Source organism: Pirellulales bacterium, from assembly GCA_036499395.1.
Lineage (GTDB): Bacteria > Planctomycetota > Planctomycetia > Pirellulales > JACPPG01 > JACPPG01.
Window position 1 is genome coordinate 1 of the sequence record DASYDW010000078.1, and the last position, 53768, is coordinate 53768.

Genomic DNA, 53768 nt, shown 5'->3' on the forward strand with positions numbered 1-53768 from the left:
ACGCACGCACTCCTGGCTCAACCGCGCACGGCGCTTGTTGATCCGCTGGGAAAAGAAAGCCGCGAATTATCTGGGCCTGCTCCATTTTCAATTCGCTATCGTCGCCTTGAGAGCCGCCAAGGTTCTCGGATAGGCTTTTAATCCCTAGCGGCATCGTCGTATGTCCAATTCGGTAGCAGGAAGGTGGATGTCAGTCAGCGCAATTGCATTGCTCAAGGCTGCACCCAGTGCGGTGTTGTCAAATATGCACCATACGTCCTGTGCCTCACTCGCCGTTGTCGACACCAATTTGGCGAGTTTGCCCAGTGCGAGCTCGTCATAGGGCGAATAGTACATGCGAGGTGAACCATGCCAGCGAAAATAGCACATCTGCATACAGGCTCCGGGGGCTGCGGCGCCCGGCACAATGCTTGGATCAGCGGCCACTCGGCCAATGGAATACTCCGTCATTAGCCCTTCCGCCTTAGGCGCAAACCAACTCAAATGCCGCGGTTCGCAAACGATCGGCGTTTCGATCAGTTGTCGAAGTGCTCTAAAAAATCGCTCAACGTTCGAGAGATCACATTCAACACTTGGCGGCAGCTGGATGAGGATTGGACCGAGCTTGCTTCCCAAGCCGGAGACTTCGTCAACAAATTGCTGTGTTTCTCGCTCAACATTAACCAGCCGGCCGACGTGGGTTATTAGCTTGGGCATCTTCACGGAGAATTGAAAGTCTGCTGGTGTCGATGCGCCCCAGCGCTCATATGTTTTCTTGCGATGGGAGCGATAAAACGATGAATTAATCTCGACGCAGTTTAAGCGAACCGCGTAACGCTGGAGATGAGTTCCGTTACGCGGAAACAAGTCAAGGAATTCCTTGCGAAGATTCCAACCGGCGCAACCAACGAACAGAGACATGACCGTGATTTTCTAAAGTGCGTTTTAACTCAATCTCTGGTCTGCCCAATTACAGACTTAAAAAGCGGTAAAAGATGGGCTGCGTTTGATTGGTCGTAGCTAAAGCTGGCAAAAATTGCGCCAATCGCAATGGCACGGATGTTGCGGAAAGTTCAAGGGGAAACTGTCCATAAAATAGAAGTCAGCGCGTTACGACCCGGAGAGGGTGGGTGTCAATCAACCACGCTGACGCCTTTGGAGGCACAAGGCGCATACGAAGATGAAGACCTCTAAAAAAGTAGGGCCTCAGGTATCGGCTCGCGATTTTCTGCCGACAAAGTTGAGCCTCGGTAACCTTCGGCGCGCCGCCGCAGATTGCAAAGGATGTCCACTCTACGAGAACGCCACCCACACAGTCTTTGGCGAAGGCTCTGCGAATGCGCGGCTTATGCTCCTGGGCGAGCAGCCGGGGGATGCCGAGGATCGTGAGTGCCGCCCCTTTGTGGGACCGGCCGGTCGATTATTACGGGAGGTGCTCGCGGACGTGGGAATTGACTTCGAGGAAGCTTATGTGACCAACGCCGTGAAGCACTTCAAATGGACCCCCCGCGGCAAGCGTCGCCTGCATGCCAAACCTAACTCTCGCGAAGTCAACGCCTGCCGACCCTGGCTGCACGCCGAAATCGCGGTTGTAAATCCCACGTTAATCGTTTGCCTGGGCGCTACAGCTGCACAGTCATTGCTCGGTTCCGGCTTTCGGGTGACCCGCGAACGGGGGAAGATCATTACCGGGTCCGACCTGCCGCCCATCCTGGCTACCTATCACCCCTCGGCCCTGTTGCGGGCGCCGGATGAAGCTAGCCGGCGAGCCATGCGCCGTGAATTCATGGCCGATTTGCGGCGCGCTGCTGGCTTCGTCGAACTGGAGTCGCGGAGAACCACGCGTAAGTCACGCCGCGAGTCTGTCTGAGCCAACGACGGTGGCCGCAGCGATGGACTAGGTCCGTTGCGAGAACGCGTCAGTGTGTTGATGGTTTGCCAACGGAGCGAAGGAGTCTTGGTCCGCAATCGACCCTTGAATGCATATTTGGCGACCGTCGCGACGTCAACCGGCTGAAGACGTCATGCCACTAGGGGACGCGACCCATATCTCAGTTGAACTTTAAGCGACGTAATGTCTTCCAAGAAGCGGAGATCATTGTGGAAGGGCCCTCACTCGCTATCTTGATCGAAGAAACTCAGGCGTTTGTCGGAAAGCGCGTGTTAGATTGCACGGGTTCGACGACTAAGGTCGATTGCCGTGCAATTAAAGGCCAAAGGCTGCTTGAGCTTGCTTCTTGGGGAAAGCACTTTCTATTGTGCCTGGAATCGGTGGTCCTGCGTGTTCATTTTCTGATGTACGGTAGCTATCGCATCAATCACGCCAAGCCAGGGAGATCTCCGCAACTGACTCTGAAGTTCCGCAGCGGCTCGATCCATCTCTACTCTTGCTCGATCCGGCTCTTGAATGAACCGATCGCATCGATTTACGATTGGCGCGTCGACGTAATGTCGCACCAATGGGATGAGCAGCGAGTCCGCCGGCTCGTTGCAAAACAGACTGACTCCATGGTTTGCGACGTACTGCTCGACCAGGACGTTTTCGCGGGCGCCGGCAACATCATCAAAAACGAAGTACTCTTCAACCTAAAGCTCCATCCCGAAACAAAGGTCGGAATACTGACCGCAGCTGAACGACGAGCGTTGGTTCGCGAAGCGCGAGATTATTCGTTACGGTTCTACCGCTGGAAAAAGGCCTATGTTTTACGAAAGAACTGGAGCATCTATCGCAAGCGTACTTGCCCACTGTGTAACTGTTCCGTGAAGATGAAAAAGACCGGTAGACGCAACCGCATAAGCTTTTTTTGTCCGACGTGCCAAAACCCTCGCAAGTCCTCGCGAGCAAAGAAGTCACGAGATAGTCGCTGAGGGGTTTGTGCTCCTCCACTGTGATGATAGCTGTGGGCTTCTTTAGGCTACAGGACGGTGTGCTTCCTTGAGTTCCGAATAGTGCGAACGTTCAGAGTGAATATTGAGAAATAAACCTACGCTTCTCCAACGCTCGGTGATGTCATGGAAAGCCTGACAAGGTTGCTTAGCTGGGTGTTCGGCGGCGATGAGCCGACAAACTCCCTGCTGCTGCACCAAATCATGCTGCGTGCGCTGCTGGTCTATATCGTGGGCCTCGTTGTTGTGCGACTCGGCAAGAGCAGACTGGTAAGTAGGGCGAGTCCCTTTGATATTCTGCTCGGTTTTATTCTCGGGTCGCTCCTTAGCCGCGGCATCACCGGCCATGCTTCGCTTTCCGGTACTTTTGTGGCAACTGCAGCACTTGTGGCTGTGCATTGGACTTTTACGGGGTTAGCCCTCAGGTCACATTTCTTCGGATCACTGATCAAGGGCGATGTCACCCCGCTAATTCGAGATGGCCATTTGCTGTTGGCAAACTTGCGCGAGAGCCATATATCCGAGCACGATCTTGAGGAGGCAGCCCGGATGCATGGTGTTGAGAGCCTTGGTCAGGTTGCGCAAGCCTTTAAGGAAAGAAACGGCGAGGTGAGTATTATCAAATCCCAATCGTAGGCGGCGGTTGATAAGGCGCTCTTGCTGAAATATTCCGCAAGTCGCGCGGTAAAAATTCTTCGTGCATCTGGGGAATCCTGGCAGAAGAACTCAGCGGGGCATTTGACGTGTCGGTGGAGGCGCCGCTGGCGGAACTACAAAGCAAGAGTTGAACCCTCTCAGGCCGACACCTGTCAGACTCAAATGCTGCAAAACTGGACATCGTGAGGGTTCGCCCCGTTCGAGCAGAAAGAGAGTCGAAAAATGCAACTCATTCAAACGCGTGGCCACTCCGAAGAGTTCAATGTCATCGCAAATACGGAACACGTACAAGCTGCAATAATGACTCTGCGAGGGCGCAGTGCAAGCGACGATGTACCTCGCAATGAGCATGCAAGGTCCGAGCAATGGCTGTTTGTCGTGTCAGGCACAGGCACTGCCACGCTAATTCCAAAAGGCGCTCGGCGAAGGACGGTTAAATTGCGACCTGGCTCATTGCTCATTATCGAGAAGGGTGATCTTCATCAAATAAGGCACGCGGGGCGAGGCGCGCTACGCACCATCAATTTTTATTCGCCCCCCGCTTATCGGACAGATACGACGCTCAGACCCAAAATTAAGGCGAAGTCTTGAGCTTCACATCCCATCCGATCGCGGGTCGAAAGACCTTATGTTTTCGATGATTTCCTTTTTGTCCCCTTTTTCTTGGGAACTTTATCGCCTTTTTTTCGCGCTTCTGAGAGACCGATCGCTATGGCCTGTTTGCGGCTCTTGACCTTTTTCTTCGACTTGCCGCTTTTTAGGGTGCCCTTCTTCTTCTTGTGAAGCGCTCGCTTAACCGAACTTCCCGCCTTCTTGCCGTATTTGGCCATGGCAATCTCCATCGAGTCTGTAGGAATGGACAACGGGCTATGCGCTGTACGAACTGTCCACTCGAGGGCCTATAGCGCATCGCTCGGGCGCGTATTGGTCATTGTTGAGTCGATGCATAATCCGACCAACCTTGCTCGACCAAAGGGGCAGTAGTCATTTCGGAACTCCGTTGCGAAGCGAGCTCCTGTTCCAGGCCCTTAGCGGCTTTCCGGTCACGCTCGTGGCCGGTGATCTCCTTTTGCATTTGTCCGGCAGTCTCTTGGACTTGAACTGTGGGGTCCTCAACGTATTCCCATTGTTCGCCCTTTTCCCATGGTCCTTTGCCTTTGTTCCAGGGTCCTCGGGCGTCTTCTTCGCCGTTCGACATATTGAAATATGTGTGGGTGAACCGCAAATCGCCCTGAAGAATTCCGGGAGGGAAATTGGGCTCAATCGTCGCCAAAGCAGCACTGAACTGCTGGAAATGCGCGATTTCGCGAGTCATCAAAAACCTCAGGCTGTCCTGCACGTGAGGATCGTCAGTGAATTGGAGCAGTCGCTCGTAAATTATCTTTGCCCTTGTCTCGGCGCCGATATTCGAGCGGAGGTCGACCGTGAGATCACCGTTTGCATTCACAAATGCGCCCGTCCAGGGAACGCCTAGCGAGTCCGTCACTAACGGACCGCCTGCAGACTCAAGTAGAAAACGGGGATTGTCCATCGCCATGCCAATGACATCATTCTTTTTGGAGGAACCGTTCCCGATTTGGGCTACCAAATTACCCTCGGCCGCGTCTTTCAGTTGGCCGTTGACGCCATCTAACAGCATTGTGATTGTCGCCCCTACTATCTCTAAATGGCTAAATTCTTCCGTGGCGATGTCCATCAGCAAGTCGTACTTATCCGGATAAGCGCGCCGACATCCAAATGCCTGCACAAAGTACTGCATGGCAGCCTTCAACTCACCATTGCCGCCGCCGAACTGCTCAAGTAGCAGATTGGCGAAGCGGGGATCGGGATGCGACACGCGGGCGTCGAACTGCAAGTCCTTAATATGGCGGAACATCGGGGATGCACTCCGTTAAGAGGTGTATTCTTCGCGGTAGACATGGAGGAACGAGCAAACTACGTGCCGTCGAAGCAAGCAACGGTCGAAGTTCCAAGGCATTGAACGTACTGGGTCAAATCACTGGTTGCGTCGCCCTTTGCTCGTCGCATGTCCCTCCAAAAGAGACACCAGCGGTAAGCTGACTGCGAGGGCCGAGTAGACCAGCAGCATGGAAGTTGGCGATAAGCGCTTTTCAAAGCCCGGGGTCAGCCGTTTTGGGACGACGTGATAGTCAGTGACATATGCCAGTCCGGCAACTGCCACCCCACCTAATACTGCAGTCGCCACATTTCCTTTCCGCGCCAATTTTCCGAAGAAGACCTCGTAGACGAGAGACCAGGACGTTACGGCCATGGTATTTAACACTGTGCCCACAGCGGTGTATTGAATCGATGCATCATCTTGTTCTGCAGCGGTATCGCCCCAAACGATATGGCTAATTGCGTTCACCGGAGCGATTGGTTCGCCGTCATCTCGTCGGCCGCAAATGGCGGCTACCGCAGTCGTTACTGCGCTGGCAGGTAGCGCTGTGCGCATCGCTCGCGACACGAGCCGATGCAGTTGAAGTAATGAGTTCATGGCAAAGCCTCCTCAGAGGACCTACGGAAATCCCCGAAGTCAGACTGAAACCGCCATCAGGGCGGACAGTGCTGCTTCCTGACTAGTTTCGCAGAGCCGTAGCGGAGCAAGTCTTGTGCCTCGTTCGCGGGTCCGCGGGCTGCGCCTACTTGCGGAGCAGCTTTCGCAGCGCAGCTAGCGAGTGCGTATTCAGGACGTCCTTGGCGCCGAGCCATCCTCTGCGGGCCTGGTTGATTCCGGCCGAAATGAAGCAAAGCTCACGAGTGCTATGAGCATCCGTGTTGATTGCGATCTTGATCCCTTGTTCCTTAGCCATTCTTGCACGCTCGGCGGACAGATCGAGGCGATCGGGACTCGAATTGATTTCAAAGAAGCAGTCCCTGCTACGTGCGTGCTGCATAAGCTTGTCAAAGTCGAGTTCGTACCCTTCGCGTTTCAGCAAAAGACGCCCTGTCGCGTGCCCCAGAATGTTGAAGTAGGGATTGTCCATTGCGCGGAGAAGGCGGTTAGTCTGTTGTTCCCTATTGAGCGCGAACCGTGAATGGATTGAGCAAATGGTCAGATCGAGTTCTTTAAGAATCGCATCGGAATAGTCAAGCTTTCCGTCTTCGAGGATATCTACCTCGCCAGATTTCAAGACGGTCAATCCTTTCAGCTTGGCATTGAGCTTGTCGATGGCCTTGATTTGCTGAAACAACCGCTTTTCGGTAAGCCCGTTGGTGATCTTTAGAGACTGGGAGTGGTCGGTAATCGCGATGTATTCATAGCCTCGCTGCTGGGCGGCTTCGGCCATAGCGAGGAGAGTGTCTGCGCCGTCGCTTTCCGTGGTATGCATGTGCAAATCGCCACGAATATCTTGCAGCGATACGAGCGTCGGCAGCGCATTGACGGCTGCAGCTTCTACTTCTCCTCGATCTTCTCGAAGTTCGGGCTCGATAAATTGCAAGCCAAGTCTGGCATAGACGGCGCCTTCATCTGAGGCCTTTCGGCCAAGTGCCTTCGCGGTTATTGGATCACGCTGCTTCTTCGCTAGTGAAACCAACGCAGCGAGGTGCGAGTCCGAGCCAGTATGATGGAGAAGCGATAATCCCCACTCCTCAGACTTTGACCAGACAAGATTTATGGTTCGCCCTTCTGACAGTTGGAATCGTTTTTCATGCTTGCTCTTTGAGGGCTCCGGATGGGGAATCGCAAACCGGGCGAACCGCTTAAAAATCGTTGAAGCACTTCGCCCGGAGATGAGAAATCCCAAATCACCGACGGTGTCTTTTTTTCGACGCAGACTCCCAATAGCAGCGACCTGGGTAGCCCCGCATTGGGAGAGTTGTTCTTGGATTGCCGGAATAAGCTTCTCGGCAGCCCACAAAAGCATCCGTGGCCGTTCGTGCAGCCCCTGCCGGATATGAAACTCAAGCCTCGCTCCGAGCACCTCGCGAATCTCTCCACTGTCTAGCCGCTCCTTTAACTCCCGCAAGCTGCCAATACCGAGTTTCTTGTAGATCCGCTTAATCTTCGTGGGATCAAGAGCCGGCTTTGTCGCCAATTCAAGGAGACCTGGCTCAAGCTTCCCGAGTGCTCTTTCTAATTGGGGAAGACCACCCGTCCGGACAATCTGCTCGATCGTGGCGCTGATACCTGGTCCAATCGCCGGGAGCTGCTTTAAATCTTCACCTCGCGAGACGAACTTTGTCACATCTTGTTTTAGAGTTTCAAGCGTTTCTGCTGCCCGCCGATAAGCCTTGATCTTAAATCTGTCAGCACCCTCTAGAACAAGGACCGCTGCATAGCGGCGCAGGAACTCGGCAATCTGGGCATTGCTCATGGCCATCTCTAAGCGCGCCGCCGATGAGCGGGGTGCTGCTTTCTCTTTGCAGACTTGGCTTTGTCGTTTCGCGCTGGATGAGCCGAGCGGGCAGACCCATTCTTGCCCGCGTGGGCCACACTTCGCTGCAAGGCCTCCATCAAATTGATGACCTCACCTTCTTCTTCCTCAGGCGCTTCGATCTCAATACCCTTTTCTTTCGCCTCAATGGCCTGCTTGACCTTTTTGCGGTAGTTGTCCTTGTATTCGCTAAAGTCGAATTTGCCCTCGTGCCACTTGCCCACCAGGTCTTCGGCAAGCTTTAGTTTCCGAGGAGTCGTATGGGCGCGCGTGAACTCGCTCTTGATTTCGGCGGGCTTTCTAATTTCTGCATCGTAATTCAGCATTGCCATCGTCAGAACACCATCTAGTGGACGTATCAGAGCGAGCTGCTCTCGGCCCGAAAACACAACTTGCCCAATGCCCCAACGGTTCTTTTTTTCCATCGCTGCCTCAAGCAGCGAATAAGGCTCGCCGGCACTGGCGCCCGAAGGAATCAGATAATACATCCGGCCATCAAAATAGATGGGATCAATCTCATCGGACGTGACGAAGGCATCAATCGTCAGCGCCTTGTCCTTCTCAGTGCGAAGCGTGTCCAGTTCCTCTTTATCGAACTCGACATACTTGCCCTTGGCGTACTCATAGCCCTCGACGATTTCGTCGTTCGGCACTTCGCCATGCTTAGGGCAGACCTTTGCGTAATGAATGCGCTCGTGGTCGGGCTCATGTAGCAGATGGAAATGGACTTCAGCATTCTCTTTGATTTCAGCATTGACTGCCTGCACCTCAAAGGAGACTAAGCCGAAGCGAAGCTGTCCGCGCCAACTGGCTCGGAACTTCGATCTGGATTTAGATTTCGGTTTTCTCCGCGTGGTGGCCATGGTTTATCTCCTGACATCATCGGCGTGCGCTAGCGGGTTTAAGTTTGCGAAGCATTGAGGTGGTGATGCCTTGATCTGTGTTCTGGATCCCGGCCCACGGATCTTTTTTCAGTCGCAAGAGCCTTCCCGGAAGATTCTGAAGAGTGAAATGGTTCGAGGTGATTTTATTGCTCAGCTCGTCCCAGCTGATCGGCACACTTACGGGGGCGCCGGGTCGTGCGCGGGTGGAATAGGGGGCAATCGCCGTCGCTCCGCGATCGTTACGCAAATAATCGACAAAGATCTTCCCTTTGCGAGCAGCCTTACTCATAGTCGCGATATAGCGATCAGGTGCGGCCGCCACCAGAAAATCAGCCACAGCCCGGCAAAAGGCTTTTGCATCGTTCCAGCTTGTGCGTCTACGAATAGGCACAACGATATGAACTCCCTTGCCACCGGTCGTCTTAATAAACGACGTTAAATCGAGTTCCTTTAGCAGGAGCCGCACTTCTTTAGCCGCGGTGACCACCTGGGGCCAATTAACACTTGGATCGGGATCGAGATCGAAAATGAGCCTGTCGGGTTTTTCGAATTGATCGGCTTGAGATCCCCAGAGATGGATTTCGAGCACGCCCATTTGCACAAGCGACACGAGACCTTGAACATCGTAGAGTGCCAGGTAGTCCTCTGTTTTTGATTTCTCAGTTACTTTGAAACGTCGCAAATGCTCCGATGTCCCTTCGCCTGGATGCTTTTGAAAAAAGCACTTCTGAGCGCTTCCTGCCGGGCAACGCACAAGCGACAGCAAGCGATTTTCGACGTGCGGCAACATCCAATCGGCCACTTGCTCGTAATAGGTGGCGAGATCCCTTTTCGTAATGCCGTCCTCGGGGTAGAGAATCTTATCGGGGTGTGAAAGTCTCACGCCTGCCACTTCACCGTCGGTATTGGCGGATTTCTTGGCATGCAATAATGGGGACGCGGAACCTTTGGCTACAGTTTTTAATTCGGCCATGTGTTTGGCTTTTTTCGTTGATTTGATCGTAGGCGCCGAAATGGGATCATCTCTGACGACATCTTTGGCTGCCTTATCCTCACGCAACCCTTGAAACGACGGATGCCGGAGCTGCCGCTCCTTGGTCCAATTTGAAAACTCAATCTGCGCAACGAGCGAGGGTTTGACCCAGGTCACGCCACGCGCTTGCCCCGTGGTACCGGATAAATCGTAGAATGGTGATTTCGGCTGCGCGAGTTTCACCAATTTCGCATGCAATGTGCCTAGCGTGCGTTCATCAAAACCAGTTCCTACACGCCCAGCATACTTAAGCTGTTGCTCATCGTCGTAGTAACCAATCGCTAGAGCGCCAAAGTTGCTTCGCGAGCCGCTCGGAACTGTAAAACCACCAATGACGAATTCTTCTCGAAGCGAGCATTTGATTTTTAACCAGTCGAGACCGCGACCAGGTGAATAGGGACGCCCCAAGCGTTTGGAGACGATGCCTTCAAGTCGCAGCCGCGATGCTTCGGCAAAACACTTAGGGCCGTTCCCCACGACATGGTCGCTAAAATGGAGCAAGCCGTCCGAGCGGCTTGGAATAATCTGGGCGAGGAGCGACTTTCGATCCTCAATCGGGTTTTCGCGGAGATCAAAGCCATCGAGATAAAGAAGGTCGAAACAGTAGAACTGAAAGGGTGTCAAGCCTCCGGCCTGAAACGAATTCTGTAGGGCCTGAAAGCTGGTCGTTCCATCGGGCTGCATGACGACGACTTCGCCGTCAAGGATCGCAGTCTTTAGCGGAAGGCCCGCGACAGCTTTTGCAAGGCTCGGAAACTTTGCTGTCCAGTCGCGACCGTTGCGGCTAATAAACCGCACCTTGCCCCCCTCAATACGGCAAAGCATGCGGTAGCCGTCAAACTTGATCTCGTGAATCCAATCATCTCCCTCGGGAGCATCCTTGGTGAGGGTCGCGAGTTGCACTGTAGGCGACGCCGGAATAGCCGCTCTCTTGCCTTTGACTGTCTTCAGCGCCTTCGCGACATCTGCTTTCTTGGCGACGGGCACTTTCTTCGAGGCGCCAGTGGCGGGGATCCCTTTCGGCGAGACTTTTTTCGCTGATCCTTTCTTGTGGCCGTTCTGTAAGACTTCGCCGTTTCGACCCCATACCCGTTTCGCCTGCGTCGCGATCTCCTCGAGGTCACGGCCAGTCGTCACACTCATCGGTGATTCCTCCGTTACGTCGAGCGACGGATCAGCGAATTCGTCTCGCTCCTTAAACAAAAACCAGTGCCGCGCATCATGGGCTCCGCGCCTGCCTCCTTTTCGCACGAGCATCCAGCCGCCTGCCAGCTTTTCACCGTGCAAGGTGAACTTCAGCCTTCCTTCGCGGTAGTCTTTCTTCGCATCGCCAACAGGCTCCCAGCTTCCTCGATCCCAGAGCATGACCGTTCCGCCGCCATATTCGCCAGGCGGGATAATGCCCTCAAAACCTCCATACTCCAGCGGATGATCTTCCACCTGCATCGCCAAGCGTTTTGTCGCCGGGTCCAGCGACGGGCCCTTCGGCACAGCCCAACTCTTTAGGACACCGTCGAGTTCGAGCCTGAAGTCGTAGTGCAAATGCGAGGCGGCGTGCTTTTGAATCACAAAGCTGAGTTTCTTGTGGGAAGAGACTCGCCCGCCACGAGGCTCGGCGGTCATTTGAAAATCGCGTTTCTTTCGGTACTCAAGCAGTCCCATAGTTTTTGCGCGCCTGTGAAACTTGGTCCGTGGAGGCGATAGGGGTAGGGAGCAAAGATCAGGCCGCAAGCTTTAGAAATTGCCCTAGGTGGTACGGCATTTGCCATCGCGAGGATATCTCCTTTGCAAACTGGCTCATCAAAAGTCCAAGGAGCTCCGCCATGACTAAAAACGCAGCCCACAAACGCGAGCTCGTAGATACGGGCACAAAGCGCTACGTCCGACGAGATGACAAGGGCGAATTCCGCGAGGTCGACGATCAACACCGCTCGCTGTCGCAGGATCAACGAAAGAAGGCCAAAAACCAGGTCAAAGAAGGTCAAGGGGATAAAGGCGATCGAAAATCAAGTCGTTAGCCAGCTTGCAGACGACCAAACTGGCAGTCCAAAAACCATTGTTAAAGGGAAACGAACCATGAAATTAGGATCACTCGAAGACCTCTTCGTTCACGAACTCAAAGACCTGCTGAGTGCCGAAAAGCAGCTCGTCAAAGCCTTGCCAAAGATGGCTAAGGGGGCGAATAGCGCGGCATTGCGGACCGCCTTTGAAGAGCATTTAGAGCAAACCAAGGGGCACGTCGATCGCTTGGAGAAGATTTTCTCGATCCTGGAGAAGGCTCCGCGAGCCGAGCACTGTAAGGCAATGGAGGGTCTCGTTCAGGAGGGGGCCGATCTTCTGGAGGAGGATGGGGCGCCGACGGTCAAGGACGCGGCACTCATCGGCGCTGCGCAGCGCGTCGAGCACTACGAAATCGCTGCTTATGGGACCACGCGAACCCTTGCGGAGCTCCTCAGCCAGGACGAAGCAGTTGAGCTTCTGCAGCAGACGCTGGATGAAGAAAAAGAAACCGATGAGAAATTGACCGAACTCGCGATGAGCGAAATCAACCCTGAAGCAGAGGCTTCGACGGATAAGGGCTAAGTCGTTACGGCAAGGTCAACCGTGAAGCGTGGCGACGTCTTCCGATGTCGCTACGCTTCTCTTTTTGGCGGTCTCGATCGATTGAGGACAATCAGTACGCCAGCAGCTTTTTTCGAGACTATCAGGAATGACCAAAAGCCACGACACGCTGTACGGCAATGTTCCCGATAAGTCGCCGGTGGTCTTACTACTGATCGACGTCATCAATGACCTCGACTTTTCAGATAGCCAGGAGCTTCTGCGCTTTGCACTGCCGATGGCTAAGCGCTTAGCGAGTCTTAAGGAGCGAGCTAAAAAGCATGAATGCGCCGTCATTTACGTGAACGATAACTTTGGTCGCTGGCGGTCGGATTTCAAAAGTCAGGTGCAGCACTGCCTCAATGACGATGTGCCGGGCCGGAAGCTGGCCGAACTCTTGTGCCCTGCGGAGGACGATTACTTTGTGCTTAAGCCAGCGCATTCGGGCTTCTATTCGACAACTCTTGAAATCTTGCTCAAGCACCTAGAGGCCCATACTTTGATCCTCACGGGGATCGCCACCAATTTGTGCGTGCTTTTTACCGCCAATGATGCGTTTTTGAGAGGCTACCACGTATGTGTGCCTCGGGACTGTGTCGCTGCGAATTCTGAGAGGTTGTCGCGAGACTGCTTGGAGCAAATGCGGACGTCGCTTAAGGCGGAAGTGCACGATTCGGGAGCACTCCCTTGGGCAAAATGGAAAAGAACAAAACCTAGTCATGACGGATAAGCCAAACACCGCAGGCGAGGCTCGCCGATGTCTATTTGCGGTGCTGACAGGTTCTTGAGCCAATAAGGATTGCGTCATGAAGGGCGATCAGAAGAAAGCTCCCATTTTGGAGGCAATCGAGAGCTACCATCGATCCGGGCCACTTCCTTTTCGGGTTCCAGGCCATAAGCTCGGCGAAGCTGTCGACGACCCCACAGCGTCAATACTTCCTCGTGTGATGTTCCGGGCAGATATTCCACCGCTTGACGGCTTAGATGACCGAAGGGAATCAAAAGAGGTTCAGAAAAGGGCCGAGGCCTTAGCAGCTGAATTGATTGGCGCTGACACTTGCCATTTCTCCGTGAATGGCAGTTCCTTGAGCGCACACGTCATGGTGCTCGCAGTGGCTGCTCCAGGCGATAAAGTGCTGATCGCCCGGAATACGCATCGCTCAATGATCGCAGCCGCGATCATCGCCAATGTGCAGCCCATCTTTTTGACGCCGGACTATGATGCCAAGTGGGATCTAGAGCACGGGGTATCGCCTGCGGAGCTTGAGCAGGGATGGCAAAAGCATCCGGATGCCAAAGGAGCTATCGTCGTAAATCCTAGCTACTTCGGTGTCAGCGCCGATCTAAAACGACTTGCCGACATTAGCCACAAAAACAAACGTCCCCTCCTCGTAGATGAGGCGTGGGGGGCTCATTTGCCGTTTCATCCGTCATTTCCCGCTTCGGCCATGGCGTCAGGCGCTGATCTGTCATGCAATAGCTACCACAAGACAATGACAGCGCTCGGACAGGCCTCCATCGTGAATCGACAAGGCACTTTGATTCCAGATGACCGCTTTAAACTTGTCTTCGATCTTTTTCAGACTACCAGCCCGTCCTCTTTAATCATGGGCTCAATCGATGGGTCGCGGCGGCTCATGGCCACGCATGGCCAAGAACTGTGGGGTAAGGTCGTCGATTTGGCAGCGGCGGTCCGTGCGGAGCTAGAGGGCTTCAATGGCCTCCGGGTATTGCGCGCGGAGGACCTGCTCAGCCCAGGTGCGATCTCACTTGATCCGATCAAGTTGACCTTCGACGTCACCGAATTAGGCATCACGGGATTTGAAGCGTGCGATTGGCTCCTCAAAAATCATCACCTGCGACTCGAACTTTCAGACCATCGGCACCTGATTGCATTACTGACGACGGCCGACGATGCCGGAACCGTGGCGCGGCTAATTGCTGGCATGCGAGAATTGACGAAAGCTCCACGAAACCTCAGGCTAACTCGAAGGCCAACGTTTCCGTTGGCCAAGGATCTCTACGCAGAGCTTGTCATGACACCTGCTGAGGCGCTCTTTGGAAAAACAACACATGTCCCATTGCGGTCAGCTACCGGCCGCATTGTGGCTGAGACCGTGTCACCGTATCCGCCCGGGATACCACGTCTAGTGCCAGGCGAACGCATCACAGAAGCGATTGTCGAATTCCTCGAACTTGGCGTCAAAGAAGGGATGTTTGTCGAGGACGCCTCGGATCCAACGCTCGCCACACTTAGAGTGGTTGCGTGATACAACCAGTGCGACTTAGAGCACCTTTTGAACTAGCAACGTGCAAGTGTGGCTCGCGCTTGCTTGGATGATACGATGACAACTTCGTTCGAATATTGCTATCAAGCTATTGGCGAATGGGCTGTTGCTCACGGCATTCAGGTCAGAGAGGAGGCGCTGCCGCCGGGTAAGGCTGGCGAGTTTGATGGAATCCTTGTCAGAATGAATCGCGCGTACGACGCGGAGGAGCGAAGCTACTACCTAGCCCATGCTCTTGGCAGCATCATCCTGTGGAGTCTGAACAAAACCGACGTTGCGCAGTTGTTCATCGATTTACGCGACGCCAAAACCGAGAAGGCTATTAACCCAATCAGATTCGAAGCGGCTCTCGGCAGGTATCGTGATTTCGAGATCGCAGCGTCGGAGCTTGCGGTCTCGCTGCTCAATCAACTTGGGCAGTGCGATAAAGTGCCGCGATACACGAATTTTATGTGGGCCGACTTAGGAGCTATGACCGAGTTTCACCGAACGGACACGGCCCCCGTATGGAGCACGTTTCTCGAGCGGTGGAATAGTGACGTAGCTAGCGGAAGACGACAGGTTATGCCGTTTGGCCCGAAGGCTATTCCGCCATTTCAACCGCTACATATCGAACGACAAGAAATCCTGCAGCGTCAGCCTAGTGATCCTTAATCGCGATATAGCCATTCAAAGCTTCCACACCTTCTGCGCCCGGATCACAATCTCTTCCTGCCGAAATAGCTCTTCCAAGGACTTTCGGTAATCGCTCCACCAATCCCGGTCGAGATCGTCGGTCAAGACCTCGTACACGACCAAGTCGTCTTTTTTCACATGGCCCTCATCGTCTTGCCAGGCGCCATTCGCCGGAGCTCGGAGGTATGCAGTGAGCCCACCGAATCGCTCGGTCAAGGTCGTCGAGACTTGATCGAAGCTGGCACGCGGGAATGGTACGCCAGCGTTACTTCGAAGTGGGAGAAACACCTGAATGGAAAACATGCTATTTCTGTGGGGGTTCAGGGGCATTTGCTTCTTCGATTTGCTGAGCCACTACCTCAGCAGGAGTGTCCTGCTCCAAACTCGTATTTCCCTCGTGCGAAGCGATTCCAGCCTTTTCGCAAAGCTTTCGCACCATGCGTAGCAGCTCTGTATTCTCTTGCTCGGCTAGTAGATTGATCTGCAGATCAAGGCGATTTCTTTTCTCCGCAAGCCGAGCTTGTCGATTCTGGCTCATCATGATGACCGGAGTCGCGAATGCGGCTTGAAACGACAAGGCGAGATTCAGCAAGATGAACGGATAAGGATCCCAATGATAAGACCAGGCTAGGATGTTGAAGACCATCCAGACCAGCAACAAAAATGACTGGATTGCAATAAAAGTCCAACTGCCCACAATCGCTGCAAAACGGTCGGCCAGGCGTTCCCCCAAGGTGCGACTTGCCTCGGCATCCTTCTCCATGCGGGCAATTGCCTCGATGTTCCGTTGCGTTATCTCTGTTACTGGCGTACCGCTTGCCTCAGCAGTGCTTTCAATACTGCGTTGCAGGAGGTCATTTTGAAACCGATCCACGCTCGCCATCCTTTCGTGACGACAAGCCCCGGTCAGTGATCACTACCCCTGAGCCGTCAAGTCGGCCAGTCGCTTTGCGTCCTGGGGTGCAGCTGTCTTTTGGTCATTGTCGAAATAGCAATAGACCGAGAGTCGTTTCTGCCGCCAATCGGCAATCGATTCGGCCCAACGATGCAACGCAGACTCTGAATAACGGTCTTTGTACTGCCCGGTGGGGCCGTGGCCCCGGATATAGACGTGTTTGGCAGTCACCTCCCAGGGTACTGGCGCATCATGGTGATCTGAGATGCACAAGGCGATATTGTGATCACCCAGGAGTTCAAAAATGGAAGGCGTGTACCAGCTCGCATCACGAAACTCAAACGCATAGAGCCGTTTCTTCCGCAGCATTGTGAGAAACGAGGCCAGCCTCTCCCGGTCCATTTTGAACTGAGGCGGCAACTGAAAAAGGATCGGGCCGGTTTTTGGGCCCAGTACTTCGAGTCGCGTTTCCAGAAGATCCAGGCTATTGCGACATTTGTCGCTCAATCGCTTCCAGTGCGTGATGAACTTCGATGCTTTCCACGCGAATACGAACTCGTCTGGGGTTTGATCCCGCCAGGCTTGCACTGCATCGAGTGTTGGAGTCCGGTAGAAGGATCCATTGATTTCAGTACTTCGGAATTGCGTCGCGTACCAACCGAACCAACGTTTTACGGGTATGTCGCTGGGGAAGAACGAACCGCGCCAATCCTTGTACGTCCAGCCAGATGTACCGATGAAAACTGCGCACATTGGAAGTAGGGAACACGTTATGCTGCTAAGGAGCCCTTATGGACAATCTCTCAAAGCCCAATCGGATTTTTCTTCTGTCGCCTGCAAGCTGTGGTGGCAGGCGTGCAGAGATTCTTTTGCGCAAGGAAGCTGACTTCGACTTGGCGTTCCGTCTTCGCTCCCTGGGGGTCGCCCTCGGAGAGGCATTCAGTTTTTTAAGTGGACTCTACTTTCGTGGAAAAATGGCCTATGCCGCTCGTTTTGGTCGGACGGAACAGGGTCTACCAACCTCACTCGTGATCACCGCTGGTCGAGGCCTGCTGGCACCGGAAACGGCTATTCATTGCGAAGATCTTCAGGCCTTTGCTACGACTCCCATTGATCTGCGGGAGGCTTCATATCGCGAGCCGCTTCGCCGCGACGCTTTGAATCTTGCGACTAAGCTCGTTAGTAATTGCCAAGTGGTCTTGCTTGGAAGTATTGCGACGCCGAAATATCGCGAAGTGCTCGTCGATGTCTTTGGGGATCGCCTCTACTTTCCAGCTGAGTTTATTGGCCGAGGTGATATGAGCCGTGGCGGCTTGATGCTTCGTTGTGTCGACGCGGGACGGGAGCTTGATTATGTGCCTGTTTCGGGCGCAACTGTGCGAGGGAGTCGGCCCGAAAGACTTAAGCCTCGTTCAAAGTCTGAATAGGCTAGGCGAACTCCTGCAAATTCGAGCGTGCCTTCAAACACAGCGGTCCGAGACATCGCAAGCGGTAGCTACTGCCTCACACCCGGCAAGCGAAAGGCGGGCCGACGATCTCCTCCAGCGTATGCTGACTTCTGGCCGCGAGGACAAGTTTCGCCCCGGCGTTCGCTGCTCCTTCTGCCGTCGCCAGACCAATGCCTGACGACGCCCCGGTAATAACGATGACTTGATCTTTTAGCTCTTCCAGTTTCAGGGACATGATTGCCCTCCAAAAGAAAACATTTCTAGGGAGTGAGGACTACTTTGATGCAGCCGTCGTCTTTGTCGCGGAATTTCTTGTACATGGCGGGCGCATCATCAAGCTTGGCCCGATGCGAAATGATTCCGGATGGGTCAATCTCGCCTCGCTCGATGCGATCAATCAGAGGTTTGAAATAGCGGTGAACGTGCGTCTGCCCCGTCTTAAGGGTCAATCCCTTGTTCATGAACGCGCCGAAGGGAATCTTGTCGAGATAACCAAGATAGACACCCGGCATCGAGATGGTCCCTCCTTTACGACAGCACATGATGGCTTCGCGGAGGACGTGGGGGCGGTCAGTGCCAAGTCCGACCTTGGCCTTCGCCGCGTCCACGACAGAGTCGAGCGTCCCCCAGCCGTGTGCTTCTGCGCCAACAGCGTCGATGCAGCGATCGGGACCGCGACCTTGGGTCATTTCTTGTAGGGCGTCGTAGACTTTGACTTTCGAGCAGTCGAGTATTTCTGCCTTCCCATATCGCGTAGCGAGTCCGAGGCGTTCTGCTACCAAGTCGATGGCGATAACTCGCCCCGCGCCAAACATCCATGCGCTTCGAATTGCGAATTGTCCGACGGGCCCGCATCCCCAAACCGCCACGGTATCGCCGGACTCAATACCCGCATTCTCGGCCGCCATGTATCCGGTCGGGAAAATGTCGCTGAGAAACAGCACGCTCTCATCGGGTAGGCCTTGCGGCACTTTGTACGGGCCGACATCCGCAAATGGAACGCGGACATATTCTGCTTGACCTCCGGCAAAGCCTCCGAGCATGTGCGAGTATCCGAAAAGTCCACTGGGTGAATGGCCCATTACCTCGGCAGCGTCCTTGGCGTTCGGATTTGATCGGTCGCACAGTGAGAAGAGTTGCTTTTTGCAGAAAAAGCACTCGCCGCAGGCCATGCAAAACGGCACAACGACACGATCACCTTTTTGCAAGTTTGTGACCGCCGAGCCCGTCTCTAAGACTTCGCCCATGAACTCATGACCGAGGATATCGCCCGATTTCATAGTCGGCGTAAAGCCGTCGAAGAGATGCAAATCGCTTCCGCAGATAGCGGTGGCGGTCACGCGAATCAGAGCATCACGCGGATTCTCGATTTTCGGATCGGGAACCTTGTCAATTCGGACATCGGATTTGCCATGCCAGCATAAAGCTTTCATTTGACTTGCTTTCGACAAGGTCGCGCGGGAAAACGTGACCTTTAGAGCAAATCCGGTGCCACCTACGTATGGGAGCACCTGGTTCTATTGTTCATAGGCGAAAGCGCCATACAGGAAGCAGTGACGATGACCCGGCCGCCACGCTGATTCATCCACGACCGGGTGTTGGCGACTTCGATTCAAATTCCACTCAGGCCGTTGAGCTGATTTATTTTCGAAGAGGTTGATGCTCCGCCGAAAGATGCGGAGGACACAAACTCCGCTGCTCATGCTGAGACGACGCGGAGCGGGAAAGGGGACAAACTTCTGACCCGAATTCTCGCGCAAAACACGCGAAGTTAAGACGTGCGTGACGACGTCGCAATCGTCGTAAGCTATTACGCCCGCGAGGATTCGAACCTCGACCCTGCGGATTAGAAGTCGCGCGAACGGCCCGCAGCGATTATGCGTGAAAAAGGCCTGAAATACAGGGTTTGTGGAGCAGATGACGCAATCGAAGGCGATGCCGTAACGCTCTACATTTTACGGTGTTTTCGCCTGATTTCAAACCGATTCTGTACCGTCGTACTGAATCCGTCGCTGCGCATCCTCACCATCGGTCCTCCAGCGACAACCCTTCAGTTGATGCACGACAGCCCCTGAAATGGCAGGCGATGTTCATGTGGAAATGTGAAGTGAGTGCTTGTCAAAATGCGCACGCAGCGTCAGGCTTTTTGCTGGTCTGCGGCATTCGCAATTCCCACAAGTATTACCACTGTCTCGGACTTTGATTTCCGAGAGAGCAAATTGCGAACGTTCAACGCCTAGGTCAGCAATCGGGCTCGTTAAAGCCGCCAGTGCCGAATCCCCAACCTTTTCTACAACCGTTCACGCGCGAATAGCCACGCGGTGGACGGGCAATTGCTTTAGCGTACCCATCTCCGGCACCGCTATGGTTCGATCGTCGCTAATAGATCTTCAAGTTCCGCCAAGTTGACCGGTTTGACGAAATGAAAATTGTAGCCTGCTTCCCTTGTCCGTTGCCGGTCTTCTTCTTGTCCGTAACCGGTAATGGCGATGAGGACGATGTTGGCCGATGCTGGTTCGGCACGGAGCCGACGAGCTAGTTCGTACCCATCCATGCCGGGGAGTCCGATATCTAGAAGTGCGATTTCCGGATGATTGGCGGAAATGGAGACCAGGGCCGCCTCAGCACTTTCGGCCGTCTGCACTTCATGGCCGCGCGCTCTGAGTAGCATGGCCATAGTTTTGGCGGCATCGACATTGTCATCGACGATCAAAATACGGCGAGGGTTAATCGCAGGAGCTTGCGCCGACCGCTTGTCATTCATGTCGGCCTTCGAGGCCCTGAGAATCGGCAGCCGGACCACGAATTCACTACCTTGATCCTGACCCTGGCTGAAGGCTTGGACACTTCCGCCGTGGAGCCGAACGAGATTACTTACTAATGTGAGGCCAATCCCGAGCCCGCCTTGCGAGTGCGCCAACGAGCGATCGGCCTGCGAGAAGAGTTCAAAGACGCGAGGGAGCATTTCGGAACTAATTCCCATCCCATTGTCTTGGAAGGATAGAACGATAACACCATCCTCGACCTTGCCTTTGATCGAGATTTGCCCGTTCAACTGCGTGTATTTGGTCGCATTATGCAGCAGATTCACGAATACCTGCTCCAAGCGGGCGGGATCGGCCATCAAATGGACGGGTGTATCTGGCAGTGTGACGGATAATGACTGTCCTCGATTGTCAAAGTTTATTTTGCTCGTTTCCACCGATCGCGCGATAACGGCCTGGATTTGAACAAGCTCTTTTCTCAGGTCGATTTTACCGCGGGTGATCCGCGAAACGTCGAGCAAGTCGTCCAGGATTCGCGCCATATGAACCACCTGGCGCGAGGAAATCTCCAGAGCCTGATGAGCGACAGGATCGTCGCCGGTTTGTAAACGAAGCAGATCCAATGCGCTGCGAATGGGAGCAAGCGGATTGCGCAATTCGTGTGCGAGCATCGCCAGGAATTCGTCTTTCATGCGACTGGCAGTTTCGGCCTGCTTTCGTGCCGCCCGCTCTTCAGCCAAGATTGTGGCGTGCTCCAGGTCCTGCTTTCGCGCCGTAATATCCTCGATCGCCAGCAGTACCATTTGGGTACCGTTCCCCTCCCAAAAAATGCGATGGGCGTTGAGCAGCAACGAGCGAATTCCGACGCCGGACACTTCGATTGCTAATTCCAAATCAGTGACGCGATGATTGGTTGGAAGAACCTTCTCCAGCGCCAGTCTGATTTCCGGCCGGTCCCATTGACCGTTGAGTATCTCCCACAGCGGGCGTCCCTCGATCTCCCCCTGCACGATGTGAAACATCCGGTAAAACGCAGCGTTCGCTCGATGCACACGTAATTCGCTGTCAAGAACGACGAGTGGCTCCCAAACGGTCTCAACGATGGCGTCGGCGTAGTCGCGAGACGCTTTTAGTTGCTCGGCGCTCTGCTTCAGCACGTCTATGTCGACAATCGCGATGGCCGCTCCATCAATCTTGTTTTCAGCCGTGACATAGGGCCGAATCCGCAACGAATACCAATGACCAGCGGGGTCTTGCACATCAACTTCGTGGTTGACTAGGTCATTGATTACCGTGGTCAGCAGTTCGATCAGATTTGGAATCTGCAAATTCGGCCGTAGATCGCTAATGGGCCGGCCCACGTCGCTGGCAATCAGATTGAATAGCGGTTCCGCCGATGACGTAAATCGGCGAATTCTGAGCTGCCGATTGACCATGATGATCGGAATATTCAATCCGCCCAGCAAATTCACCAGGTCATCATTGAGCTGACCCAATTCCCGATTGCGGTGGTTTAACTCTTCGTTGACCGTATTCAATTCCTCGTTTGCCGACTGCATTTCCTCCTTGGAGGTTTGCAGTTCTTCGTTCGTGCTTTGCAGTTCCTCGTTGCTGGACAATATCTCCTCGTTGGCCGCCTTTAATTCCTCGCTCGCCGCTTCGTTGTCTTCGACGACGGATTGCAATTGTCGACGAAGTGCCGAATTCTCTCGCTTCAATTCCTGTTGGAGGTGTTCGTGTCCCGGCGGCGAGGGAGCATCGATCATTGCCAAATGCGACTCTGGAGCACGCGATGAGACCGATTCGAAGAGCACGAGAAAGTAACGCGGCGACTCCGTTTCCGATCGCAATGGCACGACCTCGATTGCAACAGACGAAAGTCGATCGTCCACGCGGAAATGCAGCCCTTCCTTGCGAACTGGGACCGAGCTGTGCTTCGCCGCTTCGATCGCGTCGCGCAAGTCCACCATCAGCTCGTCGCGGACAAGCTTCAACAAATTGAGGCTGGCCGAACCCGAAGCTGGACTCAAATAGGGGCTCAGCTCTCCACGAAACTGCACAACGTTCAAGTTGTCGTCGATGGCGATGCTGGGTGGTGCATACCTTGAATACAAAACGCGATCGACTTCTCGTTGCACGTTTGGCGAGCCCGCGGGCTCGGCAACTGCCAGACGCTCGACCGCCTGGCGAGATCGCAAATGCGACTCCGCTGCTGGGAAATCGATTGGTACTTTTTCAGAGGTTAGTTTTTTGACATAAATGCGGTGCTCTTTATCGCGCGTATCAAAAAGCGCACCGAACGTCCCAATCGTTTCGGCGGTCCCCAACAGCAGAAACCCGCTGGGTTGCAAGGCGTAGTGGAAATATGGCAGCACCCGCATTTGCAATGGGGCGTCAAGATAGATCAAGACGTTTCGGCAGCTGATCAGATCGAGTCGGGCAAACGGCGGGTCGGTAGCCACGTTATGCTTAGAGAACACGCACAGATCGCGCACGGCTTTGCTGATTTGGTAGCTTCCGTTGACTTTGGTGAAATACCGCCGCAGGCGGTCCTGGGACACGTCCATCGCGATATTATCGACGTAAACGCCAGCCCGGGCGCGTTCTAGCGCTGCCTCGTTGAGGTCTGTAGCGAGTATCTTAATGGGCGTATTGCTAACCATATCGCCCAAAGATTCCAGCAACTCGATGGCCAGCGAGTAGACCTCTTCGCCGGTTGAACAACCAGCAACCCAAATGCGGATGGGCGTCTCAGTGCCGCGCTCTCGAAACGTGGGAAATACCACTTCCCGAAGGGCGACAAAAATATCTGGATCGCGGAAAAAACGCGTCACACGAATCAGAAAATCTTGAAAGAGGGCCTCCAATTCCACCGGGTCGTGCGCCAGCTGATGGAAATAACCGTCCATCGTCTCGGCGCCTGAAAGACCCATCCGCCGATGGATGCGTCGCTTGATCGTGCTGCGCTTATAGAGAGAAAAATCGACGCCAGCCGATTTTCGCAACAGTTCGAAAATCTTTCGTAACTGGGCTTCCTCGACGGGAAAATCGCCGTCGATCAGTCGCCCGCCCGAATATAAGCCAATTGCAAGGCGTCCAAGCTCTCGACCAATCTCTGCGGGAGCAAGGACGAAATCCGCCTGGCCCGTGGAAGCGGCGCTTCGAGGCATGGAATTCTGCTTGGCCGTGGTCTCGTCCTGAGCGAAGACGATTCCCTCCGCCGCCTTGACATCCTCCAAACCTAGTGCCCCGTCGGTCCCTCCTCCGGAGAGAACGACGGCGATCGCGCTTCCACCTCGCTCACGTGCCAACGATCGAAAGAAGTGGTCGATTGGCATGAATTGACCAGCAATCTCCTCGCGAGGGCTCAGTACCAGGCGCCCTTCAGCCAAAGCTAGATTGCTGTTCGGAGCAATTACATAAACGTGATTTCGCTCGATTTGCAGGCCATCGGTCGCGAGAGACACGGGGAGTGTTGTCGATCGCGAGATGATCTCTGGCAATAAACTTGCATGGTGGGGATCAAGATGTTGGACGAGGACAAACGCCATGCCGGGCATCGGTGGCAAATTCTGGATGAGCTCGATGAATGCTTCTAGTCCACCCGCCGACGCCCCAATGCCAACAACGGGAAACTGCCCATTGCCCTCAATTGACGCGGACGTTTGTTGGGCTTCGTCCATGACAGAATCAGTTTCCGCGAGACGGCATTTAAAAAGGCCAAGCCGAGGCTGTCAAAAAAGTCGAGCGAATTCCCCCGCATATCATTCTATATCCTTTCGAGGCGACGCAAAACTAGCATGGGCCTCCGAAGAGACGTATTGATTCAGCGGTCAACAAATTCGGGAGAACTCGCACCCCCCCCGTCCACGAGTCGGTTAAAATCGATCGGATCCGGAGTTGATCTCGGCGATGGTCGTCAGAAAAGGTGGCACTTTGATTTCGTCGTAAACAGAAGTCGCGGCGGCACGGTTAAAATCTTGAGAATCCCATTTAGCCAAGGTTGTTGGAACCCTGTCGATACACGATCTGTCTAATGCCAAGTTATACGCCAGGTGCGGCAAGTACAGGCATCATCAGTGAAGCGATCGAAGGAAGGATATGACGCTTAAACGGATGGACAACGTCCTCATCGTTGTCGACGATCTCGAAGCTGCTAAGGCGTTCTTTATCGAACTGGGCCTCAAGCTTGAGGGCGAGCAGACCGTCGAAGGGCCCTTGGTCGGGAAGCTGATCGGGCTCAAGGATGTCCGGGCCACCCTCGCGATGATGCGGACTCCCGACGGGCAGGGCATTGAGCTGGACAAGTTCCACACGCCCGACGCGATCCGCTTTGGGCCCGTGAACGCGCCCATGCACACGCTGGGATTCCGTCGCGTCATGTTCGCAGTCGATAACATCGACGCTGTCGTAGCGCGCATGCGCGTCCACGGGGCCGAGGTCATTGGCGAAATGCAGTACGAGGACACGTACCGGCTAGCCTACATCCGTGGGCCTGAGGGCATCATTGTCGCGCTTGCCGAGCAGCTCGGCTAAGGGGTGCCTGGTAGCAAGCGAGCCTCGGGTGGGCAACTATCCGTTCACTTGCGGATCGAAAGCCGTTCGAGCCGACCGCTCGGCTTAGCCTCGCGGCGGCTCAACTCCACCGTTGTGAACGGCGCTCGAATAACCCAGCGCGCCTTCAGTCCACGTACTACGGAGAAAAACTCCGCAGGTCATTCACCGTAAGGCATTGTTGGATAAGTAATTACGCCCGGGAGGACTCGAACCTCCACCCTGCGAATTAGAAGTCGCGCGAGCGATTGGCGTGGATTTGTGCGAAAAAGCCCGGTAAAACAGCGGTTTTCGGGACAGATGAGCATCTCAAGGGCACGTCGTAACTTTCTACATTTTACGGCGATTTCTCATAGTTTCAAACCAATTCTGTACCGCGGTACAGAATGCGGAATGACGTGGATATTCAGATGATCAGGACATGGTTTTGCCTGGATCGCACGCTATTGCATCTGTCGGCGAACTTGATGCGAGTCGAGATCAGCCGCATGCTAATGGTGAGCCTGCCTCCTCAAGAAGGATCAAGAACCAAGTGGGCGACGGGTGGTCGCCATTAGGTCCAATTCGCCAGCGTCCGAATTTGAAAGCAAGAAACGGAGTTCTTGCTATTTGACACGTGCCTAAAGTTGGTTAACCCCACTGGAGCACAATCATGGCGAAGAGTATTCGGAATTTCAGAGACGTCGACAGCTCGAAACAAGCTCGCGATCTACCTTCGCGAGCGTCTTCCATTCAATACGGCTTTGTCCAGACATCCCTAGGGCTGGCGATCGTCGGTACCACCCACGAGGGGATCAGGACCGTATTGTTCGGTAACAAGCGTCCGGAGTTGGTGGCAAGTCTCCGGCAGCGATTTCCTGCGTCGCGACTTGAAGCCGGCAACGATTCACACAGCGAATTGGCCGAGCGAGTGGGTCGATATATTGACGGCGTCGATACGGATTTCGGGGCGGAAGTCGATCTTGTGGGAACGGAGCTGCAAAAACGCGTTTGGTCGGCTCTGCGGAAGATTCCCGCGGGAGCGACTCGATCTTATTCCGAGATCGCGCTTTGCCTGGACGGTTTGGGGACGGCTCAAGACGTGGCAGCGGCATGTTCTGAGAACCCATTAGCGGTAGTTGTACCTTGTCACAGAGTGATCCGCAAAGATGGCTCGCTGGCTGGATATCGTTGGGGATTATGGCGCAAGAAACGTCTTCTTGCTCGGGAACAGCCCCATTTGGACCTGAGCGTTAAGGCAGCATCTCCAACCACGAGGCAACGCCAATTACCGCTATTCGACGCCAATCAAGGGTCGCTTGCTGTCGACGTTGAGTTGTCATCGCCATTAATTTGAAAGCAAGAAACAGAGTTCTTGCTTTAGTGACACCTGTAGTATTCCAGAAGACTGAAATGCAGACGATGCATGAACCGCAACTTGAAGAGTATGGACAATATGCACACCACCGACAATGACGTCAGAGAATTCAAGGATAGCGAGAGCCGCTGGTCGGCGGTGGTCAACCGCGACGCCAAAGCGGACGGACAATTCTATTACTCGGTAAAGACAACCGGCGTTTATTGCCGACCAAGCTGCGCGGCACGACTTGCACTTCGTCAGAACGTCGCCTTTTACGCGACGCTGGAAGAGGCCGAGCAGGCGGGCTTCCGGGAGTGCAAACGTTGCAAGCCCAGGGACATCAGTCTGGCCGCAAGCCACTCCGCTGCCATTGCAAGAGCTTGCCGCATCATCGAAGAAGCCGATGAGGTTCCCAATCTTGACACGCTCTCGGCCTCAGTGGGCTTGAGCCCTCATTATTTTCATCGGCTCTTCAAGAAGGTGACAGGGCTCACGCCTAAGGCTTACGCCGCCGCGCAGCGAAACAATCGCATGCGAGAGGGACTTACTAGTAGTCCGTCAGTAACACGCGCGATTTACGATGCCGGATTCAATTCGAGCAGTCGTTTTTATGAGTCGTCCGACGCTGTTCTGGGCATGCTCCCGAAAACATATCGCGAAGGCGGACGCGGGGTGGCAATCCGATTTGCAATCGGTGAATGCTGGCTTGGATCGATTCTTGTGGCAAGTTCGGAAAAAGGAGTATGCGCAATCCTATTGGGCGATGACCCGGAAAAGCTGATGCACGATCTGGAAGATCAATTTCCCAAAGCAAAACTAGTCGGTGGTGACGCCGATTATGAGGCGCTCGTCGGGCGAGTAGTGGGCTTTTTAGAAGCCCCGTCGGCTGGGCTGGAACTCCCGCTCGACATTCGCGGCACAGCCTTTCAACAGCGAGTGTGGCAGGCTTTAACACAAATCCCGGTAGGCAAAACGATGAGCTACGCGGAAATCGCCGCGCAGATCGGTCGGCCAAAGTCTGTCCGCGCGGTTGCCCAAGCGTGTGGGGCGAATGCTTTGGCAGTCGCCATACCTTGCCATCGCGTGATCCGAAATGACGGTGGTCTCTCGGGCTATCGATGGGGTGTTGAACGCAAGGAGAAGCTCCTGCAACGGGAGCGAAATGGCAAGTAACGCATGTTTGCAGGGAATTAAGAGGAGACAACGATGCCGACTACGACTATCAGCGACAACGGCACGGACATGCGATTAGAGCCAATCGACTGGAGACTCGCCGCTGATGATCTCAATCAATATGGCTGCGCAATTATCGGTCCACTGCTGCAAAAGGACCAATGCGAATCGCTCTCTGCGGCTTACTCCGATGAAAAGCAATTCCGTAGCCGGGTGATTATGTCCCGCCATGGCTTTGGCCGAGGCCAATATCAGTACTATTCCTATCCCTTGCCGCCTCTGATATCGCGATTGCGTACGTCGCTCTACATACCGCTCGCGTCAATTGCGAATCAATGGAATAACTCGCTGGGAATTGACGTACGCTACCCGACGACTCACAAGGCATTTTTAAAGCGCTGCCACGATGCCGGCCAAACCCGGCCGACGCCGCTACTCTTGGAATACGGACCTGGCGACTACAATGCCCTTCACCAGGACCTCTACGGAGCACACGTCTTTCCCCTTCAGGTCGCCATTCTCCTTGCTAAACCGGGTGTTGATTTTTCCGGAGGCGAATTCGTGCTGACCGAACAGCGCCCGAGAATGCAGTCGCGACCTGAAGTCGTTCCTCTGCAACAAGGACAAGGAGTGGTGTTTCCCGTCCATCACCGCCCAGTTCAGGGTTCCCGCGGGATTTATCGCGTTAACATGCGTCACGGCGTCTCGCGATTGCGATCGGGCCGCCGTCATACGCTTGGCATCATTTTTCACGATGCGAGTTAGTCACGCTGCTTTGTCGGCTTCGATGGACCAATGGGACGATATGCGACACGGGCTACCGAGCATCAATCACATGCCAGGTACTTTTATTTTCTTTATCTTATTCATGTACTTGCTCCCCCATTCGCAAAACGGCGCCAACGCCGGAATGATTGTGCTGCCAAAAGGCGTCAGCGAGTACTCAACACGTGGCGGCACTTCCTTAAAGTCCCTTCGCCTGACCACGCTGTCCGACTCTAATTCTTTCAGATTCTGAATTAACATCTTCTCGCTGATCCCGGTCAGTTCGCGGCGCAGCTCACCGAATCGCTTCGGATCACCTCGTAGCGCACGCACAATCAGCGGCTTCCATTTGCCATTGAGGAGGTCCAATGCGGCTTCCAGGCCACAATCATAGGTTTTGCGCTTCATTTGAATGCCTCTGAGATCTAGGAAAGTGCTTACCAAATGATAAGTACTCCTCCCGAGGCCGTCAAAAACGACTGATATTGCGGTTGAGGCCGCAACTTTGCCCACTTCAGCGGTTTTGTCATTCAGATGACAGCGGCGTCACGATTTGATCGGTAAAACTGCTCTACTTGTCTAGGCATCGCAACCAGAGGTGAAAAGATGCAAATCCGAGCTTCAGAATGGCCATCGCCGCAATGGATTAGAGTAAAGGGGCAAATCACATCCGCACTTAGAGCGGGTTGGCCAAGGTATTTCAGCGACTGCGTGAAGACACTGGCGGCAGCTGCATTAGCTGTCTCTCTGAACGCATTGGTTGCCGCTGCCGATGCACCGGCAAAGGCGGATCGCACCATCGCTTATCGCACTGCCAAGATTGACGGGCTCGACATTTTCTATCGAGAAGCAGGAGCAAAAGATGCTCCGGTAATCTTGCTGCTGCATGCATACCCGTCGTCCTCTCACATGTTCCGCAATTTGATCCCCTTGCTCATGGACGATTTTCACATAGTAGCACCCGACTTTCCCGGGTACGGGCAAAGCACTGCTCCGGCAGTCGACAAGTTTCCTTACACCTTTCAGAGCTTTGCCGATATCACAGACAAGCTCGTAGGCCAACTGGGATTAACCAAGTACGCAATCTTTTGCGGACCCGATGTCGGGTCATACGTTGGTTTTCGGCTCGCCACAAAACATCCGGAACGAGTTGGCGCACTGGTAATCCAAAATGGAGAAGCGTACGCGGAAAGCCGTAATAAGGAATTCTGGAGGCCGTTCGAGGAGTTCGGGCGAAATCGAACGGCAGAAAATGCCCATCACCTGCATAAGCATCTCTCACTTGAGGACAACAAGTGGCATTACACGCACGGCGGTCGAAACCCGGAGTCGTTTAGCCCTGATACTTGGACTCTTGATTTTGCGATCCTCTCGCGGCCCGGGAATCCAGAGAATCGCGCAGCGCTGTTTTACGACACGCGTTCGAATCTTACGGATTATGCGAAGTGGCAGGCTTATTTTCGCGACCACCAGCCACCAACACTCGTTGTGTGGGGTAAAAACAGCGGCATCGTCACTGCTGACGGCGGAATGTTTTACAAGCGTGATCTGAAGGATGTCGAGATACATGCATTCGACACTGGGCATTTCGCATTAGAGGAAGACCTGTATCCGATCTCTCGTCTCGTACGAGATTTCTTGGACAAGACCTTGAAGCCGCACAAATAGGCTGGATTCAAGATTCCTACTGATATTCGACATTGAGATTAGAGCAAACCGGTAGGCACAGAAGAGCGACATGCCACTTACTAAAAGGTAAGTACTTGACCGGTGGAATGGGTCATTTAAGATTGCCGCACCCTACGGACTAGTACGATCTGTCTCTTCAAGATCGCCTAAACCAATTGCGAATATAACTCGGCGCGGAGCTAGCTCGTCTCAAATACGAAGGCATGGCCTCCTGTGCAAAGAGTTACCTATGCGTAAAGGATTTAGCCGGATTGAGTCAGATCGCATCAGCAAATGGAGATTAGTCACGCCGTTGTCATCCAGATGACAGCGACCTCCGACCAACATCGATATGATCGACATCTGTATTAGCACCAACCTTAGGAGTTGCGCCATGTCAAAAACATCTAGCCGCTATCGCGGCCTGCTTGCAGTCGTCGTCTTCGGTGTCTCTGCGATGTCATTCGTGCTTTTCGCAATGGCTGCCGACAAGGGAACAATGCATCCCGCGGTCGAGTATTCCGCTGACGGGAAATTGAAACGTCCGCTCGATCACCGTAAGTGGATCTATATCGGAACGCCACTTACGCCGAACGACCTGAATGACGGCGAGGCCGCCTTTCCAGAGTTCCATGCCGTCTATATGGACCCTGAAAGCTTCGCGCATTACGAGAAAACTGGGCAGTTTCGCGATGGAACTACGCTGGTCAAGGAATTGATTAGCGTTGGGTCGAAAGAGGCGCCGAGCGGCAATGGTTATTTCATGGGAGATTTGCGTGGACTCGATGTTGCGGTCAAGGATTCACAACGATTCAAGGATGAGCCGGGATCTTGGGCCTATTTCAACTTCAACCACAAATTGCCGTTAAAAACTGAGGCAGTGAAGAGCTCGGCGGTCGCTTGCAACAAGTGCCATCAGGACAATGCGACCAAGGACTGGGTGTTCATGAAGTACTATCCCGTGCTGCGAGATGCCACGCCAGCATCGAAGTAATTGTCAGTTTTATCCGTCCGGCATACACGAAAGCCCCCATGGTCCGAAAGATCGTCCTTCTCGTATTCACCTTGGTCGTCATGGCCAGCGCGCTGACGGCCTGGTCGGTGTCAGTTAAAAATCAGATCGAGGCGAGAGAACTAGCGGAGCCGGTATTTTCCGAGTATGTCGACAAGGCGGGACAAATCTCCCTTCCCGCCAAATATAGAACCAGCTTCGTGCATCTCGGCTCGTATGCGGTGGCAACGAAGCCGGGGGTGCCGGTCAATGAATTACACAACGTGTACACGCGACCAGAAGATGTCGTGGCCTTTCAGCGAGAAGGTAATTTTCCAGACGGTGCGATCCTTGTCAAAGAAGTCTATAGGACCGCCGCCGGCACATTGAGCACAGGCGAGGTCAAATGGGCTTCGGACATCAAGTTGTGGTTTGTGATGGTTAAGGATCAGAAGGGGAGATTCGAGAACAGCGTTCAATGGGGCGACGGCTGGGGGTGGGCATTGTTTCATGCTACTGCTCCGAAAATCAACGCCGTAACCGACTATACCGCTAACTGCCGCGCATGCCACATACCTGCGCGGAAGGACGATTGGATCTACTTGCGCGGGTATCCATTTTTAAAAACAGAAAGGCCCACGAAGTAACCCAAGGCTAATTTACAAAAACTGATAGGGGCGAATCGCCGCCATCGCAGAACTCAGAGCCCATTTTCACAGTTGGAGCATCAGAATGTCGAAGGAAGAAGCGAACAAGGCCATCGTGGCTCGTTGGTTTAAGGATTTCTGGGGAAATCCATCGGACTTGAAGATTGTCGATGAATTGGCAAAACCAGATATGCTCTTTCAATATCCGATGCATGGTCCGGTTCGCGGAACGGCCAACATCAAAAAAATGATGGCGGAGATGCGGGAGGCGTTTCCGGATCTCAACTTCTGGGGCATTGGTGATGTAATCGCTGAAGGTGATTTTGTCGCGGCCCGTTGGGAAGGCGGCGGCACACATACCGGACCTGCCTTCGCGGAGCTGCCGGTCGGCGCGCTGCCGGCGACCTCAGGACGCAAGATGCATTTCACCGGAAACACCATATTCCGAATTGAGAACGGCAAGATCGCCGAAGAAATCGGTGAAGAAGGCGCTTTGACGGCGCTCCAGCAGCTAGGACTAATCAAGTCGGTGTGATGCAACCTCATCGGCACTGGTCATCGCTGTGAGTTGACCTCCACAATAGCTTTACAGTGTCCGCGCCTACTACGCGCAGGGCGTCGAATAGAGTGCGGCAGCTTTATCTATTGGCGATGCCTGGGAAACCATACGATTGTCACACGTACTCCATCCGCTGTCCATTCTAGGGAAGGGTTTATGTCGCGCCTCCAGATTCCAACTCGCGACGAGGCACCGTCTGCATCGCAGCCGATTCTTGATGAGATCAGCGAGCGATTCGGATTCGTGCCAAATCTACCGCGGCTTATGTCTCTTAGTCCCATCGTTCTTAACGGTGTCGTCGGATTGCAGAGCGCGCTGAGCAAGGCCCTTGATCCCGAGACGCGCACGGCCATCGCAATCGCCGTATCCCAAGTCAACAAATGCAATTATTGCCTTAAGGCCCATTGTTATGTCGCTCTGAAGGACAATACGAGTCCAGGAAATGATATTTTGCTGCGCGACTCGTACGATGCAAACAAACGCGCAGCAGCCGAATTCGCGGCGAAGGTTGTAGAGCTCCGAGGGCACGTCGCCGATGAGGATCTGAAGGCTGTTCGCGGCGCGGGTTTCAAGGATTCTCAAATTCTGGAAATCATCGCGCTGTCAGTGCAGTTCCTGATGACGAACTTCATGAACAACGTTGCTCTTACTGACATCGACGTCGAATTGGACCAGGTATGAGCGACGCGACACATTCTGTCTTAATCCTGGGAACTACGATCCAGACCGGGCGTCTCTTCGTGCAAGAGATCGAACGGGAGCCCGGCACTACGCGTGCGCGACGATGTACCCTTCGTCGGCGGCCCCCCCTCCACATCCTTACGTCAGTGGGCGGTTGAGAATCGTGAAGTATTGCTGCGACTCGTAGCGGCAGCGTGATCCACGATTATCGCAGATCACGAGCCGTGATACCGAGTTTTACGGCCGTCCATAAATACATCGAGGCAATGCTTCGATACGGACGCCATTGTTCTGCCCTTTCAGCCACCTGAGCAGGCGACGCGATGCCTTTAAGGCCGGCTGCCAACTGTAAGCCTCGTCTGATGCCATTATCATCCGCGGGCAGTACATCCAGCCTTTGCAACTGAAAAATGAGAAATACGTTGACTGTCCAGCGGCCCACGCCTGGAATCTGGGTTAAATGGGCAGCGATCTCATCGTCGGACCTTTTCGGCAGCGATTTGGCTAGTCGTGGATTGTTCGCAAACCATTTCGAGATATTTCGGATGTAAGTTCCCTTAGTACTAGAGACACCAGCAGATCGAAAACTGGAAACCGGCAATGCCAGCACCCGCGCCGGAGTGAGTCGGTTTCTCGCCTGCTTCGTCAATGCTTCGAAAATCGTGCGGGCCCCCTTCGACGATACGCGTTGCAAGAGAATAGCGCGTACGAGCGACTGAAAGTCCGAATCGGAGGTGGGCGGTATTCGGCGGACACCAACTTGCGCAATAACCACTTGAATGACCTTGCCGAGTTGCGGATCTGAATCAGAAAGAACCTGCTCGATTGATGGTCGCTTGGTTGTCTTCGTATTCATCGTTTTCCAGACCTGCACCTAACTTCATTCCAAATACCGCGTACGGGAACATAGTGCGCCCCAACGCTTGCTCGAAGACATCATGGCTGTCAAAGGAGTGAAAGTCAGCAGAATATTTTGGCCAGCATGTCATGCAGATGACAGCGCATCAGACATGAGATCGATAAGATGACGTCGAAGTGCCATATGCAATCGGTTATTAAGCAATAAGACGAAGTCAGCGAGGTATTTATGTTCAACGATAATGAACGGGTCATCATTGCGGAAGTTGTCACTCTGCCCGGGAAACGGGATGAGTTTCGAAAAGCACTTGACGAGCTCATCTTGCATTCTCTCGCCGAAGAGGGAGTATCGACATTTCGACTCCATGAGAGCCAAGATCAGGCGGGACATTTTTTGCTGTATGAGCGCTTTCGCGACGATCAATCGCTGAAAAGTCATAATGCAACGGACCATGTCGCGAAGATTCTTCAGATCGCGTCCGGGATCGCTCAAGACGGAAAGCCAAAGATTGCGGTCTATCGCATCCTGACTGATTAGAGCCGGTTTCAAAACCTGCGTAGACAGATCAGTATGCAGGCCAAGTGGATGAAGCCTTGGTAAATGAAGCTGTAGTATTCGTGTCGGATCATCAGTCGGCGGAAGCTGCCGATCCAGGAGATGGTGCGTTCGATCTTCCAGCGCCGGCGATAACGACGCAGCTTGCGACCATCTTGCGTGTTTGGTCGAACTCGGCCTCGGCGGTGTGGGCAGACCAGGTCCCAGCCTTTGGCCAGCAGGTTGGTTCGCAGTTTATCGCTGTCATAGGCTCAGTCGGCGATCAGCGGAGTCGGTGTTTCGGCGATAGGGACTTCATCGATGACGGCTTCGACCAGCGTGACCTCAGCAGGCGAAGCACTTTTGGTCCGGCATGCGAGTGGAACTCCCTGACCATCTGCCACCACCATCCACTTTGTACCTTTTCCCCGCTTCGTTTTGCCGACTCGGTCGCCCCTTTTTTAGCCGGCGAGAAGCTTGCATCGACGAACACTTCGTCCCAGTCGAGCAAGCCTTGCTCGTCGAGCGTGTCGAGGAAGGCGTGCCAGATTCGCACCAGCACGTCTTCGCCTTCCCACTCGACCAATCGCCGCCAGCATGTGCTCGGCGATGGATACCGTTCCGGCAGGTCACGCCAACGAGCCCCGCTCCTCAACACCCACAGGATGCCTTCCAAACACGCTCGATCATCAGCCGGCGGGCGACCACCTTTGGCAGACCGCTTCCGCTTCGGAAGGAACCCTTTGATCTTCTCCCACTGTTCGTCCGTGACAAAGACTTCGTGTCGTCGGGCCATGGAAAGGTCTCCTTTCAACGGCCTTCATAACCCAACCCTCGACAGGGCGCAAGTTTAAATCAAACAGGTTTTGAAACCAGCTCTAGTCGACTGCGGATGACTGCCCTATGTTGGCATAACAGGCAATGCGCGGGACTTTTCCGAGCCAGATGTCGAATACTTCTACTTGCCTACTTTTCTAACATCTGGGTAATACTGCGGGGCCTCGCCTCGATCGAACATTCCGTAGTCGCGTATGACACGCACGCGACGTTCACGCGCGCCTTTCAGCGGTTTTACGTTTGTCTCGAAAGCCTCAGCATCTTCCTTGGTCCTCCACGCCATGAGAAGAATCAAATCGCCGGGCGAGAGAACTGCGTCAAAGACATCCCAAGACACCAACCCCTTTGAGTCCGGCGCCAGGCCTAGCGAACGGGCAACGTCCTCGTGGCAATTAGACTTGATCCACTGCGGCGACTGTTTGGCATCGATCAGCGTAATGGTAGTGGCATCCCCCGTTTCCGTTTCATCGAGTCGCTGCTCCAGAAGCTTCATCCCAGTTGGCAATCGCGTATCCTGAGTGAGTTGCCCGACACGCAAGTGGTAATCAAGTAACACAGAATTGCGGCCCTTTTCCTGGATCTCGTGGTGCTTCTGGGCCGTCCTCCACCGAACCACGGCTTTCTCATCCCTCCAATTCGACAGGGATAGGATCCATCCTTCTCGCGAAAGACTTTTGTAACGAATATTATCGACAAAACCCGCGATCTGTTCCAATTCCGGACGGAGCACCTTGGCATAGCCCAGATAGGCATCCCACTGCTCTGGTCTTGGGTGAACTTCGAAGATTACTGCAAACATGATATGCCTCGTCGTTTGTCGGTATTCATCCGACGATTGTTCAAAAGGGACTATCCCGTGCGGACCGCGATGCAGTCGATCTCAATTTCGAAAGGCCCTGGCCACGCTGGGACGTTGATAAAAATGCGCGCTGGAGGGTCTTTGGGGAAATATCGCGCATAGATTGCATTGACGGACGCAAACTTATCGACCGACGTACAGTACACGTTGCATTTGAGGACGTGATCCATCGATGATCCGGCAGTTTCAAGACACAACTTCATCTGCTCTAGCACCACCTCCGTTTGCCGCTCAATCGGCATGGCGATCACTGTGCCTGTTTGCGGATCGAATGGGGGAAATCCCGATACGTAGATGGTATCGCCGAAGCGCGTCACCGCTGACGTGGGAGCTTTCCAGTTCTCCAAGTAGGTCGACAAAGGCTCGACTCTGATAATTTCCCGCTTCATTCGTTCCCTCTACATGGCTGCATCGTCGGCCTCTGTATTTACTCTGCCAGTATTTCGGCAACGGCACTGGTCGCCGCATCACTTCTTCAGCGGCACATTCATTCTTCGCAAGATGCTACCCGTCGTTTGGAATCTACAGCGAAAGTTCCTGCTGAGGCAATCGAAAATGCCTTTGGGACGGTAGCGCGAATCGACGTCATCCCGGTGGTTCCGTAGGATATCCTAGTTCCTTTCGCCATTTCGATTGTCATTTAGATGACAATTCTGATCGCTTGTCTACGCTAGTCTTGAAGCAGACAAGAAGGGGGTGGGCTGGTAAGTGCGTGGCCAACCTAACTGCTTGCGATTCGCTGGAGTCCCTGCAAATTGTCAACGCAGAAATAGCTTTGCGCATATGAGATTAAGCCCTCATCCCGCAAGCGAACCAGTTCGGCGCTGATCACGGGTCGCGCGGCGCCAACTAGCTCTGACAGATCCTGGTGCGTCAAGCGAATTGTAATTGTATGGCCGTTTTTGCAACGCGTGCCTTCGTAGCAAATTAAGTCTCGAAGTGTCGCTGCTAGTCGCGCTCGGACGGGCGTCGTCAGTAGCCATTGCAGTCGGCGTTCGAGAAACTGAACCCTAGCACTCATCGATTCCAGCAACATTCGGCAAAGAACAGGATCGGCGTCGGCAGCCATCTCCAGTTCGTTTCGACCTACTTCGATGACCTCTGCCGCACTATGCGCAATTGCCATTTCGTCCTCAGGAGGTGCGAATCCACGAAAGGCACGGTTTGCAAAGGGCCGATGGCCGAACAGACCTCCGCGGCCAAGGATTAGTCGAATGATTCGTTCGTCGCCGCTTTTCGAATCAAGCAGTTTCAGGTACCCGGTCGCAACCACCATGCATTTGTCCGCGGGGATCGTCAGATATTCCGCTTCGCCTTCTCTTAAGGAACGGCGCAGAGCGGATGGCATGACAGAAAACAAATGGATCAGCCGTTCCGCCCATTCATGCTTTAAGAGCATCGTGTTCACCACCGTCTTGAGATCATCTATACGGAAGCCGTTACGATCCCAGAATAACATCTTGAGGAGCCTAGGCGAGGTTCGGAGCGTTGAAAACCTAGATGGATCTCACAATGAGGTCCGGACCGTGGTCTGTTCTACGCACACCTTTGTGGCGAGGCCAGACTAGCGTCGATTCGATGTCTCGGGCGGACCTACTCATGACGTAGCTCTCGGCGATAAATATTTCCAATCGGTGATCTCGTTGGCTGGCAAGTTATGCCATGTGAAAGTAGCAGCGAAGTGTGTTTGCATGGCTATCGATCTTCAATCGGGCTAAGCCTCTATCTCAGGCGACAGTGGAGCGGAAAGATCGCTTAGAATGTTCGGCATTCGTCGATCACGACGTTTTTGATCGAAGAGGCTGTCGAGACTATGGGAGTATCACGAGCCACTGCGTTCCGAGAATGACGTACGCGCGGTCGTGGCTAGTCACTGCGTCTTCTTTGAGATACGGGCGAACCATTTTCCAACCAATATGGTTCGGAACGGACAAGGGAAATATATGAACTATGGGGCTGCGGCTTTGCCATAGCAAAACTCAAATGATTCCGTTGGTCCGATGGGGCCGATACTACTGGTTGATGCCGCGCGGGCCAACCGTCTTCTGCGCGATGCCCAATTCTATCGACGACCCGTCCAGCTGTCGCTCAAACTGACTCACGGCATCATTGCTACGTCGTTGGTACTCTTCAAGCCTCCGGACTGCCTTGCGATACGCGCGAGCCCAGAGCTGCACGATCGGCGGACGAGCCCCGTCCGAATCAGACCAACAAAGGCAAGTCCTGATAGCGCGGATGATTATTGGCGCGTGCGGGGGAGGCCGGGACCGCGCCTTCGCCGTCCCATTCTCACCGAGGCCAAGGGCCTTCGGCCTCCGCCGGGTAAGCCCCGACGATGACAGGCAAGCGAAGGTGTCGCCAAAATCCACCCACGAACGGACGCAGCGCGGTGCGGCCCCGCCACCGAAAAGGGGTAAGAGTCACCCGCGCGCGCCCGCTGTAGCCTTAGGCAGGATCGATCGCCGGCCAGCAACGGAGCACGTAACGGTGCGTTCCGCCATTTCCACTGGGGTGGTCAATTGCGCCAATATCGCGCAGGCACTGGAGCAAATTCGACAGCTCCAGTTTTTCGTTCCGCTGCATGAGCACTCTTGGGGAATGAGATCCCTGTTTCGCGGCGACCATTGCACTGACCAGGCGCGTCCTCTCAGCGGTCTTTTCCGCCAATAGTATGACTCCAGCGATTCCTTTCAGTGAGGTGCACGATGTCACACAAACAGCGAGATCATCAGACCGAAAGCCAGAACGGCCTTACCGATCGCGAGGGCAGGGATGCCTTGGTACAAAATGAAAAAAGCGACATAGAACAAGTTGCGTACCGAAGAGATTACCTTGAACAGCTGAAGAGACTTGCTTGTCCAGGATGCAGTGAGGACGAGCCCGTCTTCTAGAGAACGCCGGACTGCCAAAGTCCGGAGCCTGAACGTCGCAGGAACATAACACGTTTTGAGCACCTGGATTCATTTTCCTCTAGCCGGAGCCGTGGTGGAGATGCCAGCTGATGTTTGATGATCCATTGATGAGCATTCAACCAACAATAGCTCTCAGATCACGAAATCGGAAATTGCCACCATGTCAAATGGCCGAACAATCGACCGTTTGTATCGGAGCACCGAGTAAACAACCTTCTCATGTCCCGCTGCATGACGCGCCGTGTTAATCAGCCTCAGAAGGTTCAACAGTTGCTGTCGCACAGGGGCGTATGGCTCAAAGGGAAGGTTGAATAACTCTCGGCCCAAGGTCTCAGCAGACCGCTTCGCGGCAATCTCCAGAAAGTACCCCTTCAGTTCTGCGTACTTTTCTCGATCGATTTGGACTCGGGAGTGCCAGCCGTGATCGAGCCTTTTAGGTGCTCCCTCGACTGTCCGCAAAAAACCACCTTGCTTATAGCTAAGGGAGTGTCCTGCGAACTTGATCGGCACTTTGCGAACATCTCGGATGTTTGCCGCTTCTTCGGCAAAGAAGCGGTGCTTCCCGTGCGTCGCCAAGAGGACAAAGAAGCGGTCGTACCTTAAGTAGTGAAGATTCGCTGAGCCCGCGGCTTTCCTCCGAGCGCGGGCTTGGCGAGAAATGCAGATGCCGTATTTCTCGGTCAACTTTTGGTCCACCGTCCTTGGATCCTTGCCTTCAGGCAACCACCCAGAGACGTAGAACCAATATCCGTGCGGCAAATAGTTTGATGCCAACTGCTGAATGAATCCCTCCACTGAGGTTGCTTCGTACCGATACTGCATACGCTTTAACGGACATCACTGCCCGCCCGTCCATCCAAGTAAAAAATGAGGGCTAGTTTCTGGCCAGCCCTCAATGCCAAAATCCATCGGAACGCGAATCCAAGAGCGGAGTGTTTTTCAAATCCCCCTTTACGAGCACCGCACTCGCTTCGATTCACATCGCAAAACGCCAGCAAAAGCCCGCAGAGGATTTCTCTGCGAGAACCTCCTTTCCGGCATCGCCCGAGGGCGGCCGAACTGTATTCCAAGTTCGACCGCCCCAATTTATGGGCGTACCGCATAAAGAAACCTGTGGTGGCAGTCGTCGTGCTGAAAGCACACCTCGACTGTCCACCGCCAATTGCTGCCACAGGCCGCACCGTCGCCAGACGGAGCCGCGTGTGACCGCTGAGCTTTCAACCACGAAAAATTGCAGCCGGAGGCTGACCGCTTTGGCCAGTCCCCGACTGCTCGACCTTCTGTTGGCAAATGCCAGTCAGCCCTTTCGTCGTCGCATCATGCCGGGTACCACCCACGGCACGCGAACGGACTCCCACTGCCTTGCAGGAGACACCGCCTGAAAAATAGCCAAGGCTCCCGCCTTGGCCGCTTTCAGCTTTCTACTTAGGCCCCACTCCCTCACTACGGCTTTTGAATCACCTGGCTGATCATATCCAGGCACCGAGAACCACCCCGGCTGCCGCAGCGATTCCTGCGTTAGTCATGCACTTCAAATCTCAAGTCACGCGGCTATCGGGCGTTACCCCGAAGACTTTCCTCGCTCTATGGCCGGGCTTCCGCCACGGCATAGTTTCCGTGAGGCCAAGGGCCTCACGATTTCAGGGGGCAGAACACAGAAGCTCCTCCCTTACCCATGAGCGAGAGTCGTTCGCCGTCCGAGAATTCCTATTGGAATCCCTCGGACCTTTTCGGCTACGTCTCTTGAGATCCTGACCGGTAAGCCCTTTTGGGGCCTTTCATCGTTGAGCTATTCACCGTGGGTTTTTTCGACCCATCGCCGGACGCGATCAAACGTCCGATTCTGTCTGTCGCCAGACAAAAGCTCCCGACACCGGCGCACGTTGGACGAACCTTTGAAAGAAGGTCACGAACCCCGTGGGCGGATTTGCGGCTTAAGTCAGCCGCTCACCAGCTTTGAAACATGACGGCTTTGGCGAGAACACACGCCAAAGTATTTCCGCATCGCCCTCATTCCGAGAACAAGTCATTGGATAGAACGCTGAGGCTACTCCACTGCGATACAAAGGCAGTGGGATTAATTCAGCGAGCCTCCATCGAGCGCGGACAAGCGACTCTCATCGCATCCGGCTCTACCGGCGGAAACGTGCGACAGGCGGTTAGCCCTGTCCCCTTAGCGAGTTGGTAGCTCGTTTACCGGGTACGTTCCCCAAACAGAAGATCGCAAGTCAAAGCGTTTGCATCATTGACGATCACGGGGTCTATCCAGTCCCCATGCGCCGGAGCATATCGCAACCGCATCCGGTAATCACCTACTAGATGGTGGTTTTCAATGATTTCTCAGATCGTACAATGGCAGATGCCGTGGCCGGCGCCATGTTCGTGCAGAGATTGAAAAATCCGCGGCGAAGAAGCTCGTGGTCCGGCCACGGCGTTTATATCGGTAAGCTGATGCTCTCGCTCGCGCCCGTCCGTTTATCGCCGATCACGCGTTACTCTGGCATGGCGGACGAGGCCCATTCGGAATCTGCCAACAAAGGCAGCGCGGAGGCGAGCGAAGAGTTGCAATCGGGCGCTGCTCTCTCCGCCTTCTCTGGCCGTTCCTCATCGGGGCCAAGGGCCTGCGGCCTCACGGGGCGAGCCCCGACGATGAAGGCCGACGAAGGCAGGAAGAACACTCTCCTAACAGATTTCATCCCTGCCATTGCATGGTAGACAGGCCCATCGGTACCGGCCTGCCGATCGCGCCAACGATCGCGTGACTACCTGCGATGCAAGACACTCCGTTAAACGTCAATAAATCGACCGTGCTTCTCACCGGGAAACATCACCGCGAGCCGCAATTCAGAGTCGTCGGCGGGTAAGCGGACAACATTCACGAAGATAGGGGTACCGACGCATGCAACGCGGAACAAGTAAGGGAAGCTATAGTCTGGGATTCGCATAATGAAGCTGAGAGAAAGCAGGATGCCGCCCTCTCGGGTCCAACCGCGAAACCTCGGCCCGCGCGGCCCGTGTTGGCAACACCAGGTCCAAAGACCAAGACTGAACCAGACTTCGAAATTGCACCCTTCATCGCGGGCAAGCTCAGTCACGTCGACAAAACCAAATCGCCACAGGAAGCTTTCCATGGCAGCCTTCTTCCACAGCCCGCACGACAATCACATCCATTGCTCCGGTTGTGGAATCCAGAAACCATAACCGTGGGTGGACAATTGCAGACAACTGGAGACAAATCACTGTGCGCTAGACGCGGGGCATGTGTGCGTGCTTATAATCCCGGATATGGTCCGACTGGATTTCTTCCAGGCTCGTTTCAAATGGGAAATGTCGACTAATTGATTCTAGCAAACAATGGGCTCGGGACGTCCGGCGGTCGCCCCTTATCAACTTTGGACTCAATTGTTGAAATACATTATCCGCCAACCGCTGCCGGTATAAGGACCATGATCGGAGTCCGGGAAAGGCAGGCAAACCTGTGAGCTGGCAACAGAGTCTGGAACGCTTGCAGGAACTCGTTCCCGGACATAGCTTCCAACACCAAAAGACGGAGAGAAACGCCGTCACTACGGCGTGGGGCGTGGATTGGGATGAGGTGTTGATTGCTCGCGACCTAATCCAAAACTTTTTCGACGCCAATCGTCACGACGTCGCGAGGATTCGCATTGAGTCCTCGGGCAGGACTGCGACAGTCGCAGCGCCGACACCGTTCAATCTCGAACGTCTCTTCTTCCTTGGCAGTGAAAAAACCGAATCCGATGTGGGACAGTATGGCGAGGGATTCAAGGTCGCAATCACTTGCCTGCTCCGTGACCACGAAGTCACTCCCTTGTCACTTTCGGGAGATCTGGCGCTCGTCGTCCGTATATCTGAGGAGCCGGTGAGGGACACGCAGTTGTATCCCCTCGTCTATGACTTCTTTACCGTGTCGCCTCCCATCGCAGGCACGACTCTGCTCCTTTCTGGTTGCACGCGGAAATTGCTTGCCGCGCTGAAGGAAGGCCTGCACCACTTCTTCTACCCCAGCAATCCACTCATCGGGAGCGGTCTCTGGTCGTCGCGGGACGGTCGCTACGCGATTTACGAGTCGACAACCAATAATGGGTACGCGTTCTACCGCAATTTGCGCAGGGGTGAAGTGGCTGGCATCCCCCTTGTGTTGTGCATTCGGGACGAAGTCAAGAAGGTCGAGAAGCGAATCGGTCACGACCGGGACAGAAACGCCTTCGGCGAAGAGCTTCTAGGTGTCTACTACGCTGCATTCGCCCAACAAGGACTGCGGCACAGCTCCGATGGCCAAGCGATTGTTGTTCGCGCAGCCAAGCCTAGTTGGCCTCACGGACACTCACTTTTGAGCACGATTGCGGACACCGCTGGGTACCGAAGCATGCTCTTTGACGAAAAGACTACGCGATCGCTTTTTGGCGATGGATACTTTGCGCACTCAGCCACGCATGAGTCGGCGGAGCAGCTGCGATATAGCTTGATAGAGAGCGAGTGGGAGAAAGCGGGCAGGATACGCCTGCCAGGTTACTTTGCGAAATTCGGCGTGGTGTCGGCCGAGCAGTACCTAAGGTCGCTAGATGAAAAGGCTCGACAGGAATCTCGCAAAAGTGGTAGCCGTTCTCCCAGCCCTGCGGAGCGAGAAGGCATCTTGCTTTTACAACGGGTTCTCAAGTTCCTCGCGCCGACGCTGTCGTCCATGCTCGAAAATCGAAGCTCTTCGTACACTGTTGGCTTGACAGACGTAGTTCTCGGTGAGCTTCGGAGCAGCCGCCATTATCAGTCGGTGGATGTATATTTGGCTGCGGTTCTATTCACGTCTGAATTCTCCCATGCAATGGCGGTGTTTCTACATGAACACAGCCACATTTTCGGATATGACGGAAGTCGCGGGTTCACGGATGCTCTCACCGAGTTGCTTGAAACCGTCGTTCAATATCGCAATGAATTGACGCCATTTGAAGAAGAATGGGGGCAAGTGCGCACTCGCGTGCAGGCAGAAAGGCGCAAAAAAAAGCCCAGGCAATCTGAACTCCCGGATTCGCGCCTGCAAACGCTATCAGAAGAACAGCTCCGCGATTTGCTCGCGCGCGTCCCACCTGTCGTCCTAAAAACCCTACTCACGAAGTACGATCATTCGTGAAGACCGGGACATCGCGAACAGCAATTGACAGTCCAGTGACTGCCGCTGGTCACTAGCCGCCACTTGGATGCCGCCCCTTCAGCATTCGTCCCCAGCAGGATTGGCAAGTTCATGGGGACTTCCTTTACACGCACTCGGCATCAGCGACGCAGCACACGAAGCCAACAGAAACATACAAAAGGTGAAACGGGACGGGGGCATCGGGGAAAGGGAGCTTTGGGCCTGATGGTCCGTTGCCCGGTTCAAGGCTGATAAGACGTCACCTTCACAGAATCGTCATCGCCGCCGCGGGGGCCGGCGAGGCTCTCTTGCCGATCACCGCCCTCGCGAGTTTAGTACGGTTGTTAAAACGCTTACCGGTTTCACGACGCTTTCTGCAACTCTGCCCGTCCGGCAAGTATCCGCTCCAGATGACGATGAAGTATTGCCTGGCGATAGCCTTCCGCAGCAATCGGCATTCCAGCATCCGTTGAACGCCGCCATCCCTCGATCGCCATTGGCTCCGCGTGCTGAAACGCCTCTTTCTCAAGCGTCGATTGCTCATCCTCTGAAAGCGTTGCCCAATACCTTTTCTGGACATCGTGCTCGGGATCGAAATGCGCTGGCTCTTCGACCGGCGGCGCTGTTCTTAACGGCGGACGCGATGGTGCTTTTCGTGCGCTCGGTTGCGAGAACCCCTCGCGAATCGCCTTCACGAGATATCCCGCAGGATTCGACATCTTTCCGCCCGCGCGCATTTTCCGCTCGTCAAACGCCAATATCTGTCGCTCAATCTCTGCTGAGGGGAATTGTTGGCTGAGACCATTCGCCACGGCAGGACTTACACCGCGTTCGATCAATTGCTTGGCGGGTTCTGATCGTGCTTCTACCTTTTTCTTCTCCGGTGCGACTGATCCAGCCCTCTCGATTACGACACGCCAATCACTTGGACCATTCTTTCGAAACCGCAGCGCCCTTGCCATCGGCTTGAGAAAGCCGATGGCTACTAGCTCCGCAAATGTTCTCTCAAGTTTTCGCTTCAGCTCTCCCGTGTCGTAGGCCCGGCTCATGCCCAAGTGCTCGCAGCCAAACGTCCGCAGATCGAATTCGAGTCTCCGCTTGTGATAAAAACGCTTGTCGAGAAAGCGATACGCTTGCCTGGCCGCAGCGCCTTGCAGGTGAAAGTAGACTTCGAGATTCAGTTTCTTAATGTAGTTCGAAGCAAAGCTTGAAAAGACAATTCCATTCCAGATGAACGACGAGAGCGGTTGCTCCCTCGCTCCGACTGCTTCTCGGCCTCGCAGATCCACTGACTCCAAAATGTGGAAGGTGCGATTTCGCCAATTCTTGTTCGCGCGATCCCACCATGCTCGGTTGTAAAAAAGCGTCACACTCGCCAAGACATTCAGCGACTGCTCAAGCCTCCGATAAGATTTTCCGCCGCCATCCCATTGCAGAAACTTGACGAGCTCGTATCGCGTGAAAAACACCGTCGGAGACTGAAAGGCATTGCGGCACCTCGTCAGATGGATGAGCGCCAAGAGCACATCGTTGTCCCGAGCAGTCGGCAACCCATATTGGTCCGAACCCGAGATCGTCAGCTTTCGAGAAACTCGCTGCTTTGCGCCATCGTCCCAAATCTCGTCTTCAAACGTCAGCGTCTTTTGTCCATCGGCCACGCGGTTTGCAATCGCTGCGAGAGGAAACTCTGCGAGATTCAATTCGTCTCGTCCATCGGTCAGATCGAAATTCCAAAGCGGTTTTAGCGTTGTCGATGTTCCCTGCTCTTCCATGTCTCTGTCCCTAAATCAAAAGATCATCAACCGCTCGTGCTGTTATTGATTCTTTTTCTTGTAAGTTAAATACAAGAGTTACCCTGGTCTAAGTGCCTGAAGTCGAATCGCATTTCGACTCGAAATCTGTCTCGTTTCCCAGTAGTCGAGAAACTTTCCTGCCCCAGCCCCCGGTAACTTCCTGCTTCAGATCCCGGCACATTCCTGTCCAGAATCCCGGTGCTTTCTGCCTCAAATCCCGGTGACGTAAGGCAACTGCTGCTGACACTGCGCTTTTAGCTAGGATATTCTGTTTCCGATCCCGCTAGACTTCGATGCGGGATTCACGGAGTCGGGGTGCAAAAAAGATTGTTGACAGGAACAAAGAGGCGGGAATAGAGTCGCAGTGTCACCAGCTACCCGTTCCTGCCCGCTCCTACCAAGCGTGCAGCTCACAGAAGAACCGACTTACCAGGTCGGCTTTTTTGTGTCTGAAATCTGTCTTCGCCTGGCGGAAACCTCCAAGGCGCCCGCATGAGCCGGGTAAATTCAATCAACTTAAAGCTACCTCTCGATCCGCAACTCTGGCAATCAGGTTTTTGCGCACCGACTCAGTTGGTCGACGCTGTTTACTTGCAAGTATGTTTGCCAGTCTGCAAGCGTCGGGGCATGGCAGCCAGAACGTCCGCAAGCTGGTCAGACTGTCTGCACGTACGCGCGCTTGAACGCTTGCGGGATTGTCTGCCAGCCAGATTGCAGGCAAGCATAAATACCATCTTGTCAGCCAGCTTTCTGCCGCGCTACTCTGAGCGCCATGAAAACATTGCTCTTCGCAAACACTAAGGGCGGCGTAGGAAAATCAACGCTCGCCGTGCACCTCGCCGTTTGGCTCTTTGACCGGGGGGCAAAGGTCGCTCTCCTGGACGTCGACCGGCAGAGTTCGGCATCCCAGTGGATCGCCGAAGCCGAGCCCAAAATCACGGTGAAGAACGCTGGTACCCCCGAGGATGTAGTTGCAGACGTCCAAAGTCTCGCTCAGAGCCACGATTTCGTGGTAGCCGACGGTCCAGGGGGATTAAACGACTCCAGCCGCACCCTGCTGATTCTTGCCGACCTGGCGATCTTCCCAACCACTCCCTCAGTTCTCGACCTGAGGAGCGTTGCCGAGGCGACGGAATTACTGAAGTACGCCCAGGCTCTCAACGGCGGAAAGGTCCAAGGGCGCTTGGTCCTAAACCGCATGAAGACTCGGTGTCGCATTTCCCGAGAACTCGCCGACGCTGCTCCAAGCCTTGGGCTCTCGGTAGCCAAGTCCAACATCCGGGACCTGCAACCATACTGCGATGCCGCTCAGCAAGGGACAGTTGTGACCCGTATGGGCTACAAGGCGAAGGATGCTGCAACCGAACTGACGCAACTCTTCGTCGAACTCATGACCGACAAACTGGCCTTCTTGGAGGACCCATCACCCGAAACATCAGAGGAGAACACTCGCCATGAACATAAGACGCTCGCTAAATAGTGCCCTGACCAGCACACCAGATCTGAATTCCCCAGCAATTCAGGCATTCATTTCCGGTGGGGCTCCCGTCAAGGCCGCGCCTAAATCGCCGGTTAACGAGGTTTTGGCGAAACCGGGTGAGAAACCAGTGGAGCACGTCACTCTTGCCGACGAGGTGTCCGCCACCAAGCAAACTGAGTCAAAGCCCAAACGCTCTGCAAAGCAGCGCATTGCACCGCAACCAGTTCACTCAAAACTCATGATTTCAATCACGACCCGCCTTGAGCAATCAACGGCTGACGCTCTGAGACGTGCCCACCTAGAGCAGAAACTCAAAAACGTTCAGCCGGGAACTCAGCAAGAGATCATCGAGATCGCGGTCCAGGCCTGGCTCCTAGACCACGACTACCTGCCCTAGGCGGCAGTTCAGCCGAGGTATGTCGGGCCAGGAACCAGTCCGAACAATTTTCCATTTTTGTTCCCAAACTGCTCCGCGCGACTGTGTATTAGATGCTGAGAGGGCAAGTTTGCTCGTGTCCTCGCTACGTTGCCCGAAGCCGAGCCTCCTCGCCAGATATTTTTGCGTAGCAACCCGCTCGGTGGCATCATCTTCCTCGAATCTTTTGTTGTAGGAGAGGTATCCATGACCGAATCCAAGATTGAATCCAAGAAAAAGCCGACCGCCGCTGTGCTCGATGGTGAAACAGCTGAGCCGGTTCACACCATTCGGGAAGGGGCTGTCGCGGCCTCGATCTGGAAACGTCAGTCGACTTCCGGCTACGCCTATTTTGATTTCTCGCTGTCCCGCTCGTGGAAAAGCATGAGCACGAATAAGACGGGTTACTCGAAATCGTTCTTCACGCGCAATGAACCGGAGCTGCACCTCGTGATCGAGAAAGCCTCGGTCTGGATTAAGGAGCATGAGCAGGCGGCACAGGCAACTCTTGCTAACGGCTCGGAAGCGGGAGTGGCCCATGACGCCCAAGCCTGAGTCGGAAAAAGGGCCAAACGATTGTCCACCCGACACGCAGCTGGACAACACATCTCTACCACCAGCTGACCCAATGACCGAAGAGCAACGGAATCTCTGGGAAGCGTACCGCGAGCAGCAACGACTCCGCTCGTGTCCGGGCTGTGGCGACGATGGAGGACTTCTCTAGGTTCCGTGCATCCGGACTTCGATCTTTGATATGAAGCAAAACGTAGAAGCGACCGCACTGTGTCCTCGCGGAGGAGAGATTGTCTCTTCCGCGAGAGACCGGCGGTGCAACCAAGGTTTTTCTCAATCGAGATTGGTTTTTTCTTGTTTACGATCCCCGTACGCAGAAACCCAAGGAGTTCTCCGATGGAGAAACAGAATCTGAAACGAGCTTCGAAAGAACTCTTTCGACGCTCCCCCGACGAGTGTTTTGATTCGTTGTCGTCCTTGTCGACTCATTGCAGGATGATGCGAGAGGAAGCCAAAGACTTTTGGTGTCCTCCAGCTCAACTGTCCCCGCATGAGTCAGAAAACGGTCAACTTGGAATTCAGCTCGGAAACGACGGCGCGTTCTTGATGAACGACTGGTCTTTTTCGCAGCTGTGCAAGTTCTCCGGCGTAGGAAAGGAGACGGTCAACCGACTCTCCGCCAACACGGCCGCAGAGGTCTTTCGAGAGACGCTGCCGCGCGGCAATAAGCCGATGCAGCTCTATCTCCAAGGACAGACGGTTCGCTCGCTCCACGGCACGAGCTACACGCGGCTCCACGACTCAGAACTCGTGGCGATGCTGCAAGAGTTCGCAGTCGATTTCCAGCCCCCTCAAAAAGGGATGAATGGTGCGACTGGGCTCTACTGTGGAGAGCAGGATCTCTTCTGCTTTCTAGTCGACCCTAACGGCTGGACCGAGATCGAAGGGGAAGCCTTCTGTCCCGGGATCTTCATCTGGAATTCCGAAGTTGGCAGGCGTTCGATCGGCATCGAGACTTTTTGGTTTCAGGCAATCTGCCAGAACCACATTGTCTGGGATGCGACCGAAGTCGTCGAGTTCACCCGTAAGCACACCTCTAGCGTCCATTCAGCTTTGTCTGACATGCGACGGATCATCGAGGGGCTCGTCGCTAAACGGGACGAGCGTCGAGCCGGGTTTGCGGACGTGATCGCCAAGGCGATGCGTACCAAGCTCGGAGACGATGCGGAGGAGACGCTCAAGGTCCTGACCAAGCAAGGTATCGGACGAGGAGTCGCAAAGCGTGCTTTGAACATCGCCCAGGAGCAAGGTCGATTTACGATCTTCTCCCTGGTCGATGCTCTAACCCGAATTGCGGGCGAGATCGCCAACGCGGGCGATCGCACGGAAGCTGATGAAAAGGCGGGAGCGCTTCTGGCTCTCGCTCTGTGATTGTCTTGAGTTCGTGCGTTGTGTTGTTTCTCGATCTTCTTTTTGAAAGGAGCCATCCTCATGGCTACAGCGACATCGAAACGCGGTTCCGAGAAAACGCGGCCTGTCCACGAGATCCGACTCGGGAGGATTAAGGCCGCAATCTGGGTCAACGACACCCAGACGGGCATTCGTCATAACGTGACGATTTCCCGCATCTACAAAGACGGCGATGAATGGAAGACATCCGACAGCTTCGGTCGAGATGACCTACCGCTTGTCGCCAAGGTCTCCGACATGGCTCACTCGTGGATTTTCGAGCAGAGTCAAAGCGGTGAAGGCGACTGATGGCTAGAATGCCATCAAGCAAGTAGTCGCCACTGAGAGGTTCCCGCCGTTGCACCGCCGGACCTCTCTTTTTTTATTGCGTTATTTTGGCTCATCTGCGGCTTAGGCTGCGAGGAGGTGGCCTCTGTTTTTCGTTCACTGCCCAGAATGTGGGTCCGTTGTGGAAGTTCCCGACAATGCTATCGGCTCCGACCGCACAGACCCTTGGAATGTGATTGGCTGTGACGAGTGCGGCGCGAGCTTCGATTTCGATGATGACGAAGTTCAATCCGCGCCCGATCCGCCAAGTTCCAGTGACGAGTAAGGTTCTAAACCAAAACCTGCGGCCCGCAGGAAAGGAGCGGGCTTATTCGAAAATGATAAGGCACTTTATGGTGGACCGTCCGAGATCTCAAAAGTATCGGCGAAAGACAAGAGTCCGAACACCCCTTCCATACGTCAGTCGTGGCCAGCTCCTGAGCCGTGGAGAAATGGCCTTCTATCGAGCGCTCCGTTCAGCGATTGGACGAGACTATCTCATCACGTTCAAAGTCAGGGCTGCTGATCTGCTCTCGTGCAGCGAAGAGTCGTGGAATGCCGGTTTCGGCTACATGGTGGCGCGACACCATCTCGATTTCGTGCTCTGCGACTATGGCACTACGCACATCCTTGCAGCAATTGAACTTGACGATAAATCGCACGAGCGCGAACAACGGCAACATCGAGATGCCTTTCTCAACGAGGCCTTTGCCGCAGCGGATATACCTCTGATCCGATTCAGGGCGGCAGCGAGATACTGCGCCCGAGACATTACTGATGAGATCGACCGCTGGTTGCTTTCCAGTCGTCGCACCAAACAAGCAATTTAAACACATTCAGTGCTGACGCTGGCTGTATCTGTCCGTGTTGTAATTCGCGGCGAGCTACGGACCGATCTGCCACGGGCCGGATGACTTCCACGTTCCGGTAAACGCCTGGCCGGCGGGAAGCGTTTCGATCACGGGTCCGAGAAACGTTCGCAGAAACTGCACCACAGCGCTTAAGTCCGCGCCGTTTGCGTCCAGTGTCCCTTTTCGCAAGAAGGCTTTCCACTGCGTGTTCTTGGTAGCATCCGTGGCGAATTCATCGCTCAACGCCAGCGGAAGTCCCGCAGGCATCGCAGTGTTTCGCCGCTTGAACGTCGCAGCGATCGCTTGCGACAACAGCGCTCCATCAAACTCGAAATCGCGGGCCAGCGACCAGACATCAAAGAAATCCTTCATGCGGCTATTGGTCATGCCCAAATACACCATCGCCTGAAACTTTTCAGCAACCACCGTTTCGCGGTTATAGGCCAAGAGTTTGGGTGCCGGAAAATCGAGTAGCGTCGGATATTGAATTTCCGAAGGGCCTGGCGTGATGGCATCGCCGAAGCCGACGTCGACTTGCAGAGGAATTCGCACATTGCCGAGCTTAGCTTGGCCCCGAATCCGAATTCCCTGGTACTCGTCTTCCTCCTTGATTTGCTCGCCTTTGATGCTTCGCACCAAAAGCTCCAGCCCGTCGTCTTCGACGGCCTCCCGGCAGACGTCCTTAAAGACCTCTTCAAAGTGAGCGACCGACGGTTGTCCCAGTGCCAGCAAGTCCAGGTCGCGCGTCGCGCGGTGCGGTGTGCGAGTCCAAAACTGAAACAGCAGCGCTCCCTTGAGCACAAAATGGCTGGCGTGCTCGGACTTGGAGAGCCGATACAGTAATCGCTCCAGGGCGTAGCGGGTCAGAACGTACTGAAAATCCTCGCCGCCAGTGCGAGCGATGTTCATCAGTCGCTCGCGGACTGAGGCAGGTAGATTCTTAGGCTTCTTGCCTGTCACACGAGAGACTCCATGTAGGGGCGCATGACATTTGCCATGCGGCACACCCTGGCTGCTTTCCACAGCTCGTCACTTGTGGCCTTCTTCAGTCGCCAGCAGTCCCGCAGGGCCGCGAGCGCCACATCCAGGCCGATCTGATTGCGGAACTTAAAGCAGTCCGCGACTGTCTTCGCGGGCGAATAGACCTTCACCTCGACACCGTCGATCAGATGCACCTCGGCGCCAAAGCGATGAGCAGCCTCACTGTACTGCACGATCCTAAGCGGTGGATACTCGATTCGTGGCGGTCGCGACTTCTTGGGAATCGCAAACCACAGCTCGTGCGGGATTTCTGTCGTGAGACCATGAAAATCGAGCGCGGAAATCAGGCAGACAACCGCGTGAGGAGCACGCTTTGAGACCTCGGCCAGTTGTGTGAAACGGCCCGGTTTTGCATTTGCCAGGCGATAGAGTCCACGCCCGGGGCGTTCCAGAATCCCCTCGGCGTGCAGTTTGTTCAGGTACTCTCTGGCAATTCCGACCGCTTCCAGGTCACGGGGGCGCAGCAGCCCCTTCTTACGGGCAAGTTTTAGGATCTGCTCCCGTTTAGGGCCGTCGCCAGTGGTCAGATTATGTCGTACCATATAAATATCGACCTACATAATCTTACCACGATTTTTGAGGCCGGGAAAGGAATTCTTGGCGTGGATTGGAGGCGGACAGCCCGCATTCAGGAAGCGGCATCGAGCTGCGCTTGCAGATTCTTGATTCGCTTGTCGATGTCGCGAATCTGGCCTTTGCCGTGCAGGATGTCACCGGACACGCGTTGCTGTTCTTCGCTGCTGGTGAATTGTCCTCCCATGACCCGCTCCCATTCCTCCTGGGCGGCTACGAAAGACTGGATCTTCTTTTTCCGTGCCAGCTCAAACTCGATTTCAGCTTTCGCTTCCTCGACGGTTAGTTTGGGACTGCGGGACATGAGGACGGCTCCTTTAGAGTGCCATCGTCTATTGTAGGCGATCTTCGGGCTAAGGCGGACGAGACCCCCTCCGAATCGGACCAACAAAGGCAGGGGCGGCGAGGGGAGGGAGGTGCGGCGGCTCGGCAACTTCGCCTCCATCGGCCCATCATCATTGGGGCCAAGGGCCTATCGGCCTCAGCGGGGCGAGCCCCAACGATGACAGGCCGACGAAGGCAGGAATGACGTCGAGAGTGTGGCTATTGGCGGCGGAACACCTAGCCATCACCTGGCGATGGCGGCAGTTTTTCAAACCAGTTGTCTCGGTGCGCTCGTACGTTTTTTATGCGCGACGTCTCTCCTGTCGGCAAATGATGGATCTCGTCACCTGTACGCAGGTCGACAATTTTTCCCTTTGGTGTGCATGCTCTGCAGGCCGGTGATCGGCCGTCGCGGTCGAGTGGGACGACGAGCGTGGCACGCCCGGTTAAAGCTCTTCAAGGTTTACCGGCCAATTGGTTCCGTCCTTGCAAACACTAGCCAGGCATCCCGATTCCCGACTCCTGAAAGAGTCCCTTTCTGGTTTGCCTGTTTGCCTCTAAGTTTACCTGCACCAAAAATGCTTCTCAGGTGTGTTTGCAGACAATTTGCAAACAGCATTGAGGCTCGGTGTTTACTGCGGCAATTCGCGTTTTCCGTGGGCTGGCTGTCGACACTTTGAGTGATTCAGGTGTGTTTCGTTTGCAAGCTTTTTCTTTTGGCCTCGCCGTCCATATTGTCCCCGTTAGTTCCAATACCATCCTTCGATGCTCCAGACACGGAAACGCGAGCGGCCAATATTAACCCGAGCGCGATTTGGTCCCATGCGACACGTCGCCACGCAGCGATTAGAAAATGGTTGCACAAGACCCAGTCAGTCCTTGGGATGAGCCTCTCGTAATGGATGCGAATCTCATCCCCAAGTATTCCCATTGCATCGGCCTGGATGTCGACGCTCTCTCCGGGGTAGGCCCTCGCATAGAAGAGAAG

54 protein-coding genes are annotated in these 53768 nt (G+C 54.5%); 28 read left to right on the top strand and 26 right to left on the bottom strand.

All coding sequences use genetic code 11. From position 1 onward, the window contains the following. A partial coding sequence (locus tag VGN12_15235) for an IS5/IS1182 family transposase (GenBank protein ID HEY4310802.1) occupies positions 1-133 on the top strand: 133 nt, incomplete at its 5' end. Positions 134-144: 11 nt separating this feature from the next. Here the strand turns inward: VGN12_15235 and VGN12_15240 are convergent. Then, positions 145-900: a DUF72 domain-containing protein gene (locus tag VGN12_15240; GenBank protein ID HEY4310803.1), complete on the bottom strand. Its 756-nt coding sequence runs from the start codon at positions 898-900 to the stop codon at positions 145-147. Positions 901-1159: 259 nt separating this feature from the next. Between VGN12_15240 and VGN12_15245 the strand changes: the two genes are divergently transcribed. From VGN12_15245 to VGN12_15255, 3 genes are all read left to right on the top strand, one after another. Continuing rightward, positions 1160-1849 carry a UdgX family uracil-DNA binding protein gene (locus VGN12_15245; protein HEY4310804.1) on the top strand — a complete coding sequence of 230 codons (690 nt, stop codon included), beginning with the start codon at positions 1160-1162 and terminating at the stop codon, positions 1847-1849. Between the two features lie 185 nt (positions 1850-2034). Next, on the top strand, positions 2035-2847 hold the full coding sequence (locus tag VGN12_15250) for a DNA-formamidopyrimidine glycosylase family protein (protein ID HEY4310805.1): 813 nt from the start codon (positions 2035-2037) through the stop codon (positions 2845-2847). A gap of 144 nt (positions 2848-2991) precedes the next feature. Then, positions 2992-3501, top strand: coding sequence for a YetF domain-containing protein (locus tag VGN12_15255; protein HEY4310806.1), 510 nt, complete (start codon positions 2992-2994; stop codon positions 3499-3501). A 647-nt stretch (positions 3502-4148) separates the two neighbouring features. On the opposite strand, the gene VGN12_15260 is transcribed toward VGN12_15255, so the two are convergent. From VGN12_15260 to ligD, 6 genes are all read right to left on the bottom strand, one after another. Continuing rightward, positions 4149-4352 (bottom strand): DUF6496 domain-containing protein, encoded by a 204-nt coding sequence (locus VGN12_15260; GenBank protein HEY4310807.1) that lies wholly within the window; start codon positions 4350-4352, stop codon positions 4149-4151. 98 nt (positions 4353-4450) lie between these two features. Continuing rightward, positions 4451-5398, bottom strand: coding sequence for a manganese catalase family protein (locus tag VGN12_15265; protein ID HEY4310808.1), 948 nt, complete (start codon positions 5396-5398; stop codon positions 4451-4453). A 120-nt stretch (positions 5399-5518) separates the two neighbouring features. Continuing rightward, positions 5519-6019 carry a hypothetical protein gene (locus VGN12_15270; protein HEY4310809.1) on the bottom strand — a complete coding sequence of 167 codons (501 nt, stop codon included), beginning with the start codon at positions 6017-6019 and terminating at the stop codon, positions 5519-5521. Between the two features lie 145 nt (positions 6020-6164). Beyond that, the gene (locus tag VGN12_15275) at positions 6165-7841 is read right to left on the bottom strand and encodes a PHP domain-containing protein (protein HEY4310810.1); all 1677 of its coding nucleotides are present in this window, start codon (positions 7839-7841) and stop codon (positions 6165-6167) included. An 8-nt stretch (positions 7842-7849) separates the two neighbouring features. Then, positions 7850-8764: a Ku protein gene (locus tag VGN12_15280; GenBank protein HEY4310811.1), complete on the bottom strand. Its 915-nt coding sequence runs from the start codon at positions 8762-8764 to the stop codon at positions 7850-7852. A 16-nt stretch (positions 8765-8780) separates the two neighbouring features. Beyond that, positions 8781-11480: a DNA ligase D gene (ligD, locus tag VGN12_15285; GenBank protein ID HEY4310812.1), complete on the bottom strand. Its 2700-nt coding sequence runs from the start codon at positions 11478-11480 to the stop codon at positions 8781-8783. Between the two features lie 161 nt (positions 11481-11641). Here ligD and VGN12_15290 point away from each other — a divergent pair, with 161 nt between their 5' ends. The 5 genes from VGN12_15290 (at position 11642) to VGN12_15310 (ending at position 15361) form a co-directional block, all read left to right on the top strand. Next, complete coding sequence (locus VGN12_15290) at positions 11642-11836, top strand: hypothetical protein (protein HEY4310813.1); 195 nt, start codon at positions 11642-11644, stop codon at positions 11834-11836. A gap of 58 nt (positions 11837-11894) precedes the next feature. Further along, positions 11895-12401 (top strand): ferritin-like domain-containing protein, encoded by a 507-nt coding sequence (locus VGN12_15295; GenBank protein HEY4310814.1) that lies wholly within the window; start codon positions 11895-11897, stop codon positions 12399-12401. 127 nt (positions 12402-12528) lie between these two features. Further along, positions 12529-13149, top strand: a complete 621-nt coding sequence (locus VGN12_15300) for an isochorismatase family cysteine hydrolase (GenBank protein HEY4310815.1) — start codon at positions 12529-12531, stop codon at positions 13147-13149. Between the two features lie 76 nt (positions 13150-13225). Next, positions 13226-14689 carry an aminotransferase class I/II-fold pyridoxal phosphate-dependent enzyme gene (locus VGN12_15305; protein HEY4310816.1) on the top strand — a complete coding sequence of 488 codons (1464 nt, stop codon included), beginning with the start codon at positions 13226-13228 and terminating at the stop codon, positions 14687-14689. Positions 14690-14764: 75 nt separating this feature from the next. Continuing rightward, positions 14765-15361: a hypothetical protein gene (locus VGN12_15310; protein ID HEY4310817.1), complete on the top strand. Its 597-nt coding sequence runs from the start codon at positions 14765-14767 to the stop codon at positions 15359-15361. Positions 15362-15376: 15 nt separating this feature from the next. Here the strand turns inward: VGN12_15310 and VGN12_15315 are convergent, their stop codons facing one another. Genes VGN12_15315 through VGN12_15325 form a run of 3 tightly spaced genes read right to left on the bottom strand, consistent with a single transcriptional unit; the run spans position 15377 to position 17030 of the window. Further along, entirely contained in the window at positions 15377-15685 is a 309-nt protein-coding gene (locus VGN12_15315) for a hypothetical protein (GenBank protein ID HEY4310818.1), read from the bottom strand. A gap of 1 nt (position 15686) precedes the next feature. Then, positions 15687-16256, bottom strand: coding sequence for a DUF1003 domain-containing protein (locus VGN12_15320; GenBank protein ID HEY4310819.1), 570 nt, complete (start codon positions 16254-16256; stop codon positions 15687-15689). Positions 16257-16298: 42 nt separating this feature from the next. Further along, positions 16299-17030: a DUF72 domain-containing protein gene (locus tag VGN12_15325; GenBank protein HEY4310820.1), complete on the bottom strand. Its 732-nt coding sequence runs from the start codon at positions 17028-17030 to the stop codon at positions 16299-16301. A gap of 38 nt (positions 17031-17068) precedes the next feature. On the opposite strand from VGN12_15325, the gene VGN12_15330 reads away from it, so the two are divergent. After that, on the top strand, positions 17069-17704 hold the full coding sequence (locus VGN12_15330; protein HEY4310821.1) for a hypothetical protein: 636 nt from the start codon (positions 17069-17071) through the stop codon (positions 17702-17704). A 76-nt stretch (positions 17705-17780) separates the two neighbouring features. On the opposite strand, the gene VGN12_15335 is transcribed toward VGN12_15330, so the two are convergent. From VGN12_15335 to VGN12_15345, 3 genes are all read right to left on the bottom strand, one after another. Further along, positions 17781-17960: an SDR family NAD(P)-dependent oxidoreductase gene (locus VGN12_15335; protein ID HEY4310822.1), complete on the bottom strand. Its 180-nt coding sequence runs from the start codon at positions 17958-17960 to the stop codon at positions 17781-17783. Positions 17961-17985: 25 nt separating this feature from the next. Beyond that, complete coding sequence (locus VGN12_15340) at positions 17986-19158, bottom strand: zinc-dependent alcohol dehydrogenase (GenBank protein HEY4310823.1); 1173 nt, start codon at positions 19156-19158, stop codon at positions 17986-17988. Between the two features lie 929 nt (positions 19159-20087). Next, on the bottom strand, positions 20088-24173 hold the full coding sequence (locus tag VGN12_15345; protein HEY4310824.1) for a chemotaxis protein CheB: 4086 nt from the start codon (positions 24171-24173) through the stop codon (positions 20088-20090). Between the two features lie 418 nt (positions 24174-24591). Here VGN12_15345 and VGN12_15350 point away from each other — a divergent pair, with 418 nt between their 5' ends. The 4 genes from VGN12_15350 (at position 24592) to VGN12_15365 (ending at position 28321) form a co-directional block, all read left to right on the top strand. Then, positions 24592-25026, top strand: coding sequence for a VOC family protein (locus tag VGN12_15350; protein HEY4310825.1), 435 nt, complete (start codon positions 24592-24594; stop codon positions 25024-25026). A 670-nt stretch (positions 25027-25696) separates the two neighbouring features. Continuing rightward, positions 25697-26380, top strand: a complete 684-nt coding sequence (locus VGN12_15355; GenBank protein ID HEY4310826.1) for a methylated-DNA--[protein]-cysteine S-methyltransferase — start codon at positions 25697-25699, stop codon at positions 26378-26380. A 69-nt stretch (positions 26381-26449) separates the two neighbouring features. After that, complete coding sequence (ada, locus tag VGN12_15360) at positions 26450-27556, top strand: bifunctional DNA-binding transcriptional regulator/O6-methylguanine-DNA methyltransferase Ada (protein ID HEY4310827.1); 1107 nt, start codon at positions 26450-26452, stop codon at positions 27554-27556. 33 nt (positions 27557-27589) lie between these two features. Continuing rightward, positions 27590-28321, top strand: coding sequence for a 2OG-Fe(II) oxygenase (locus tag VGN12_15365; protein ID HEY4310828.1), 732 nt, complete (start codon positions 27590-27592; stop codon positions 28319-28321). 66 nt (positions 28322-28387) lie between these two features. On the opposite strand, the gene VGN12_15370 is transcribed toward VGN12_15365, so the two are convergent. After that, on the bottom strand, positions 28388-28729 hold the full coding sequence (locus tag VGN12_15370; protein HEY4310829.1) for a helix-turn-helix domain-containing protein: 342 nt from the start codon (positions 28727-28729) through the stop codon (positions 28388-28390). Positions 28730-29032: 303 nt separating this feature from the next. On the opposite strand from VGN12_15370, the gene VGN12_15375 reads away from it, so the two are divergent. The 5 genes from VGN12_15375 to VGN12_15395 all read left to right on the top strand — a co-directional run bounded on the left by VGN12_15375 (position 29033) and on the right by VGN12_15395 (position 32867). After that, positions 29033-29989, top strand: coding sequence for an alpha/beta hydrolase (locus VGN12_15375; GenBank protein ID HEY4310830.1), 957 nt, complete (start codon positions 29033-29035; stop codon positions 29987-29989). Positions 29990-30341: 352 nt separating this feature from the next. Then, positions 30342-30983 carry a cytochrome P460 family protein gene (locus VGN12_15380; protein ID HEY4310831.1) on the top strand — a complete coding sequence of 214 codons (642 nt, stop codon included), beginning with the start codon at positions 30342-30344 and terminating at the stop codon, positions 30981-30983. A 38-nt stretch (positions 30984-31021) separates the two neighbouring features. Continuing rightward, entirely contained in the window at positions 31022-31627 is a 606-nt protein-coding gene (locus tag VGN12_15385) for a cytochrome P460 family protein (protein HEY4310832.1), read from the top strand. A gap of 85 nt (positions 31628-31712) precedes the next feature. Next, complete coding sequence (locus tag VGN12_15390; protein HEY4310833.1) at positions 31713-32162, top strand: ester cyclase; 450 nt, start codon at positions 31713-31715, stop codon at positions 32160-32162. A 327-nt stretch (positions 32163-32489) separates the two neighbouring features. Then, a complete protein-coding gene (locus VGN12_15395; GenBank protein ID HEY4310834.1) occupies positions 32490-32867 on the top strand; it encodes a carboxymuconolactone decarboxylase family protein in 378 nt (125 codons plus the stop codon). 205 nt (positions 32868-33072) lie between these two features. Here VGN12_15395 and VGN12_15400 read toward each other — a convergent pair whose 3' ends face one another. Further along, on the bottom strand, positions 33073-33723 hold the full coding sequence (locus VGN12_15400; GenBank protein ID HEY4310835.1) for a hypothetical protein: 651 nt from the start codon (positions 33721-33723) through the stop codon (positions 33073-33075). Positions 33724-33954: 231 nt separating this feature from the next. Between VGN12_15400 and VGN12_15405 the strand changes: the two genes are divergently transcribed. Beyond that, positions 33955-34263, top strand: coding sequence for a putative quinol monooxygenase (locus VGN12_15405; protein ID HEY4310836.1), 309 nt, complete (start codon positions 33955-33957; stop codon positions 34261-34263). Positions 34264-34543: 280 nt separating this feature from the next. Here the strand turns inward: VGN12_15405 and VGN12_15410 are convergent, their stop codons facing one another. From VGN12_15410 to VGN12_15430, 5 genes are all read right to left on the bottom strand, one after another. After that, positions 34544-35056: a transposase gene (locus tag VGN12_15410; GenBank protein HEY4310837.1), complete on the bottom strand. Its 513-nt coding sequence runs from the start codon at positions 35054-35056 to the stop codon at positions 34544-34546. 162 nt (positions 35057-35218) lie between these two features. After that, positions 35219-35896 carry an antibiotic biosynthesis monooxygenase gene (locus VGN12_15415; protein HEY4310838.1) on the bottom strand — a complete coding sequence of 226 codons (678 nt, stop codon included), beginning with the start codon at positions 35894-35896 and terminating at the stop codon, positions 35219-35221. A gap of 50 nt (positions 35897-35946) precedes the next feature. Continuing rightward, positions 35947-36345, bottom strand: coding sequence for a RidA family protein (locus VGN12_15420; protein HEY4310839.1), 399 nt, complete (start codon positions 36343-36345; stop codon positions 35947-35949). Positions 36346-36677: 332 nt separating this feature from the next. Further along, entirely contained in the window at positions 36678-37415 is a 738-nt protein-coding gene (locus VGN12_15425; protein HEY4310840.1) for a Crp/Fnr family transcriptional regulator, read from the bottom strand. Positions 37416-39000: 1585 nt separating this feature from the next. Then, a complete protein-coding gene (locus tag VGN12_15430; protein ID HEY4310841.1) occupies positions 39001-39663 on the bottom strand; it encodes a hypothetical protein in 663 nt (220 codons plus the stop codon). Positions 39664-41220: 1557 nt separating this feature from the next. Here VGN12_15430 and VGN12_15435 point away from each other — a divergent pair. Then, a complete protein-coding gene (locus tag VGN12_15435; protein ID HEY4310842.1) occupies positions 41221-41583 on the top strand; it encodes a hypothetical protein in 363 nt (120 codons plus the stop codon). A gap of 71 nt (positions 41584-41654) precedes the next feature. Here the strand turns inward: VGN12_15435 and VGN12_15440 are convergent, their stop codons facing one another. After that, on the bottom strand, positions 41655-41999 hold the full coding sequence (locus VGN12_15440) for a hypothetical protein (protein HEY4310843.1): 345 nt from the start codon (positions 41997-41999) through the stop codon (positions 41655-41657). A gap of 347 nt (positions 42000-42346) precedes the next feature. Between VGN12_15440 and VGN12_15445 the strand changes: the two genes are divergently transcribed. Further along, positions 42347-44014: a hypothetical protein gene (locus VGN12_15445; GenBank protein ID HEY4310844.1), complete on the top strand. Its 1668-nt coding sequence runs from the start codon at positions 42347-42349 to the stop codon at positions 44012-44014. A 362-nt stretch (positions 44015-44376) separates the two neighbouring features. Here the strand turns inward: VGN12_15445 and VGN12_15450 are convergent, their stop codons facing one another. Continuing rightward, positions 44377-45786 (bottom strand): replication initiator protein A, encoded by a 1410-nt coding sequence (locus VGN12_15450; protein HEY4310845.1) that lies wholly within the window; start codon positions 45784-45786, stop codon positions 44377-44379. Positions 45787-46579: 793 nt separating this feature from the next. On the opposite strand from VGN12_15450, the gene VGN12_15455 reads away from it, so the two are divergent. From VGN12_15455 to VGN12_15480, 6 genes are all read left to right on the top strand, one after another. After that, positions 46580-47287 carry a division plane positioning ATPase MipZ gene (locus VGN12_15455; GenBank protein HEY4310846.1) on the top strand — a complete coding sequence of 236 codons (708 nt, stop codon included), beginning with the start codon at positions 46580-46582 and terminating at the stop codon, positions 47285-47287. After that, complete coding sequence (locus VGN12_15460) at positions 47262-47684, top strand: hypothetical protein (GenBank protein HEY4310847.1); 423 nt, start codon at positions 47262-47264, stop codon at positions 47682-47684. Before VGN12_15455 ends, VGN12_15460 begins: the two co-directional genes overlap by 26 nt. A 225-nt stretch (positions 47685-47909) precedes the next feature. Next, positions 47910-48257, top strand: a complete 348-nt coding sequence (locus VGN12_15465) for a hypothetical protein (GenBank protein HEY4310848.1) — start codon at positions 47910-47912, stop codon at positions 48255-48257. A 354-nt stretch (positions 48258-48611) separates the two neighbouring features. Beyond that, positions 48612-49646 (top strand): DUF932 domain-containing protein, encoded by a 1035-nt coding sequence (locus tag VGN12_15470; protein HEY4310849.1) that lies wholly within the window; start codon positions 48612-48614, stop codon positions 49644-49646. A gap of 60 nt (positions 49647-49706) precedes the next feature. After that, positions 49707-49973 (top strand): hypothetical protein, encoded by a 267-nt coding sequence (locus tag VGN12_15475; GenBank protein ID HEY4310850.1) that lies wholly within the window; start codon positions 49707-49709, stop codon positions 49971-49973. A 251-nt stretch (positions 49974-50224) separates the two neighbouring features. After that, a complete protein-coding gene (locus VGN12_15480) occupies positions 50225-50821 on the top strand; it encodes a DUF2726 domain-containing protein (GenBank protein ID HEY4310851.1) in 597 nt (198 codons plus the stop codon). A gap of 54 nt (positions 50822-50875) precedes the next feature. On the opposite strand, the gene VGN12_15485 is transcribed toward VGN12_15480, so the two are convergent. From VGN12_15485 to VGN12_15500, 4 genes are all read right to left on the bottom strand, one after another. Next, positions 50876-51751, bottom strand: a complete 876-nt coding sequence (locus VGN12_15485) for a nucleotidyl transferase AbiEii/AbiGii toxin family protein (GenBank protein ID HEY4310852.1) — start codon at positions 51749-51751, stop codon at positions 50876-50878. Between the two features lie 47 nt (positions 51752-51798). After that, positions 51799-52425: a type IV toxin-antitoxin system AbiEi family antitoxin domain-containing protein gene (locus tag VGN12_15490; GenBank protein ID HEY4310853.1), complete on the bottom strand. Its 627-nt coding sequence runs from the start codon at positions 52423-52425 to the stop codon at positions 51799-51801. A gap of 86 nt (positions 52426-52511) precedes the next feature. Further along, entirely contained in the window at positions 52512-52760 is a 249-nt protein-coding gene (locus tag VGN12_15495) for a hypothetical protein (GenBank protein ID HEY4310854.1), read from the bottom strand. A gap of 705 nt (positions 52761-53465) precedes the next feature. Next, on the bottom strand, positions 53466-53768 hold a 303-nt coding region (locus tag VGN12_15500; GenBank protein ID HEY4310855.1), incomplete at its 5' end, for a hypothetical protein.

Excerpts from the sequence above, each read along its gene's own strand:
- ada (HEY4310827.1), top strand. The coding sequence starts at position 26,450 with ATGAACCGCAACTTGAAGAGTATGGACAATATGCACACCACCGACAAT.
- VGN12_15260 (HEY4310807.1), bottom strand. The coding sequence starts at position 4,352 with ATGGCCAAATACGGCAAGAAGGCGGGAAGTTCGGTTAAGCGAGCGCTT.
- VGN12_15440 (HEY4310843.1), bottom strand. The coding sequence starts at position 41,999 with ATGGAAAGCTTCCTGTGGCGATTTGGTTTTGTCGACGTGACTGAGCTT.
- VGN12_15485 (HEY4310852.1), bottom strand. The coding sequence starts at position 51,751 with ATGAACATCGCTCGCACTGGCGGCGAGGATTTTCAGTACGTTCTGACC.
- VGN12_15460 (HEY4310847.1), top strand. The coding sequence starts at position 47,262 with ATGAACATAAGACGCTCGCTAAATAGTGCCCTGACCAGCACACCAGAT.
- VGN12_15315 (HEY4310818.1), bottom strand. The coding sequence starts at position 15,685 with ATGTTTTCCATTCAGGTGTTTCTCCCACTTCGAAGTAACGCTGGCGTA.
- VGN12_15470 (HEY4310849.1), top strand. The coding sequence starts at position 48,612 with ATGGAGAAACAGAATCTGAAACGAGCTTCGAAAGAACTCTTTCGACGC.
- VGN12_15390 (HEY4310833.1), top strand. The coding sequence starts at position 31,713 with ATGTCGAAGGAAGAAGCGAACAAGGCCATCGTGGCTCGTTGGTTTAAG.
- VGN12_15365 (HEY4310828.1), top strand. The coding sequence starts at position 27,590 with ATGCCGACTACGACTATCAGCGACAACGGCACGGACATGCGATTAGAG.
- VGN12_15255 (HEY4310806.1), top strand. The coding sequence starts at position 2,992 with ATGGAAAGCCTGACAAGGTTGCTTAGCTGGGTGTTCGGCGGCGATGAG.
- VGN12_15425 (HEY4310840.1), bottom strand. The coding sequence starts at position 37,415 with ATGTTATTCTGGGATCGTAACGGCTTCCGTATAGATGATCTCAAGACG.
- VGN12_15410 (HEY4310837.1), bottom strand. The coding sequence starts at position 35,056 with ATGGCCCGACGACACGAAGTCTTTGTCACGGACGAACAGTGGGAGAAG.
- ligD (HEY4310812.1), bottom strand. The coding sequence starts at position 11,480 with ATGGGACTGCTTGAGTACCGAAAGAAACGCGATTTTCAAATGACCGCC.
- VGN12_15290 (HEY4310813.1), top strand. The coding sequence starts at position 11,642 with ATGACTAAAAACGCAGCCCACAAACGCGAGCTCGTAGATACGGGCACA.
- VGN12_15310 (HEY4310817.1), top strand. The coding sequence starts at position 14,765 with ATGACAACTTCGTTCGAATATTGCTATCAAGCTATTGGCGAATGGGCT.
- VGN12_15385 (HEY4310832.1), top strand. The coding sequence starts at position 31,022 with ATGGTCCGAAAGATCGTCCTTCTCGTATTCACCTTGGTCGTCATGGCC.
- VGN12_15420 (HEY4310839.1), bottom strand. The coding sequence starts at position 36,345 with ATGAAGCGGGAAATTATCAGAGTCGAGCCTTTGTCGACCTACTTGGAG.
- VGN12_15405 (HEY4310836.1), top strand. The coding sequence starts at position 33,955 with ATGTTCAACGATAATGAACGGGTCATCATTGCGGAAGTTGTCACTCTG.
- VGN12_15435 (HEY4310842.1), top strand. The coding sequence starts at position 41,221 with ATGGCAGATGCCGTGGCCGGCGCCATGTTCGTGCAGAGATTGAAAAAT.
- VGN12_15465 (HEY4310848.1), top strand. The coding sequence starts at position 47,910 with ATGACCGAATCCAAGATTGAATCCAAGAAAAAGCCGACCGCCGCTGTG.
- VGN12_15335 (HEY4310822.1), bottom strand. The coding sequence starts at position 17,960 with ATGTCCCTGAAACTGGAAGAGCTAAAAGATCAAGTCATCGTTATTACC.
- VGN12_15325 (HEY4310820.1), bottom strand. The coding sequence starts at position 17,030 with ATGTGCGCAGTTTTCATCGGTACATCTGGCTGGACGTACAAGGATTGG.
- VGN12_15305 (HEY4310816.1), top strand. The coding sequence starts at position 13,226 with ATGAAGGGCGATCAGAAGAAAGCTCCCATTTTGGAGGCAATCGAGAGC.
- VGN12_15480 (HEY4310851.1), top strand. The coding sequence starts at position 50,225 with ATGATGACGAAGTTCAATCCGCGCCCGATCCGCCAAGTTCCAGTGACG.
- VGN12_15350 (HEY4310825.1), top strand. The coding sequence starts at position 24,592 with ATGACGCTTAAACGGATGGACAACGTCCTCATCGTTGTCGACGATCTC.
- VGN12_15475 (HEY4310850.1), top strand. The coding sequence starts at position 49,707 with ATGGCTACAGCGACATCGAAACGCGGTTCCGAGAAAACGCGGCCTGTC.
- VGN12_15275 (HEY4310810.1), bottom strand. The coding sequence starts at position 7,841 with ATGAGCAATGCCCAGATTGCCGAGTTCCTGCGCCGCTATGCAGCGGTC.
- VGN12_15490 (HEY4310853.1), bottom strand. The coding sequence starts at position 52,425 with ATGGTACGACATAATCTGACCACTGGCGACGGCCCTAAACGGGAGCAG.
- VGN12_15450 (HEY4310845.1), bottom strand. The coding sequence starts at position 45,786 with ATGGAAGAGCAGGGAACATCGACAACGCTAAAACCGCTTTGGAATTTC.
- VGN12_15300 (HEY4310815.1), top strand. The coding sequence starts at position 12,529 with ATGACCAAAAGCCACGACACGCTGTACGGCAATGTTCCCGATAAGTCG.
- VGN12_15265 (HEY4310808.1), bottom strand. The coding sequence starts at position 5,398 with ATGTTCCGCCATATTAAGGACTTGCAGTTCGACGCCCGCGTGTCGCAT.
- VGN12_15380 (HEY4310831.1), top strand. The coding sequence starts at position 30,342 with ATGATCGACATCTGTATTAGCACCAACCTTAGGAGTTGCGCCATGTCA.
- VGN12_15415 (HEY4310838.1), bottom strand. The coding sequence starts at position 35,896 with ATGTTTGCAGTAATCTTCGAAGTTCACCCAAGACCAGAGCAGTGGGAT.
- VGN12_15345 (HEY4310824.1), bottom strand. The coding sequence starts at position 24,173 with ATGGACGAAGCCCAACAAACGTCCGCGTCAATTGAGGGCAATGGGCAG.
- VGN12_15370 (HEY4310829.1), bottom strand. The coding sequence starts at position 28,729 with ATGAAGCGCAAAACCTATGATTGTGGCCTGGAAGCCGCATTGGACCTC.
- VGN12_15270 (HEY4310809.1), bottom strand. The coding sequence starts at position 6,019 with ATGAACTCATTACTTCAACTGCATCGGCTCGTGTCGCGAGCGATGCGC.
- VGN12_15340 (HEY4310823.1), bottom strand. The coding sequence starts at position 19,158 with ATGAAAGCTTTATGCTGGCATGGCAAATCCGATGTCCGAATTGACAAG.
- VGN12_15355 (HEY4310826.1), top strand. The coding sequence starts at position 25,697 with ATGGCGAAGAGTATTCGGAATTTCAGAGACGTCGACAGCTCGAAACAA.
- VGN12_15400 (HEY4310835.1), bottom strand. The coding sequence starts at position 33,723 with ATGAATACGAAGACAACCAAGCGACCATCAATCGAGCAGGTTCTTTCT.
- VGN12_15330 (HEY4310821.1), top strand. The coding sequence starts at position 17,069 with ATGGACAATCTCTCAAAGCCCAATCGGATTTTTCTTCTGTCGCCTGCA.
- VGN12_15295 (HEY4310814.1), top strand. The coding sequence starts at position 11,895 with ATGAAATTAGGATCACTCGAAGACCTCTTCGTTCACGAACTCAAAGAC.
- VGN12_15245 (HEY4310804.1), top strand. The coding sequence starts at position 1,160 with ATGAAGACCTCTAAAAAAGTAGGGCCTCAGGTATCGGCTCGCGATTTT.
- VGN12_15495 (HEY4310854.1), bottom strand. The coding sequence starts at position 52,760 with ATGTCCCGCAGTCCCAAACTAACCGTCGAGGAAGCGAAAGCTGAAATC.
- VGN12_15280 (HEY4310811.1), bottom strand. The coding sequence starts at position 8,764 with ATGGCCACCACGCGGAGAAAACCGAAATCTAAATCCAGATCGAAGTTC.
- VGN12_15455 (HEY4310846.1), top strand. The coding sequence starts at position 46,580 with ATGAAAACATTGCTCTTCGCAAACACTAAGGGCGGCGTAGGAAAATCA.
- VGN12_15240 (HEY4310803.1), bottom strand. The coding sequence starts at position 900 with ATGTCTCTGTTCGTTGGTTGCGCCGGTTGGAATCTTCGCAAGGAATTC.